The following is a 56929-nucleotide window of genomic DNA, read 5'->3' on the forward strand; positions in this document are numbered from 1 at the left end:
GGCCCGCACCCCGCTGGCCGGGGCGCGGCCGCCTCCCCGCGGGCGCCCCACCGGGCCCCCCGGGGAGCCGTCCGCGGGACGGGCCAGGCGCATGCGCAGGGCGTCATGGTGATCCAGCAGCGTCTGGAGGGCCGTGGTGATCCTCCGCAGACCCAGGCCGGCGGGGACGCGCAGCAGCGTCGTCTGGCTGAAGCGGCCGATCGGGCCGCCGCGCTCCTGCTGCCACGCGATGATCGGGGTGACCGGGACCGGCCCGATCCCGGCATCCGGTGCGTCACCCCCGGCAACCGCCAGGGGGACCGGCGTGGAGGACGCGGCGAGGGCCTCGACGGTGCGGTGCCGGAAGACGTCCCGCGGCGTGATGACCAGCCCCGCCCTGCGGGCGCTGCTGACCAGTTGGATGGAGACGATGCTGTCGCCGCCCAGGTCGAAGAAGTTGTCGTCGATGCTGACCTCGGGCAGGCCGAGTACCTGGGCGAAGAGCCCGCACAGGATCTCCTCCTGCGGGGTGACCGGCCCGCGGCCCGAACCGGTGCCGTGCCACTCAGGAGCGGGCAGGGCCTTCTGGTCGAGCTTGCCGTTCGGCGTCAGCGGCAGCGCGTCCAGCGGGACGAGGGCGGCCGGCACCATGTAGTCCGGCAGCGCCTCCGCCGCGTACTTGCGCAGCACGTCCAGGCCGGGCAGGGCCGAGCCCGGCGCGGGCACCACATAGCCGACGAGCTGCCGGTGCCCCGGCCGGGCCTCGCGGACGACGACCACGCTCTGGCCGACCTCCGGGTGCCGGGCCAGTACGGCTTCCACCTCGGCCAGTTCGATCCGGAAGCCGCGGATCTTCACCTGGTCGTCGGCTCGTCCGGTGTACTCGAGTTCTCCGGTGGCCGTCCACCTGACCACGTCGCCGGTGCGGTACATCCGGGATCCCGGCGGGCCGTACGGGTTGGCCACGAAGCGCTCGGCGGTCAGCGACGGACGGTTCAGATAGCCGCGCGCCAGCCCGGCTCCGGCGATGTACAACTCGCCCGTCACCCCATCGGGCACCGGACGCAGTCCCGCGTCGAGTACGTAGACCTGGGTGTTCCATACGGGGCGCCCGATGGGTGGGGCGGTTGTCGAGGGCGACAAGGGGGCGCTCATGGTTGCTGCGACGGTGGATTCCGTCGGGCCGTACGCGTTGATCATTCGGCGGCCGGAGGACCAGCGCGCGACCAGCTCCGCGGAACACGCCTCACCACCCACCACCAGGGTCCGGAACGCGGGCAGGCCCGTGGCCGGGACCCCGGCCAGGGCGGCTGGCGGGATCAGGGCATGCGTGACCGCGAACTCCGCCAGTACTTCCGCGAGTTGCTCTCCCACCAGCGGCCCCGGCGGCGGTACCACCAGGGCGGCCCCGATCGGCAGGGCCATGCACACTTCGAGGACCGCGGCGTCGAAGCTCGGGGACGAGAACTGCAGGATCCGGCTGTCCGGGGTGACGAAGAACCGGGAGGCCTCGGTGGCGGAGAAACTCGCGATGCCCCGGTGGGTGACGACGACGCCCTTGGGCGTGCCGGTGGAGCCGGAGGTGTAGATGACGTAGGCCGGGTTGTCCACGGTCAGCGGAGCGGTCCGCTCCTCGTCCAGGACGTTCTGCTCCAGGGGATCCTGCCCTGCCAGACCCCGGCCCGCGAGGCCTTCGCCGGAGAAGCCCTGGTGAAGCTCGGAGGGCACCGTGTCATCCAGCACCAGCCGGTCGACGCCCGGGCCGGTCGGCAGCTGCGGCAGGACGTCAGCCGTCGTGATCAGCAGGGCCGGCGCGGCATCCCGGATCATGAAGGAGACGCGCTCCGCCGGATAGTCCGGAGCGACCGGCAGGTACGCGGCCCCGGTCTTCAGCACCGCCAGCAGCCCGACGATCATCTCCACCGAACGCGGCAGGGCGAGCGCCACCAGCCGCTCGGGCCCGATGCCCCGGTCGATGAGCAGCCGGGCCAGCCGGTTGGCCCGTGCGTTGAGCTCCGCATACGAGAGCGAGTCGCTGCCGAAGACCACCGCGGTGTTCTCCGGGGTACGGGCCACCTGCGCTTCGATGAGTGCCGGCAGCGTGGCGGGGAGTACGTGGTGCTCCGTGCCATTGCGCTCCACCAGCACGCGACGGCGCTCCACGGGGGACAACAGCTCGATCTCGCCGACCCGAACCCCGGGGTCCGCGACCACGGCCGTCAGGATCCGGACCAGCCGGAGCGCCATGTTCTCGACCGTCTCCCGGTCGAAGAGGTCGGAGCTGTACTCGACGACGCCTTCGACACCGCCCGCGGCGCCATCGGCGGCGAAACGCTCGACCATGTCGAAGGTCAGGTCGAACTTGGCCGTGGCGGTCCGCCGCTGCTCCAACCGGCCCTCGAGACCCGGCAGGTTGAGGGTTGCTGGGGGGTTGTTCTGGAGGGCGAGCATGGTTTGGAAGAGGGGGTGTCGGGTGGTGGTGCGTTCGGGGTTGAGGATTTCGACGAGGCGTTCGAAGGGGAGGTCTTGGTGGGTGTAGGCGGTGAGGTTGGTGGTGCGGGTGCGGTGGAGGAGTTCGTGGAAGGTGGGGTTGCCGGTGAGGTCGGTTCGCAGGACGAGGGTGTTGATGAAGAAGCCGATGAGGGGGTCGAGGGCTTCGTCGGTGCGTCCTGCGATGGGGGTGCCGAGGGGGATGTCGGTGCCGGCGCCGAGTCGGTTGAGGAGGGTGGTGAGGGCGGCTTGGATGACCATGAAGAGGCTGGTGTGGGTGGTGCGGGCGAGGGTGGTGAGTTGGGTCTGTAGTGCGGCGTCGAGGTGGAATACGACGCTGGCGCCGTGGCCGGTGGGGTTGGCGGGGCGCGGCCGGTCGGTCGGGAGGGTGAGCTCTTCGGGGAGTCCGGCCAGGGTGGTGGTCCAGTGGGCGAGTTGCTGGGCGATGGGGGAGGCGGGGTCGGTTTCGTTGCCGAGGGTGTCGTGCTGCCAGAGGGCGTAGTCCGCGTACTGCACGGGTAGCGGCGTCCAGGCGGGTGCGGTGCCTGAGCGGCGGGCGGTGTAGGCGGTGGAGAGGTCGCGGGCCAGGGGTGCCAGAGAGGCGCCGTCAGCGGCGATGTGGTGGACGGTCAAAAGGAGGACGTGTTCGGCGGGCGCGACTCGGAACAGGTGGGCGCGTAGCGGCACGTCCACGGTGAGGTCGAAGGGGTGTTCCGCTGCGGCGGTCAGGACCGTCGCCAGGTCTGCTTCGGCGACGTCGGTTGCCGTCAGTGTCAGGTGCGGTGAGGCGAGTGCGACCTGGCGGGCGACGCCGTCGACCTCGGGGAACACCGTCCGCAGGCTCTCATGCCGACCCACCACATCCGCCAGCGCCGACCCCAGCGCCACCGGGTCCACGTCACCCGAGAGCCGGAGTTCAAAGGCGAGGTTGTAGGAGGCGCTGCTTTCCTCGAATCGGTTGAGGAACCACTGCCCGCGCTGCGCGAACGACAGCGGGACGGCCTCCGGCCGTACAGACGGCCGCACGGCGGCCCGGGCATCGTCCGCGTTCGCCAGTTCCGCTGCCAGTCGGGCTACCGTCGGGGCCTCGAAGAGGGTGCTGATGGCGAGTTCCACGCCCAGGGTGGATCGGATCCGCGACACCAGTCGGGTGGCGAGCAGGGAGTGGCCGCCCAGGTCGAAGAAGCTGTCGTCGATGCCGACGCGAGGAGTGCCGAGGATCTCGGCAAAGAGTCCGCAGAGGATCTCCTCCTGCGGAGTCCTGGCGGCCCGCGCTCCCTGACTGGCGGAGACCTCGGGTGCGGGAAGGGCCTTACGGTCCAGCTTGCCGTTGACGGTCAGGGGCAGTGCATCCAGGGCCACGAAGGCAGAGGGCACCATGTACTCGGGCAGCGCCTCGGCCAACTGCGTGCGCAACTGCGCAGGATCCAACGTGGCACCGCTGCCCGCCACGACATAGGCGACCAGTCGTTTGTCGCCCGGCTGGTCCTCACGGACCACGACCGCGGCATGCCCTACTGCCGAGAGGGCGGAGAGTACGGCTTCGATCTCGCCCAGTTCGATGCGGAAGCCGCGGATCTTGACCTGGTCGTCGGCGCGGCCGACGAATTCCAGGACGCCGTCGGCGGTCCATTGGGCGACGTCGCCGGTGCGGTACATGCGGGTGCCGGCAGGTCCGTAGGGGTCCGCGACGAACCGCTCGGCCGTCAGCCCAGCACGCCCCAGATACCCGCGGGCCAGGCCGGCGCCGGTGACGTAGAGCTCGCCGGCGGTGCCGGGGGGTGTCAGGCGCAGGGCGCCGTCCAGGACGTAGGCGCCCAGGTCCCGCAGGGGCTGTCCGATGACGCTCGCCGTACTGCCACCGTTCCCACCGTCGCTCCCGGTCCGTGTCAGGTCGGGGTGCAGTGGCATGTAGCTGACGTGGACGGTGGTTTCGGTGATGCCGTACATGTTGATCAGCGTTGGGGCGTTGTGGGGGTGGCGGTCGTACCAGTCGGTGAGGCGCCGAAGGTCGAGTGCTTCGCCGCCGAAGACGACGTACCGCAACGCGAGATCACGGCCAATCTCGGGCGCTTCGCGGTCGGCCTGCATGAGTTGGTAGAACGCGGACGGCGTCTGGTTGAGGACGGTGACGCGTTCGGTGACGAGCAGGCGCAGGAATTCCTCCGGCGAGCGGCTGACGGCGAACGGCACCACGACCAGGCGCCCGCCGTGCAGCAGCGCTCCCCACAGTTCCCACACGGAGAAGTCGAACGCGAAGGAATGGAACAGCGTCCACACATCATCCGGGCCGAAACCGAACCACCCATCCGTGGAGGAGAACAGGCGCACCACATTGTGGTGCGGGACCACCACACCCTTCGGGCGCCCGGTCGACCCCGACGTGTAGATGACATACGCGGCCGATCCGCCGCGCAGAGGTCCCGTGCGTTCATCGCCGTGAATGTCGGCGGTGGAATACGCGGAGAGATCCGCCGCAAAAGTCGTGGTGTCCAGGACCAGGGCCGGTGCGGCGTCGCCCAGGATGACCTTGATGCGGTCCGCGGGGTAATCGGGGTCGACCGGAACATACGCGGCGCCGGCTTTGAGGACCGCGAGGACCGCGACCACCAGATCCACCGACCGCGGCAGGACCAGGCCCACCAACCGCTCCGGGCCCACGCCCTGCCCGATCAGCCAGCGTGCCAGCCGATTCGCCCGCCCGTTCAACTCCCCGTACGACACCGCCTCCGCACCGAACGCCACCGCGACACTCTCCGGCGACCGCCCCACCTGCGCCTCGAACAACTCCACAATGGTGACGGGTGACAGCATGGATTCCTGCACATCGGACATAGCTGTACACCTCGCAATGGAATGGCTGGCGGAATCCGGTGGCGAACGCACACCGGACGGGTCATTCAGAAGGCGGGCAGGCCGTGTTGTTCTCGCTCAGCCGCAGCCGCCGGCGTGCCCAGTGTCGCCTCCGGCAGCGGAGAACTGGGGAAGCTCGGCATAGTCCTGCCAAGATTTCTCCACCTCCTCGATGTCCTGGCCCCGGAATGCGGCGACGTAAGGCCGCAACCGGTCGGCACCCCAGAACTTCTCTCGCCCGTGGACGAAGAACGGCACCCCGAACAGGCCGTCGTGATAGGAGGAGGTGAGGCACTCCACGCCCTGGGCGCGCACCGCGGGGTCATCAAGGGCATCGGCCAGCAGTGCCGCGTCCAGGCCGAGTTCGACGGCGATCTCCGCCATGGTCTCCCGCTTGGTGATGTCCCGGCTCTCCTCCCAGCGGGCCCGGTAGGCGAGGTCGATGAACTCTCTGCCGAGCCCCTCCCGGGCTGCCACCAGGTAGGCCAGGTGGGACACCTCCCAGTTCGGGTCCTTGTCGATCGGCCACGTCATCTTCAGGCCACGGGCCTTGGAGAGCCGGGCGGTGTCCTGAAGGATGTAGAAGTTCTTCGCGCGGGACATCGCCACGATGGGCAGTTCCACGTCGGCTTCGTCCAGCAGTTGCTGCGTGACTGCGTCCGGCTCCCAGAACGGGATCCATTCAATGGCGTCCGCGACATCCGGGTAGCGTTCGGTGAGCTCGCGGTAGGCGAACCAGGAATACGGGCTGCGCAGCGAAAAGTACCAGCGCGGCTGCTTCTTCTTCCGTGCCATGGAGACTCCTATATGGGTCTGGTATTAGAGGGTGATTCCGCCGTCGATCTGGAAGACCGCACCGGTGATGTAGGAGCCGCGGTCCGAGGCGAGGAAGGACACGAGGTCGGCCACCTCTTCCGCGCGACCGAGGCGTCGGAGCGGGATCGACTGCAGGGCCTGCTTCTTGAGCTTGTCGCTGAGCCCGGCCGTCATGTCGGTCTCGATGAATCCTGGGGCCACGACGTTCGCCCGGATTCCGTACCGGCCCACTTCCTTGGCCAGTGAGCGCGAAAAGCCGATGATGCCGGCCTTGGAGGCCGCGTAATTGGTCTGGGTGGCGTTTCCGTACACCCCGGCGACCGAGGAGATATTGATGATGGAGCCGGATTTACGCTTCATCATTTCGAAGATGACTGAACGGCAGACGTTGTAGACGCCGTCCAGGTTGACATCGATGACCTGGTGCCAGTCCTCGTCGGGCATCATCAGCAGGGGATTGTCCCTGGTGATTCCGGCCGACGTCACGGCGACATCGATGGAGCCGAGCGCCTGTTCGGTCTCCGCGATGAACGCACGGACCGAATCGCCATCGGCCACGTCGGCCTTGACCGCGAGTGTCCGGACACCCAGGTCCGCGACCTCGTTCTCCAGTTCCTTCGCCGCCAGCTCATTGGACTGGTAGCAGAAGCTGACGTCGTATCCGTCCTGGGCGAGGCGCAGCACGGCGGCCCGCCCGATTCCCCTGGAGCCGCCGCTGACCAGTGCGACCCTGGATTCGCTGATATCGGTATCGGTATCGGTCATGTTCTTGCCTTCCTGCTTCACTCAGAGGGCGGACGCAGTTGGTCGCCGGGGCGGAACGCCATCACCATGCGGGAGAAACGCAGCACGACGTCTCCGCCGACCAGGCTTTCGCCCTCGAAGATGACGGTGTCGGAGAGCGCCCGAACGACACGCACCCGGTGCTTCAGTACATCTCCGGGGTATACGGGACGGAGGAATTCGACACCGGACATCGCGCCGGCCAGCATGACCTGACCGGACAGTTCGGCTGCCTCGGATCCCTCCTGAACGGCCAGGAGCCCCGCCGCCTGGCCCCAGGACTCGACCAGCAGTGTCTGCGGGTAGGCGAAGCGCTCCTCGGGCGCGTCGTCCGCCAGCCGCTGATACCACGGCTCGTTGCAGGTCACGGCCTTGAGAGCCACCAGGCTCTCGCCCGGCACCAGGTCGAGGACCCGGTCGACCAGCAGCATCGGATACCGGTGCGGCAGTGTCTGCCTGATCTGTGCGGCATTCATCCGGGCAGCGGTCGGTTCACGGGTGACGGTCACGTGGATGCTCCGGTTCTGTAGCGCAGACGGACATTGGCAGCCACGCCGCGACTGCCGGACGCCTGCGCCACGCACTTCCAACCGTCGTCCGTCGCCGTCCACTTGATGTCGACGGCGAGCACGTCCCCCGGGAAGACCGCTCCGACGAAGCGGGCGGAGTCCAGCACCGTGAGGCTCAGGTCGCTCTCGCCCTGGGGCGCGGTGGCCAGGGCGGCGCGGTGCACGCACTCGACGACACACACGCCGGGGAAGATGGGGAAGCCCGGATAGTGGCCCGCGAAGACGGGTTCCGACTCCTCGATGCGGACCTCGGCGCGGGAGCGCAGGGCCGGGCCATCGCCGCTCGGGCCGGCCGGGCGCAGCACGTGAACGGCGCCGGCCACCGGGCTGGTGGAGATGGCCGTCGTCACGACGCCGGGAGCTTCTGCACCAGCAGGTCGTGGGCCTGCTGGAGGGAGATGACGTGGCGCAGCTCCGCCTCGGCGAACTTGACCCCGTACTTCTTCTCCAGCACGACGACGACTTCGAGGGCCATCAGGGAGTCGACTTCCAGGTCCTCCATGAAGTGCGCGTCGTCCGCGACATCCGCGGATTCCACGTCGAGGATTCCAGCGACGGTCTCGCGCAGTTCTTCCTTGTCCAGCACCGCTGCGATACCGCTGTCGGGCAGTGAGATCGACATGGCAAATCCCTTCGTTCAGCGTTCTTCCGGCGTTTCTTCCGGCGTTCTTCGGGCTTGGCTCAGAGCAGGCGTAGGAGTGCGACGGCGAGGACGCCGTCGCGGTCGACGGTGGTGATGGCGGCGATGCGGCCTGGGGTGGTGGGGTCGTGTTGGGCGGTGGTGAGGGTGGTGATGAGTTGGAAGGTGGCGGTGGCGGCGGCGGTGTCGCCGATGGGGCCGGGTGCGGGGATGTGTCGGGTGGTGGGGGGGAAGGTGTGGGTGAGTGCTTGGTGTTCTTGGTCTCCGGCGATGCCTGGGGGTCGGGAGGGGGAGACGGCCCAGATGTCGTGGGGGTGGAGGTGGGCGCGTTGGAGGGCGCGGTTGATGCATTGGGTGAGGGAGGGGGTGATGCCGCCGGGGCCGACGATGGCGGTGGTGATGGAGATGATTTCGGCGAGGGGTTTGTCGTGGTGGGGGGTGTTGGGGGGTTGGAGTTGGAGGACGGCGCAGCCTTCGCCGAGGACGGTGGCGTTTTCGTCGGTGCCGCGGGTGTGCCATTCGAGCCAGGAGCGGGCGGAGGAGTATTCCTCGACGGCGCCGCACAGGACGGTTTGGGCGCGGCCTGAGGCGAGGAGTCGGCGGGCGTAGTTCAGGGCGAGGAGTCCTGAGGCGCGGCCGGCGGCGACGGTGGTGTTCGGGCCTTTCAGGCCGTACCAGATGGCACACTGCCCCGCCGCACAGTTCATGATCGCGTTGGGAATGTGGGAGGGGTCGATGTAGAACGGCTTCTCGTGGATCAGGGTGTCCCGGGTGATGTCCATCATGCTCTGGGCACTGCCCGTGGTGGTTCCGAGGACGAGAGCCACCTCCGCACCGTTCTCGGCGACGGCCGCGGCGCCGCCCTCCGCCTGCGCGATGAGTTCGCGGACGGTGGTGACGGCCAGGCCGGTGACCCGGTCCATGGACCGCGTGCCCTTCTTGCCCAGCACGTCCCTGATCACGAAGTCCGGTACGAGGCAGGCCTGTTCGTCCGGGCCCGTCCAGGTGTCGGAGTCCAGGACCGTGACCGTGGGCCGGCCCGACCGCACGCCCTCGATGAATGCCTCACGGCCGATCCCGAACGGCGACACCGCCGACCAGCCGGTGATCACCGGACCTCGCACCGCGGTGACCATCCCGCTCACTGGCCCGCTTCGTTGTTGAAGGCGGCCAGGACGCGGTCGTCGAAGGTGACCAGACGGCCGCTGTTCCCGTTCTCGACCACACCGTAGGCATGGGTGATGCTGCCGGTGGCGGTCCGCAGCAGACGGCCGTCGCGGACGACGTAGTAGTCCACCCGCGAGGTGTAGAGGAGGTTCTTGAAGACATCGTCGACGGTGTAGACGATGTAGAGGTCCTCCTCGAGCAGAGCCTCGTCGAGCAGGGTGATCCGGGAGCGCGTCACCGCCGGGATCCAGTTCTGCTCGGTCAGCAGCTTGCGGATCGAGATCCCCCGGGCGTCGACGAAGCGGTGCTTGGCCTCCTCCATCAGCCGCAGGTAGCCCGACATCTGCAGACGGTCGAAGAAGTGCACGTACGGGTAGGGGATGCGGAACTTCCACCCGTAGGCGTTCTCGCCGGCCAGCAGTTGCTCCAGCACCGGGTCGGTGTCGGTGGAGCCGCCGGAGACGAGCTCGCCGCCCGTCCGGGGGACCGCGTCGCCGGACGCCGCCTCTCCGGCTCCACCGATCTTCGGCGTGACGAACCGCTCCAGCCCGTCGGCCACCGGCAGCCTGCGGAGCATGCGCACATCGTTCTCGTCGTACCGCAGCACCACCGTCACCTTGGAGCTGACGGCCTTCTTCGGAGCGCCGTCCCGCTCCACCGTGATGGTGACCTTGAACGACAGCTCGGAGGCCCCCTCCTTGGTGACGGGCACCACCTCCAGAGAGGCCTCGTCGTCCACCACCAGGGCGGTCTGCAGCCGGGAGTCGATGTCGGTGATGTCGAAGCCGAGCCCGTTCTCCTCGTACAGTCGGCCGACCGGCAGGCCGCTGCGCCGGAAGTGCTCGATGACCGCCTTCTCGACCAGGTAGTTGACGTGCTTGAAGCCGATGATGGTGCCGATGTTGGCACCCTCGTACCCGGGGCTGAGGACGACGGTCGTCGTCTCGTTCAGCAGGGTCTTCACTGCGGTTCCGGACATCACGCGCTCCTAGGGGTTGGCAGGAAAGTCGCAAAAAAGCGGTCGAGCTCCGCGGAGAACCGCTCCGCGTGCTCGGCCATCGGGTAGTGACCGCACTCCGGAATGACCCGCAGGGCGCCCTGCGGGAGATCGGCGGCCAGCGTTTCGCTCTCCCGGGCGGCGAAGTCCTGTTGCCCGGTGACGACCAGCACGGGCACCGGGATCAGGTCGGTGCGCAGCCAGGGGGTGCGCAGATAGACCTCGAAGAAGCGCATCCAGCCGTACGGGCCCGCCCGTTCGCACACCCGGCGGGCCATACGGCGCTGGATGTCCGGATCGATCGGCCGGCCGGGCCGCAGCCGGATGCCCTCTTCGGTGATCTTGAGGAAGTCCTGTTGCATGCCCGCGATGGCGTCCCAGGCGAAATCGTCGGCGTTGCGGCGGTAGAAGGGCGAGACCAGCACGATCCCCTTGATTCCGTACTCCGCGTACGGGTCCGCGCCGCGTGCCGCCTGCCTGCTGAGGAACTCCATCAGGAGGTTCGCGGAGAAGGAGTGCGCGATGACGACATCGACCCCGCCGGGGACGGCGTCCAGGCAGGACGCCATCCAGTCGGTCTCCTGGTACTGGCGGCCCCAGGCGGATACGTAGTCGCCGCGCCAGGGGAGGTCCGCGACCCAGGCCTCCACTCCGCCGGGGGCGTTCGGCCAGACGCTGTCCCACACCGAGCTGCCGCTGGCCAGCCCGTGCAACAGCAGTCCGCGCAGGTGGGGTTCACCCGTCGCCGGGCGCTGCCGGACCAGCAGGGGGTGCACCGTGTCGACCGGACCCGCGCGCAGCCCCGCCGTGAGGGCGGTCGCGCTCATCGTCCGGCGCCCGGCGCGAGGAGGACCAGCCCCGCGGTGGCGTCGTCACTGTCCCGGCCGGCCAGCGCGTACACCGGCCCGCTGCCTCCGGCGGCGAACCAGCCGACGGCTCCGGCGCACTGAAGTACCCCGAGTGCGGCCGAGGCCTCGCCCCAGACCCCGGAGAGGTCGTGCCGGGGGGTCCGCGGCAGGGGCCCGTCGGGCTCGTGCCGCGGCTCGTCCCCTGGGCTGAACCACAGGGCCGGCGGGTGCGGCGCGGTACCGTCCAGCAGGTCCAGGCACTCCCGGACACCGGCGGCGCGGATGACGGCGCCGATCTCGGCGCGGGGCCGCGCACCGCGCTCCCGGGCGTGGTCCGGATGTTCCAGGACGACCGCGGCGGCGCCGTCGATGACCCGGTCCGTGCCGACCAGTTTGCGGACCACCGCGTTGTCGGGCTCCACACCCAGCACCAGCGCGCGGTCGGCGCGGCCCGAGGCGATGAGCGCGTCCGCCCATCGGACCGCGTCGAGACCCGTGGTCGGCCCGTTGCAGAGCATCAGATTCGGGCCGCGCAGCCCGTACTTGATGGCCAGCGTGGACGCGACCACGTTGCTGGACGCGTTCGGCGTGTCCATCGGGCTGATGCCGCTCGCGGCGCCGTCCTCCGCGATGGTGTCCACGACACCGCACACCGTGTCCACGTTGCCGTAGTTGGAGGCGACCAGGACGGCGATGCTCTCGCCCGGCACGGTCAGGCCGTCCGGGCCGAGGAGGCCGGCGTCCCGCAGTGCCTCGTCCGCGCAGCACAGCGCCAGCTGCGTCGCGCGGTCCTTGTAGCGCAGGCCCTTCTTGCCCAGCCGTGCGGCCGGGTCGACGGCCGCGGCGCCTTCCGGCCTGGCTTCCAGCAGGTCGTGGGGTGCGCCGACACCGGGCATGGCCAGGCCCGCTCCGGTCACTACTGTGCTCACTGGGCCGCCTCCACTATCGCCACCGCGTTGATGCCGCCGAATCCGAAGGCGTCGACCTGCGCGAGGGTTGTCCGCACGTCGGTGTATTCGTTCCGGACCAGCCGGAATCCGTCCGCCTCCGCCGCGGGGTGGTCCAGGCCGGTGATGGGCGGGACGCGCCCTTCCCGCATGGCCCGCAGGGCCACCAGCACGCTCAGTACTCCCGAGGCGCCCGAGGTGTGCCCCGTCATCGATTTCACGCCGGTCATCAGCGGGTTCCCGATGTGGGGGCCGTACACCTCGGCCAGCGCGGTGCCCTCCGCGGCGTCGTTGAGCGGGGTCCCGGTGCCGTGCACCATCACCAGGTCGACGTCCTCGGCCTTGATCCCCGCCCTGCTGTGCGCGTCCCGGATCGCCGCGGCGATGCCCCGCGGGTCGGGTGCGGTGGCGTGGAAGGCGTCGCAGTTCACCCCGACACCGCGGACGTAGCCGTGGATCGAGGCGCGGTCCTGCGGCGGCTCACGGCGCAGCACCATCGCCGCCGCGCCTTCACCCATCACCGTGCCCTTGCGGTTCCGGTCGAACGGCCGGACCCGGTCCGGCGGATCGAGCTGGAGCCGGTCGGAGAGCCCGAACATGCTCTCGGTGATCACATCCACGCCGGCGACGATGACCGTTTCGGTCTCCTGGAACTCCAGCAGGTCGACGCCGAGCGCGAGGGCGTACAGCGACGCGGAGCACGCGTTGGAGATGGTGTGGGTGTCCTGCGCTCCGAAGCGCTCGCGCAGCGCCGTCCCGAAGTGCATCTGCGACGGGGTGAACTCCTGCCCGTCGCGCCACCACAGCTCCAGGGAGCGCAGCTCCCGCAGCCCCGTGCCGACGAACACCGGGATCCCGCTGAGGTCCTCGCCCAGCCCCGCGTCCAGCGCGGCCTGCCGCACGGCTTCGAGCAGCAGGGCGGTGGCGCGGCCGGTGGTGTCCGCCTGCGGCGCGGTGCGGTTGTCCACCTCGTAGAGGTGATCCGCGTTGTACCAGTCGCGGTTGAAGCCGCGCAGCTCATGGAGGCCGCTGCGGCCGGCGCACAGGGCGGCGAAGATCTCGTCGGTGTCGCGGCCGATGCTCGTGACGGCGCCCACGCCGGTGACCGGCAGCCGGCTCATCGTGCCCCCTCGTACCGGCCGAGGATGGTGACCGCGTTGTTGCCGCCGAAGGCCAGTCCGTTGTTCTGGACGATCCGCAGATCGGCCTCGACGGCCTGGTTCGGTACGCAGTCGACCTCGCACTCCGGGTCGGTGGTCACATGGTTGATGGTGGGCGGGATGAACCGGTGCACGATCGCCAGCGAGCACGCGATGGCCGCCAGCGCGCTCGCGGCACCCATGGTGTGACCGAGCATGGACTTGATGGAGATGGTGCGGGGCGGACCATCGCCGTAGACCTCACGGATCGCACGGGCCTCGGTGATGTCGTTGGCCTTGGTGCCGGTGCCGTGCGCCGAGATCAGGTCGACCTCCGACGGCTTGATGCCCGCGTTCGCCAGGGCGAGCTCCATGCAGCGCGCGACACTGGCCTGGTTGGGCGCCACCTGGTGGTAGGCATCGCAGTTGAGCCCGTAGCCGAGCACCTCGGCGTAGATCCTGGCCCCCCGGGCCAGTGCCGAGTCCAGGCTCTCCAGGACCAGGACACCGGCGCCCTCACCGGTGAGGATGCCCTTGCGGTCGACGTCGAAGGGCTGGCAGAGCTCCGGCGCGATGGTGCCGAGCCGGTAGAACCCGGCGAAGGTCTTGCGGCACATGGCGTCGGCGCCACCGCACAGGGCGAAGTCCACCTCGCCGGTGCGGACCGCGTCGAAGCCGTAGCCGATGGCGTAGTTCCCGGCGGCACACGCGGTCGGGATCGTCACCGCCTCGACGTCCGTCAGCCCGAGTTCATGGGCCACCGCCGCCGACAGCCGGCCGGCCCTGACCCGACGGGCGATCCTGGAGTCCATCTGTTCCGGCCCGAACCTGATCTGGCTCTCCACCAGTTGGTCCAGGTCGAAGGACTCCCCGTCGGTGGTGCCGATGGAGATCAGGCCGCGCTGCTCGCGCAGTGTCTCCACGTCGAGGTTCGCGTCCTCGATCGCCATCCGGGCTGCCGCGACCGAGAACTGGCTGGCCCGGCCGAGTTCGTCCACATCGAGCGTGCGGATCCACCGCTCCGGCTGGAAGTCCACGATCTCGCACCCGTTGGCGTGCGCGAACCCCTTGGTGTCGAAGGCCGTGATCGGCTTCGCACCGCTCCGCCCGGAGCGCAGCCCCTCGGCGAATTCGGCGGCGCCCACTCCGATGCTGGAGAAGACCCCGAACCCGGTCAGAACCACCCTGTGAGCTGTTGTACTCGAACCATTACCTGCGAGAGTCGTCATCGAATCCCCAACCAGTCTCGGCCTGGACAGCGAACGGGAACTACCGGGCAGCGGACTCGCCGACGACCTCGTAGACGCCCTGGAGGTTCACCATGCGGGCGAGCTCGGACTGGTCGATGACCAACTTGAACTCCTTCTCCAGCGAGGCCAGGATCTCGATCGCGCGCAGCGAGTCGGCGTCGTGGTCCTCGCGGAAGAGGCTGGTCTCGGTTACCTCGTCCTCCTCGAGCTCCAGGATTTCGCAGACGATTTCCTTGATCGTCGCAGCGCGTTCTTCGGTGACAGCAGTCATGGTGATGAAACCCTTCACGAATGTGGTTATCCGCATGCTCCGCCCACGAGGCGGAAAGCGGGATGTGGGTAATTGGCGGATCGCTATTCATCCGGCGAGCCGCACCCGGTAAGCAGTAAAACATCTGAGGGAGACCGGAATTATCCTGCCGTCAGGAAGATGCCAACCCCGGACGGAGCGGAACCGGCCGGATCAGCCGAGTCGGCCGGCGAGGTCCTCGATCAGCGCTGCCTGTTCGGGGACGAGATAGAAATGTCCCCCGGGAATCACCCGCAGCGCGAAACCGCCGGTGGCGACCTCCGACCAGAGGGCCATGTCGGACACCGTCACATTGGGGTCGTCGTCGCCCAGGTAACCCACGACCGGACACCCGACGGGTGTGGCGGACGACGCGCGGTAGGTCCCGGCCACCCGGAAGTCCGACCTGATCGCGGGCAGTACCAGCTCCCGCAGATCGGGGTCGTCCAGGAGCGCCGCGTCCGCGCCCCCCAGCCGGCGGACCTCGGCGACCAGCGCCGCGTCGTCCCGCAGATGGACGTCCTTGGGCGTGACCCGGTGCGGTGCCTCGCGGCCCGAGACGTAGAGGCCGGCGAGCCGGACGCCGTGCCGGCTCTCCAACCGCAGCGCCACCTCGTACGCCAGCGAGGCGCCCATGCTGTGGCCGAACAGGGCCAGGGGCGTATCGAGCAGGGGCAACAGGGCCTCGCTGACCGCGTCCGCGAGCTCTTCCATGGTGTCCACGCACGGTTCGGCGATGCGGTCCTGGCGCCCCGGGTAGCGGGTGGCCACCACCTCGACGTCATCGCCGAAGGCACCGCCCCAGGTGTGGAAGAACGTCGCGGCCCCACCCGCGTGCGGCAGGCAGACCAGCCGCAGCCGCGGTTCCACCGCGGTCGCGTGCCGTCGGAACCAGCGGGCGGCGGTGCTGCCGGCGACCGTCACCGTGCGGCCCCCGCACGGTCCGGAGGCCCGGTCACGACGTCGGGGACGATCCGCCGGATCATGCCGGACAGCGTGCGGCCGGCGCCCAGTTCCACGAGGCGGCGGCAGCCGAGCGGGCCGGTGAGGGTCCGTACGCTCTCCTCCCACAGCACCGGTTGCGTCAGCTGGCGGGTGGACAGTTCGGCCCAGTCGTCCTCGCCGGAGTGCGGCGCGGCGTCCACATTGGCCACGACCGGCAGATGCCGGGGTGCGAACGACACCGTCTTGAGCACCTCGCGGAGCCGGTCCGCCGCGGTGGCCATGAAAGGGCTGTGGAAGGCGCCGCCCACCGCGACGCGGATCAGCTTGGCGCCGATGCGCGGGCTCTCCGCCGCGGCCCGCTCGACTCCCTCCTCCGAACCGGAGACCACGACCTGACCGGGTGCGTTGAGATTGGCCACCCACAGCGGGAATCCCGCCTCGCGCACCTCGCGGACGAGGTCCTCCACTTCCGTGCGGGCCGCACCGACGAGCACCCCCATGGTGCCGCTCCTGAGCTCCGCCGCTTCGCGCATGGCCTGCCCCCGCGCGGCGACCAGCACGGCCGCGTCGCGCAGCGTCAGCGCCCCGGCGGCCACCAGCGCGGTGTACTCGCCCAGGCTGTGGCCCGCGCAGGCGACGACCTCGTCGGTCCAGCCGAGCCGGACGGCCTCGCGGTGCGCCATGACCGCCACGGTGAAGACCGCCAGCTGAGCCAGGTCGGTACGGCGCAGCCGCTCGGCGGGGGCGCTCAGGATCAGCTCCTCGATGTCCTGGCCCGTACAGTCCGAGACCTCCCGGACGACCGGCCAGGCCGCGGTGTCCCGCCAGTACTCGCCCATTCCCTGGTGCTGTGTCCCCTGCCCGGGGAACACCAGGCCGATCGGTCCCGATCCCAAGAATCTGCCTCTCCTGAAATGTTCTGCCCCCCATGTCCGGCTGTTGTGCTCCGGCGGCACGCTCGGGGGAACGCGGCCGCCGGAGAGAGAATTCATCCGGACGTTCACACGGAAGAATTCCCGACACTTATTACGGAGCCGGCTCGATCGGCGGGCAATACCCGTTACAGGAAGATGCCAACCCGGCCGGCAGAAATGCCGGAGCCTGCGACCGGCCCAATGGCAGGAGAGTGACACGCCGCCCGGCCTCGCGCCCCGGGAACGCGCTCGCGCGGTTCGTGATGTCACCTTGGTGACATTTCCGGGAAGGGGCGCGGTCCTGCCCGTACGTTTCTCCGCCGTGAGCCACCCACCAGTCGCAGTCCGCCGAGAACCGCCCGTTTCCGACCGACTGCCGTCCGGAGCGACGGTCACCGGGACGTCCGGCGCGACGGCCGTGTGGTGGTGGCCGATCGGCGGCGCCGCCGGTCCTGCCGATCTCGCACTGCTCCGACCGTCCGATCACGAACGGCTCGCGCGCATCAGGACCCCGGCCCGCGCCGCGGAGTTCATCATCTCGCGGGCGCGCATCCGTACGATCCTGTCCGAGGTGCTGGACGTCCCTCCGGACGTCATCGAACTGGGGCGGCGGCGCTGCCCGTGCTGTGCCGATCCGGACCACGGGCCGCCGACGGTGCTCCAGCCGCCCACATCCCGGTGGATCGGCATCTCGCACACCGAGGGGTGCGGCCTGCTCGCGGTCTCCGACGCCCCGGTCGGCGTCGACGTCGAGCGCGTCCGCGCCGTGCGCACCGACGTTCTGGCATCCGTGGTCCTCACCCGGTCCGAGGACGGCTATCTGCGCACCGTCCCGGAAGGCATCGCCAGGGAGCGGGCGTTCCTGCGGGTGTGGACGCGCAAGGAAGCGGTGCTCAAGGCGGTGGGTATCGGCATCAGCACCGATCTCACGGTGATCGAGACGCATCCGCGCTCCGCCGGGACGGCCCGGGTCGTGGCGGGCCTGCCCGGTGCCCCGCACACGTGGTCGGTCTCGGACCTGTCGCTCCCCGGGCCCTGGGTGGCCTCCGTCGCCCGACACGACGGGCGGCCGGGCCCGGTGGAGCTGCGGCGGGCCTGATTCAGCGGGACAACGGCGTCCCGGCGTCCGGGATGGCGGCACCCGTTCCGCTGACGCGGATGCGGGAGTCGTCCTCGCGCAGTTCGACGGTGAGGACGCCGGGGCGGCCGAGGTCGTCGCCCTGGTGGAGGGTGAGGGTGGCGGGAGCGGTGACCAGGTGCTGGTCGCGGAGGTACGCGCCCAGGGCCAGGGCGGCCGCGCCGGTGGCCGGGTCCTCGACGACTCCGCCGACCGGGAACGGGTCGCGGACGTGGAAGACGGAGTCCGAGGCGCGCCAGACCAGTTGGACGGTGGTGAGGTCGAGGCTGAGCATGAAGGCGGCCAGCCGGCCGAAGTCGTAGTCGAGCGCGGCCAGCCTTTCGCGGGTGGCGGCGGCGAGCACGAGGTGGCGGGCGCCGGCGTAGGCGATCCGCGGGGCGAAGGCCGGATCGAGGTCGGCGGCGGGCCAGCCGAGGGCATCGAGGGCCTCGGTGACGACCGCCTCGGGGATCTCCTCGACCCGCGGTTCGACGCTGGTGAGCGTGGCGCGCAGGGCTCCCGACGCGTCCGCGGCGACCGTGACCGGGATCTCGCCCGCGGCGGTCGAGAACAGCAGGTCTCCGGAGCCGATGCGCTCGGCGAGAGCGACCGCCGTGGCGACCGTCGCGTGCCCGCAGAACGGTACTTCGGCCTTCGGGCTGAAGTACCGGACGGTCAGGTTGCGCCCTTCCGTGGCGGTGATGAAGGCCGTCTCCGAGTAGCCGACCTCGGCGGCGACCGCGAGCATCTCCGTCTCGGCGAGACCGGAGGCGTCCAGGACGACACCGGCCGGGTTGCCCCCGGCCGGGTCGTCGGAGAACGCGGTGTACCTGAGGACCTCGGTGCCATGAATCATCGTCATGACCTGCATCAACGTCCACCCTGGGCGCGGTGTTCCCCGTCCTCAGCCCACCAGCCGCAGGCGCAGCCGTACCAGCGTCGCCGGGTCCAGGCCGAGGCCGTCGGTCAGGAAGCGGCCGAAGGAACCGTAGTCGTGCGCCGCCTGGTCCCTGAAGGCGGCGAGGTACTCCGTCCTGACCTCCTGGAGCGGGATGAGGAGGTCGGGGTTCTGCATCAGGCCCAGCTGCCTGACCTGGTCGCGTACGGCTCGGTCGGCGGCGGCGCGCAGGTCGTTGGAGAGCAGGTAGTCGGCGGCGGTCGTGGAGTGCGGTACGCCGACGGCCCGCAGGACCGTGTCGATCAGCACGCCCGTACGGTCCTTGCCCGCCGTGCAGTGGACCACCACCGGGCCCGCCGGGTCGGCGATCCGGCGGATCGCGGCGCCGAGGGCGGCCCGGTTCGCCGCGGAGGTGACGAAGCCGCGGTAGGCGGTGCGCATCCGCTGCGCCGCCCGGTCCCCGCCGAGGGCCGCCTCCTGGGCGACGGGGTCGGCGCTGCCGACCACCTGGGCGATGAACAGGTACAGGCCGGTGTCGTCGACGGGGAGCGCGACCGGTACCGGCCCGGCCGGGAGCCGGTCCGGACCGTCGGCGCGGACCTCCGAGGAGCTGCGCAGGTCGATGACGGCGCGCAGTCCGAGCGCGGCGAGGGCGGTGACGCCGGCCGGCGGGAGCTTGGCCAGGCTCTCGGTCCGGTAGAGGGTGTCCCACCGGGTGGTGGCGCCGTCGTAGGTGCGGTAGCCGCCGGTGTCGCGGGCGTTGACGGTGCCGGGCACGGTGAGCACCCGGCTGTGCGCGGTGGCCCGGAGAACCGGGTGGGCCGCAGGGTCCGTCCCCGCCGCGCGGGCGGCGGGGACGAGCGGTCCTGCGAGGGCGAGTACGAGGGCGAGCGCTGTCGCGGCGCGTGCTCCGGTCCGCATACGGGGTCCCTTCCTGGTCGGGAGCGGGACCGTAGCGCGGGGATCTTGAGAGCGGAATGCCTGTGCTGACGAATAGTCAGCAATGGGCCGCCCGGCGGCTCAGCCGCGCCCGATGTACGGCATCGTCGTCGCCATCACCGTCGCGAACTGCACGTTCGCCTCCAGCGGCAGTTCGGCCATGTGCAGTACCGTGCGCGCCACGTCGGTCACGTCCATCACCGGTTCGACCGCCGTCGTGCCGTTGGCCTGCTGGATGCCGGTCGTCATCCGGGCGGTCATCTCGGTCGCCGCGTTGCCGATGTCGATCTGGCCGCAGGCGATCCGGTACGCGCGGCCGTCCAGGGACAGGGACTTCGTCAGACCCGTCATCGCGTGCTTGGTGGACGTGTACGCGACGCTGTCCGGGCGCGGGACATGCGCCGAGATCGAGCCGTTGTTGATGATCCGGCCGCCCTGCGGGTGCTGCGCCTTCATCGCCCGGAACGCCGCCTGCGCGCACAGGAACGCGCCGGTGAGGTTGACGTCGACGACCGAGCGCCACTGCTCGTACGTGAGGTCCTCCAGCGGCACCGGCGGCCCGAACATCCCGGCGTTGTTGAACAGCAGGCCGAGCGGCCCGAAGCTCGTCCGCACCGCTGTGAACAGCCGCTCGACGTCCTCCGGCCTGGTCACGTCCGCCGGTACGACGAGGGTCCGGCCCTCCGGGCCGCCCGCCAGCCGGGCCGTCTCCTCCAGCGCCTCCGGCCTGCGGCCCGCGAGCGCCACCGACCAGCCGGCCCCGGTCAGCGCCAGCGCCACCGCGCGTCCCACGCCGGATCCGGCGCCCGTCACCACTGCCACCTTCTGGATCTCACTCATGGCATCGCAGGGTATGCGGTGGGAGGATGGAGATCAGCGCCGCCCCGAAGTGACAACCGTCCCGCAGGAGGCCAGATGCCCGTCGTCGACCCGCTGTCCGACAAGGAGATCGCCGACCGGCTCGCGGAACTCCCGGGCTGGGCACTCTCCGCGGACGGTACCGCTCTCGTCCGCACCTACCGGCTGGCGCACCTGCCCGCCGCGATCCTCGCGGTGCACATCGCGCAGGTGCAGTCCGAGCTGGACCACCACTCGGATCTCACCCTCGGCTACGACACGCTCGGCGTGTCGATCACCACGCACTCGGCCGGCGGCCGGCTGACGTCGAAGGACTTCGGCCTGGCCGCCCGTATCGCGGCCATCGCACCGGCCCACGGAGCCGAGTGAGCGGAACGCTCAGCCGAAGCGGCGCAGCAGGGCGGATTTGGCGGCGGTGAACTCCTCGTCGGTCAGGATCCCGTCGCGCTTGAGTTCGCCCAGTTCACGCAGCCGCCGCAGCAGCGCGTCGGGGTCCTCGGCGTGGTCGGTGACCTGTGCCGGGATCGCGGCCCGTGGCTCGGACGACGTGGCGAGGAGTGCGGGGCGCTGATCGACCTGGGCGCCCTGAGCGCTCTCCGAGGGGTGCGGCAGCCGTGCGGCGACGGCCGCGGCGAGCAGGGCGGTGTGCCCGATCTCCTTCTTCAGCCCCCATAGGACGACACTGTTGGGGTCGTGCTTGGGCGGCTGGGCGGAGGCCGGGGCGCCCTTGACGCGGAAGCGCAGGTGCCCGTTCTCCAGCCCGACGTTGGGGCGCCACTCCACGCCCGCCAGGTCGCCGAGGGCCAGCTCCCGGGGACCGGCCGACTTCTTGCCCTCCTCCGCGGTCCAGTTCCAGCTGATGGTCACCCGCTCCCCGTCGAAGGTCAGGGTGCCGTCGCCGCCGCCCGCCGACAGCGGCACCTTGGGACCCGGGAGGAGGTAGGAGCCGGTCGGCCCGGCCGGTACCTGGTTGAGCAGCAGGGCGTGGCGCACCTCGTCGGCGAAGTACTCGGCGACGCCCGTCCGGTCCGCGTCCACGGCCACCTGGTACGGGTCGGCGGAGTCCGGGAGGCCGCCGCCCGTGGCGTGCAGGAGCGGGTCGGCGCCCTCGCGCAGCCGCAGGCGGAGCCGGCCGCCCTTGCGGCCCGGCTCGTAGGCGATGCCGGCCACCGCGTGCAGCGGTACGGTGACCTCGCCCAGCGACTGCCGCAGCTTGTGCACCCCCCGGTCACGGCCCGGGACGATACGGATCACCTCGTCGTCGAAGGTCCAGGTACCGTCGTGCGTCAGCAGTTCAGCCATGGGCCCGATCCTAGGTCGCCGGTCGCCGGGCTCCCCGTGGTCGGTGAAAGAGCCCGGCTGAACGCGTCACTCGCCCGGGTACCGCACGCCGATCTGCCCGCGGACGGTGTCCAGGGTGCGCATGATGGCGAGCGTCCCCTCCAGCGGCACCAGGGGCGACTGGGTCTCGCCGGCCCGCAGGCACCGCATGACCTCTGCCGCCTCGTGGCGCATGCTGTCGCGCTTCGGCACGTCGGTGACCTCGGAGAGCAGGTACTCGCGCGGCTCGTGGCCGTCGCGGTGCAGCGTGAAGCGGTCGGGGTGGAAGTAGCCGTGCGGGATCTCGATGCGTCCGGTGGTGCCGGTCACCGAGGCGGTGACGGGGGTGTTGGCGGTGATCGAGCAGCTGAGCAGCGCGAGGGCGCCGCTGTCCCAGCCCAGGACGATGCCGGTGTTGTCGTCGACGCCCTCGGGGGTGAGGTGGGCGGTGGCCAGAACGGTGTCGGGCTCGCCGAGCAGCAGCTGCGCGAAGGAGACCGGGTAGACGCCGAGGTCGAGGAGCGCGCCGCCGGCCTGGGCGGGGTCACGCAGCCGGTGGTCGGCGCCGAACGGGCCGGCGATCCCGAAGTCCGCGTGGACGGTGCGGATCTCGCCGATGGCGCCGTCCCGTACGAGTTCGCGCATGCGCAGGATGAGCGGGTTGCAGTACATCCACATGGCCTCCATGAGGAAGCTGCCGCGCTCGGCGGCGAGGGCGGTGAGCTCCTCGGCCTCGCGGACGTTGACCGTGAACGCCTTCTCGCACAGCACGGCGCGGCCGGCCTCCAGGCAGAGCCCGGCGGCGGTTCGGTGCGCGGAGTGCGGGGTGGCGACGTAGACGACGTCGAGGCTGTCGTCCTGCGCGAGCTCGGCCCAGCTTCCGTAGGCGCGCTCGATGCCGTAGCGGTCCGCGAAGGTCTTGGCGGAGCCGATGCTGCGCGAGCCGACCGCGGCGACCTCCGCGTTCGGCAGGGTCAGCAGGGCCTCGGTGAAGGTGGCGGCGATGCCGCCGGTCGCGAGGATCCCCCACCGGATCGGGCGGTCCGGGCCCGCACCGCCCTCCGAACCGGAAGAACCGGAAGCGCCGGGGGAACCGGAAGCGCCGGAAACACCCGCTATGCCGTGTCCGTCGTCTGCGCCATGCTCGTCGTGTCCGCCATGCACCATGCGTCCGCTCCACCAGGTCTCGACCACGTCTGATTGCCTGAAAGGATAGGCAACGGTTCAACGATTATCGGGGGTGCCCCATGCAGGAAGCCGGCCCGAGCGTCGACGCACGGATATCCGAGGCGCGACGGCTCACCGAGCAGCGCCGTACCGGGTGGCTCGTCACGCTGGTGCTGGGTGGGCTGACCGCGCTGGCCCCGCTCTCCATGGACATGTACCTGCCGGCCCTGCCGAAGGTCACCGACGCGCTCCACAGCCCCGCCGCGACCATCCAGCTCACCCTCACCGCCTGCCTGGCGGGCATGGCGCTCGGGCAGCTGGTCGTCGGGCCGATGAGCGACAAGTGGGGACGCCGCCGCCCGCTCCTCACCGGCATGGTCGTCTACGTCATCGCCACCGCGGTCTGCGCCTTCGCGCCCACCGCCGAGCTGCTGATCGCCTTCCGGCTCTTCCAGGGCCTGGCGGGCGCCGCGGGCATCGTCATCGCCCGGGCGGTCGTCCGTGACCTCTACGACGGCGTCGAGATGGCGCGCTTCTTCTCGACGCTCATGCTCGTCTCCGGCGTCGCCCCGGTCATCGCGCCCGTCATCGGCGGCCAGGTGCTGCGGCTCACCGACTGGCGCGGCGTCTTCGGCGTCCTGACCGTGATCGGGGTGCTGCTCACCGTGCTGGTCTGGCGGCAGCTGGACGAGACGCTGGCCCCGGCGGACCGGCACAGCGGCGGCCTGGGCGAGACGCTCGCCGCGATGCGCCGGCTGCTCGCGGACCGGGTCTTCACCGGCTACATGCTCGCGGGCGGCTTCGCCTTCGCCGCGCTCTTCGCGTACATCTCCGCCTCGGCCTTCGTCGTGCAGGACATCTACGGCGCGTCCCCGCAGACCTTCAGCCTGCTCTTCGGGGTGAACTCGGTGGGACTGGTCGCGGTCGGCCAGCTCAACGGCAAGGTGCTGATCGGCCGCTTCAGCCTCGACAGGACGCTCGGCGTGGGCCTCGCGGTGATCACGCTGGCCGCCCTCGCCCTGCTGGTCATGGCATCCGGGGTGTTCGGCCGGGCGGGGCTCGTCGCGATGGCGGCGGGCCTGTTCGTCCTGATGTCGGCGATGGGCCTGGCGCTGCCCAACACGAACGCGCTGGCCCTGATGCGCACCAGGAACGCGGCCGGCTCCGCCTCCGCCCTGCTCGGCACAACCTCCTTCCTCATCGGCGCGATCGTCTCGCCGCTGGTGGGAATCGCGGGGGAGCACACGGCCGTGCCGATGGCCGTGGTGCAGCTGGCCTGCGCACTGATCGCCGTCGGATGCTTCGCCGGGCTGTGCCGCCCGTGGCGTCGTAGGGTGGATGCACCGTAAGTCGTCAGGAGGCAGGGATGTCCGAGCCGATCGATGGGAAGCGCTGGGCGTACAAGACCGCCGACAGCATGCTGCACACCGGATCCGAGCGCGCGGTCGATCCGGAGGACCTGGTGATGCTCTCCGGCCGCGAACTCACCCCCGCCCGGATCGAGAGGGCCCGCAAGGATCTGGAGGAGCATGGAGCCGCCGCTGTCGAGAGGTACCTGCCCTGAGGCGGGCCTCGACGTCGGAGCGGTGCGGCGGATCGTCCCCGGCCTGAGAACGGCCCTGGAACCGTCGCCCCGCCACCCCTGGTGCGCGGGCGCGGTCGTGCTCGCCGGGCGCGGCCGGGTCGTCGCGCTGCACGAGGCGATCGGCTGGGCGGTGCGGTACACCGGGTACGACGCGGCGGCCGACCGCGGGGTGGAGCTGCCCCCGGAGCGCCGGGTACCGATGCGGCCGGACACGATCTTCGACCTGGCCTCCGTCAGCAAGCTCTTCACGGCCGTCCTCGCCGCGCGGCTCCTGGACCTCGACCGGCCGGCGGCCTCCTACGTGCCGGAGTTCGCCGCCGCGGGCAAGGCGGGCATCACCGTGCGGCACCTGCTCGACCACACCTCCGGCCTCCGGCCCGAGCTGCCGTTCTACGACCTGCCCACCGCGGCGGCCCGGGCGCGGCTGCTGTGGGACGAGGAGCCGCTGGAGCCGCCGGGCACCGCCCGGGTCTACTCCGACCTGAACCTGATCGCCGTCCAGCAGGTGCTGGAACGGGCGACGCGGCAGCCGCTGGACGTCCTGGTCGCGGACGGGATCACCGGGCCGCTCGGCATGGCCGACACCGGATACAACCCGCCCGCCGCCCTGCTGCCCCGGATCGCCGCGACCGAGGACCAGCGGCGGCCCTGGGGCAAACTCGACCGCGGCCTGGTGCACGGTGCCGTCCATGACGAGAACGCCTACGCGGCGGGCGGCGTCAGCGGGCACGCGGGGCTCTTCTCCACCGCGTGGGACCTGGCCCTGTTCTGCCGGGCGCTGCTCGACGCCGGCGGCCCGTACCCCGGCTTCGAGACCGACCAGCCCGGTCTGATGGGCGAGCTGGCCGGCCGCGGCGCCGTCGGACACAGCGGTTTCACCGGTACGAGCCTGGTGATCGACCCCGCCACCGACACGTTCCTGGTGCTGCTCGCCAACTCGGTGCACCCCAGCCGCACCTGGCGGGAGGGCAGCGCGCCCCGGGCCGCGGCGGCGACGTGCCTGGCCCGGAGCGTGCTGCCGGACACGGCCTAGCGGAAGATGCCGGTGTGGCCCAGCGAGTAGCGGCCGGGCTGCGGGTAGACGGCCAGGCCGTGCGGGCCCGAACCGACCGGGATCTTGGCGATCGTGTGGCCGTCGGTGGTGTCGATCGCGTAGACCTCGGAGTTGTAGCGCCCCGACAGCCACAGCACCTTGCCGTCCGCGGACACCCCGCCCATGTCGGGGCTGCCGCCCCCCGGGATCTGCCACTTGTGGACGAGCTTGCCGGTGGCGAAGTCGAGCACCGACACCGAGCCCTCGCCGCGGTTGGAGATGTACATCGACTTGGAGTCACGGCTGACGTAGAGGCCGTGGCAGCCCTTGCCGGTGGGCATCAGCCGCGGCTTGGAGAACGTGTCGCCGTCCAGCACCCACATGCCGTCGGCCATCATGTCGGCGACGTACCAGGCGCTGCCGTCGGGGGACATCTTGACGTCCTGCGGCATCGCGCCCTCGAACGGCAGCTTCTGCTGGCCGACCACTTCCATCTTCTCCGTGTCGACCTTGAGCAGCTCGCCGGAGAACTCGCAGGAGACGATGAAGTACCGGCCGTCGGGCGAGAAGTCCGCGTGGTTGACGCCGTAGCAGGAGACCGGGACGGTCTTCTTGACGGCCATCGTGTGCGCGTCGCGGAAGACCAGCTCGCGGTCGAGCGAGGCCATCACCACGGCGTACTTGCCGTTCGGGGTGAAGTACAGGTTGTAGGGGTCGTGCACGTCGACCGTCTTGCCGACCTCGCCATTGGCCGGGTTGATCGGGGTGAGCGTGTGGCCCCGGTTGTTGTTGACCCAGAGCGTCTTCAGGTCCCAGGACGGAACGACGTGCTGCGGCTGCTCGTCGACCGGGAACGTCCTGATGACCTTGTACGTCTTCGGGTCGATCACCGACACCGTGTTGTCGTTGCTGTTCGGCACGTACACCCGGGACGGGAAGCTCCGCACGACGGGCGAGAGCGCGTTGGGGCGGTCCGCCGCGTAGACGTCCTTCGGGTCGAGCACCGGCGGCATGCCCGGCAGGCCCTGGGGCACGGCCTGGGACGGTACCGACCCGGCGGCGGCCTTGCTGGCCACGGGGGAGGGCGCGTGCTGCTCGGTACCGCCCTTCCCGCAGCCGGCGGTGGCGGTCGCGAGGGCGATGGCGGCGGCGAGCAGGGCGGCGCGGCGCGCGCGGTACACAGGACGCATCAGGTCAGTAGCTCCGTCGTGGTCACGGCGCGCAGCCCGCGCCGTTTCAGGTCGTCGAGGATCCCGGGCAGTGCGCCGATCGTGCCGGCGTACCCGAAGTGCAGGCTCACCACGGATCCCGGGCCGACGTCCTTGGCCACCTTGGCCCGGACGGCCCCGGTTCCGGGTTCGGTGAAGTCGAGGGAGTCGACGTCGTACGCGAGGACGTGCTCGTACCCCGACTCCCGGGCGAGGCGTTCGACGAGCGGGGTGGCGAGCCGGGCCTGGGAGGGCCGGAACCAGCGGCCGGGCGAGCCGGTCAGCTTGCGCAGCCGGTCCGCGCAGCCGGTGATCTCGGCGGTCGCGGCGGCGGCGCCCATCGCGCAGATGTCGCCGTGGGTCTGGGTGTGGTTGCCGAGTTCGTGGCCGCCGTCGAGCACCCGGCGGGCGAGTTGGGGGTACTCGTCCAGCCACTCGCCGACGGCCAGCACCGTCAGCCGCGCCCCGGCCCGCTCCGCCTCGGTGAGCAGGGCGGTGGCGATGGCCGGTTCACCCCGGCCGTGGAAGGTGAGGGCGACCTGGGGGCGGTCTCTGGGCCCGTGCTCGATCTGCGCGGGCAGGCCGGGTGGCAGCGGTGGCAGGGCCGGCGCCGCGGGGCGGGCGGACGCGGCGGGCGGGTGCGCGGGGGGCGCCTTGCTGGCCGCGGGATCCGGGGAGGCCCCGGCGGCGGGGGGCCGGCCGTCCGCGCATCCGGCGAGCAGGGCTCCGGCGGCGGCGACCTGCAGCACGGTACGGCGGGTCATGGACATTGAGCACCACTTTAGGGCGCATTGCCCGATCTTTTGATGTTATTGGGGCGGCGCGGCGCGTGGCGGATGCGGCTGACATGATGTGCTCCCGCGGTCCGCGGGCGACAGAGACATGTCATGGGGATGAACGACGTGGGGGGCTACGTGCTGGACACGACGGCAGTGCGGGAGGCCGGTTTCGGCGCCGCGCTGCGAGAACTGCGCACTGCGCAGAAGTCGGCGAAGGGGGTGTCGCTGTACTCGCGCTACATCAACCGGCCCTTCGGCCGGGTGCTCGCGGCGGCTGCCTACCGGGTCGGATTGACACCCAATCAGGTGACGCTGGTCAGCGCGGCCTTCACCTACGGTGCGATCGCGGCGGTGGCGCTGGTGCGTCCGTCCTGGCCGCTGTCGGTCGCGGTCTACCTCGCGCTGGTGATCGGGTTCGCCTTCGACTCGGCCGACGGCCAGCTGGCGCGGCTGCTGCGCCGCGGCAGTCCGGCGGGGGAGTGGCTGGACCATGTGGTGGACTGCGGGAAGATCACCGGCGTGCACGTCGCGGTGCTGATCTCCTTCTACCGCTTCTTCGACCTGCCGAGTGAGCGCTGGCTGCTGCTGCCGCTCGGCTTCCAGTTCGCCGCCGTGCTCATCTACGTGGGCGGGCTGCTGACCGAGAAGCTCAAGCCGAAGGCGGCACCCGGAACCGTGCCGGCCGCCCCGTCGCGGATCAGGGCGGTGGGCCTGCTGCCCGTCGACTACGGGGTCTTCTGCGTGGTCTTCCTGGTGCTGGGCGGCGGGCGGGCGTTCCTGTACGCCTACGCCGCGCTGGGCGTGGTGTACGCGCTGTTCCTGGTCGCGTTCCTGGTGAAGTGGTTCCGCGAGCTGAAGGCCGTGGGCGCTCCCGCTTGATCCCGGAGGCCGTGACCCCCGGGGCCCGTGACCCCCGGGGGCGCTAGCCGCGGAGCTCGGCGCCTTCGGGGGTGGCGGGCTCGGTGAGCACGTCCAGTGCCCGGCGCAGCTGGGTGCTGGACGTGTGCACGGTGTACGGGAAGTACACGACCTCGACGCCGACCGCCGCGAAGTCGCGCTCCAGCCGGGCGCCCTTCTCGGTGCCGCGCCAGTCGTCGCCCTTGAAGATGACGTCGAAGCGCACCTGCTGCCAGGTCTCCACCTTGTCGGGGACGGTCTCGACGAAGGCCGCGTCCACGAAGCGCACGCTCCGGACGATCTCCAGCCGCTCGATCAGCGGGACCATGGGCCTGCGGCCCTTGGCCAGTTCCGCCATCTCGTCGGAGACGACCCCCGCGACGAGGTAGTCGCACTGGCTCCGGGCATGCCGAAGGATGTTGAGATGTCCCACGTGGAAGAGGTCGTAGACCCCTGGCGCGTAGCCGACACGGTGTGCCACGAAACGACCCCCCAGCCGTACTGCCCCGCCCGGTGATGCTCCCGGCGGTAGTGAGTCTCCGACGATAGTCGGACGTCGCAGATACTAAGCGACGATTTGCGAAAGAAAGACCGGCTGGAATCGTCAACATGTAGCAGCGATGAACAGTTAGGGTAGACGCTTGGTTACTTCTGGGGGGAAGGGGGCGTGCTGTGTCGGCTCTTGACACCTTTCGCCACAAACGGCTGCTGTTGGTTTCAACCAATTACGCGCCAGAACACACCGGTATCGGGCCGTACGCCACGCAGATCGCCGAACACTGGGCTGCGGGTGGGGCTGAGGTGGCGGTGCTCGCCGGCATGCCGCATTACCCCGCCTGGGAGACCGACCCCGCGTACCGGGGGGTCTGGCGCACCGAGGAGGAGCGCGGCGGGGTGACGGTGCACCGCAGGCGGCACACCGTGCCGCCTCGGCAGACCGCCGTGCGCCGCGCGCTGTTCGAGGCGTCGGTGCTCGCCCACGGCCTGCTCGCGCCACCGCGCGTCCGGCCCGACGTGGTCGTCGCGCAGTTGCCCAGCCTGGCCGGCGGCGTCCTCGGGGCGCGGATCGCCCGGCGGTACGGTGTCCCTTATATCCCCATCGTGCAGGACCTGATGGGTGCCGCCGCCAAGCAGAGCGGCATCAGCGGCGGGGACCGGGCTGCGGCCGCCGCGAGCGCCGTCGAGGCGTACGTGCTCAAGCGCGCGACGCTGGTCGGCGTCATCCACGAGAGCTTCACGGACAAGGTCGCCGCGCTCGGCGTACCCCAGGAGCGGATCCGCGTGGTCCCGAACTGGTCGCACGTCGCGCGCCCCGCACGGCCGCGCTCCGAGATGCGCGCCCGGCTGGGCTGGCGGGAGGGCCAGACCGTCGTCCTGCACTCCGGCAACATGGGGCTCAAGCAGGGCCTGGAGGTGCTGGTCGAGACGGCCAGGCTGGACCCGGCCGTCCGCGTCGTCCTCATGGGGGACGGAAACCAGCGCGAGCACTTGCGCGCGCTGGCCGGCGGGATACCCAACCTGGAGTTCATGCAGCCGGTCGACGACACGGACTTCCCCGACGTCCTCGCCGCCGCCGACGTCCTCGCCGTCACCCAGCGGGCGTCCGTCCTCGACATGAGCATCCCCTCCAAGCTCACCTCGTACTTCGCCACCGGGCGGCCGGTCGTCGCCTCGGTGGCCTGCGAGGGCGGCACGGCCGAGGAGGTGCTGCGCTCCGGCGCGGGCGTCCTGGTGACGCCCGAGGACCCGCACGCGCTGCTGAAGGCGATCCTGGCACTCGCCGAGGACCCGGAAGCGGCGGACGAGCTGGGGTCCCACGGACCGCGCTACGCCGACGCGCACCTCAGCCGCACCGCGGGCCTGGCCCGGATCGACGCCCTCGTCGCCGAGGTACTCGACACAGCCCCGCCGGCCCCGTCGGCACCACCAGTAGCATTCGCCGAACCGGCGCCGGCCGCGGAGCCCGCGCATTCGGACACCTGATCTGATGACGAACGCGCATAATGAGCGAGCGCATGGGGAGCGCGCGCCTGAGGGGGTTTCACGCACGTGATCGAGCAGCATGACGAACCGGACCTGTTGCGTGACCAGTTCCGCCAGCTGATCCGCTACCGGGCACTGATCGTGGCCGGTGTGCTGATCGGGCTGCTCGGCGGCGCCGCACTGGCGCTGTCGGGAGCGGACAAGTACGTCGCGACGAGTGAGATAACCGTCCGGGCCGCGTCCGTGAACCCGTTCGCCACCGGGGCCACCCCTGACAAGGTCCTGAACATGGGCTCGGAGCGCCAGACCGCCGCCAGCGGCGTCGTCGCGGAGCGCGCGGCCAAGGCGCTGGGACAGCCGGAGGCGGCCACCGAACTCCTCGCCAACCTGCAGGTGACCAACCCCCCGCAGACCACGGCACTGGACTTCGCCTACACCGGCCGCAGCCCGCGGGAAGCGGCGGCGCGGGCCAACGCCCTGACCCAGGCGTACCTGGACAACCGGCAGGCGCAGACCGTGTCCAGCATCGACAACATGGTCAACGGATACAAGACCCAGCTGGACCCGCTGGTGAAGCAGTCCGAGGCGCTGCGCAAGCAGATCGACAAGCAGAAGGACCCGTCGAGCGTCGCGACCAACACCAACGCGCAGACCAACCTGCTGAGCCGGATCTCCGAGCTCAACGGCAAGATCAGCGAGCTGAAGGCCCTCGACACGACCTCCGGCAACGTGATCCGCACGGCCGTCCCGCCGACCTCGCCCGCCGGGCTCGGCCTGCCGCTGGCCCTCGGCCTCGGCCTGGCCGTCGGGATCGCCATCGGCCTGCTCGCCGCCTGGGTGCGGCTGGTCTTCGACCCGGCGGCGCGCTCCGACAGCGACGTGGCGCGCGCCCTGCGCGCCCCCGTCCTGGGGACGCTGCCGCGGGTCCGCGACGGCCGCGAGCCGGCTCCGCTGCTCGCCCTGGGCAACACCGAGAGCCGGACCGCCGAGGCGTACCGCTCGGTGGCCTTCCGGCTCGCCTACGACCAGCGGTTCGCCGACCGCAGGCGGCTGCTGGTGGTCGCGCCGCGCGGCTCCAGCGAGACCGCCACCGCCGTCTCGGTCAACCTGGCCGCCTCCTTCGCCGAGACCGGCATGGAGGTCCTGCTCATCGAGGCGGACCTGCGCACCCCGACGCTGGCCGAGCGGCTGCGCTCCGGCGACGGCACCCGTCCCGCCTGGGCCCGTACGCCCGCGGTGGGCGACGGCGGCTGGCCGGCCGGACACCAGATCACCGTCGACGCCGGGGAGTCGGGCTCCTTCGACCTGGTCCCGGGCCGCCGGGTCCGCAACGTCGCCCGCGCCCTGACCTCGGTACCGGCGACGCGGCTCATCTCCGAGGCCGACGCCCCGAAGTCCGCGGTCATCGTCCACGCGCCCGCGGTGCTGGCCTACGCCGACGCCCTGGCGCTCGTCGACCGGGTGGACGGCGTCCTGGTGGTCTGCGACCCCCGCGAGGTGCACCGGGCCGACCTGGAACGGGTCCGCGAACTCATCAGCGGCGCCGGCGGCACCGTGCTCGGCGCGGTACTGCACTCGTCGGGCAGTACCGGGTTCACCCTGCCGTGGCGCCGCTCCGCGGAGCCCGCGGCCGTCCGCCCCGAGCCCGCCGAGGACGCCGACGGAACGCAGCCGTCCGCCACGGCGGCCGACCTGCTGGAGGCCGTCCTTCCCGAGCCCGAACGGTCGCCCGTCTCATGAGCACCGCCCCAGCGGCACCGGGGGCGTGAGCAGGTGCGAGTCCCGGGGGCGAAAGCCGCCATAGCCTGCTCCGTCGCCGATCAGGGCGTCTCGGCGCTCACCAACATCCTCGTGCTGGTGGTCGCCGCGCGGCTCTCCAGCGCCGCCGGATTCGCCGTCTTCTCCATGGTCTACATGGTCTTCACCATCCTGCTCGGCATCGGCGTCAGCTACGTCGGGCAGGCCCTGGTGCTGGTGCGCGGCGACGACCGGGTGATCCGGACCGCCTGCCGGTCCGCGGCGGTCTTCACCGTCGTCGCGTCCACCGTCATCGGGTTCACCGCCGCGGCCGTACTGGCCTTCGTGCCCGGCGAGACCGCCGCCGCGCTCGCCGTGCTCGGGCTGATCCTGCCCATCGCCCTCACTCAGGACGGCATCCGGTACTGCTTCTCGGCGCTGCGGCTGCCGCACTACGCACTCACCGCCGACCTGGTCCGGCTCGCCGTCGCGCTGCCGGCGCTGGCCGTGCAGCCGCACGGCGCGGGCCCCGCCCGGCTGGTGGCCGTCTGGGGCCTGTCGGCGCTGCCCGCGCTGCTCGTCGCCATCGCCCTGCTCGCCCCGCTGCTGCGCGGCCTCCCGGCGGACGTGCGGAAGTACGTGCGCCGCGGCCACCTCGGGCAGCGCTTCGTCGTCGAGTTCGGTGTCGGCAACGGATCCAGCCAGCTGGCGATCCTCGGCCTCGGGCTGTTCGCGACCCCGCTGGCGGTCGGCGCGCTGCGCGGCGCCACCACCCTCTTCGGACCGCTGAACGTGCTGTTCAACGCGTCCTCGGCCTTCGGGCCGCCGCTGCTGAACAGGAAGCAGAGCGTACGCGGCCAGGTCCGCGCCACCGCGGTGCTCGCCGCCGTACTGGCCACCGTCGCCGCGAGCTGGGCCACCGTGCTCTATCTGCTGCCCGACCGGATCGGCAGGCAACTCCTCGGGGACACCTGGCCGAACGCCGCCCATCTGCTGCCGGCCAGCGGCAGCCAGTACACCGCGATGGCGGTCGGCACCTGCGGGCTGCTGACCCTGCGGGTGCTGCGCCCGCGCACCACGCTCCCGATCCAGGTGGTCTTCTCCCTGGCGGCGGTGGTGTTCATGCTCACCGGCTACGCGCTGGGCGGTGTCCTGGGCGCGGCCTGGGGCCTGGGCCTCGGCTCCGTCGCGAAGGCGGTCGCCACCTGGCTGCGGATCGGCTCCGTCAGCGCATCGGCGGCGTCAGCGCAGCAGCTTGCGGGGGTCGCTGCGGAAGGACACGACCATGGCCAGGCACAGCACGGCGATCCCGATCCGGCCGGAGGCCTGGAGAAGTGAACCGCGCAGCAGGATGAAGGAGTAGCCGGCGATCAGCGGCACGATGATGGCCGTCATGTCGCCCGGCCGCCCGCCGTCCGCGGTGCGCAGCGCGTACCGCCGGTCGCCGCGCGCGGCCAGGTAGCCGACTCCCAGGAAGCCGACGGTCATGCCGAGCGGTCCGAAATCCAGCCACAGCTCCGACCACAGCGGTGAGGAGAGGTTGGTGTTCTTGTTGCCCATCCACTGGCCGAGCATGATGCCGGTGTCCAGCGCCTTGTCGGGCCAGGCGGAGCGGGGCACGTAGAAGAAGACCGCGCCGGCGAGCTGGTGCCCGTAGGTGTGGCCCGCGCCGGATTCGACCTCAGTGATCGCGTTGGCGAACATCACCGTCTGGTCGTAGTCCTTGCGCGCCAGCGGTTCGAGGACCGAGTTGGTCTCCATGGGCTTGTAGTCGGCCGCGTCGTAGCGGAACCGGTCCATGAAGGGGAAGACGAGCAGGGCCGCGACGACGCCCAGCGCCAGCGCCGAGCGGTACATCACCGGGCTGCGCGGGAACGCCGTGAACAGGATCGAGAACAGCACGGTCAGGAACCAGAACCGGGCGTTGGAGATCGGGTTGTTGACGACGATGTTCAGCCCGGCGGTGGCGATCCACAGCAGGATCGGCAGTGGCCGGCGGCGCGCGATGCGCGAGGTCACCAGCCAGCGGGTGAGGAAGAGCAGGGCCAGCAGCGCGGGCACCGTCCCGAAGCCGCGCAGCGTGGCGGAGCCGGCGTGCGAACCGGCGGTGGCCACCCCGGTCTCCGCGAGGGTGTCGCTGATCTCCTGGCGGCTGCTGAAGAGCACCGCGGGCCCGCCGAGCTTCATGACGTAGTAGCCGCTGGCCACGAACGCCAGCGCCACCAGCAGATACAGCCGGCGCGGGCTCACCGAGGCCGCCGGGCGCTCCTTGCGCCCGGTGCGCACCGGGCGGTGCCGGGCCAGCAGGACGCCGACGTCGAACGCCACACAGCCCACGAGGGTCAGTGCCAGGGCCGCCGACAGGTCGCTGCGCGGCCCGACCAGCGGGGTCGGGACGCGGCCCAGGACGAGCTGGGCGAGCGAGGCGACGCCCATCGCCGAGTAGACGAAGAGCCAGAACGAGCCCTGGATGAGCCGGCGGCGGCGGGTGGTGAGGATCATCGACGACAGCCGGGCCCCGGCGTAGCAGGTCAGCGCGATCTGCAGCCAGTACGCCTCGTCGTGGACGCCGGCGCCCGGCTGGAGGGCGACGGTGGCCGGCAGGAAGACGACCAGGCCGAGTACCAGCGGCACGGCCAGCGCGCGGGACAGCACGGCGCGCGGGGACACCGCGGGCACCTCGGGCCGCCCCGTGCGCGCTTCGGCCATCCGTACGTCAACCGCCATGGCTGCTGTCCCCCATTCCCCGCGACCCCGTCAGCGTCGCACGTCCGCGTACACCTTTTGCAGGCGGTCCACGATCGCGTCGATGGTGAAGGAGTCATGAATCAGCCGCCGGGCCGCGACGGAGGCCGCCGCGTGCACCGCCGGGTCGAGCAGTTCCAGGATCGCACCGGCGATCCGGGCGCCGTTCTCGGGGCCGGTCTCCTCGCGGCTGTCGACGAGCCGGCCTGCGTCCGCCGCCTCGATGTCGGGGGCCAGCCCGCAGGTCCTGGTGACGACCACGGGGGTGCCCACGGACATCGCCTCGGCCGCGGACAGCGAGAAGGACTCCTGGATGGACGGGATGACGTAGACGTCCGCCCGCCGCAGGTGCTCGTACACCGCGGTCCTGTCGAGGGCGCCGGCGTACTCCACCGACCCCTCGACCCCCAGCGCGCGGGCGCGGGCCAGGGTCGCGTCGAGGCCGCCGGTGTCGGGTCCCGCGAGCACGAAGCGCGCCTCCGGGAACTTCGCGAGCACACCGGGGACGGCCTCGATGAAGTCCTCGGGCCGCTTGGCGGGGTGCACCCGCGCCAGGTACAGCACCGTGGGCGGCCCACCGTGCGAGGAGGCCCGCAGTTCCGGCAGGTACTCGGCCTGCGGCTCGACGCCGTTGGGGAGCCGTACGGTGTTGGTCAGTTCGACCGGTTCCACCACGGCGTTGACGTTGCGGCGCTCGGTCTCGGTGAGGCACAGCACCGCCTGGGCCCGCCGCAGCACCCGCCGTACGCCGAACGCGTCGGAGATCTTGGCGGGGAGCCGTTCGGTGGGGTCGATCATCCCGTGCGTCTGCAGGACCAGCGGCCGGCCGCACTGCAGCGCGGCGAGCGCGATCGGCAGGGTGACGAGGTCCCGCATGAGGTGGACGTGCACGACGTCCGCCGACTTCACCAGCCTGCGGGCCCCCGCGAGCAGCGACGGGGAGGTGATCCCCGCGACGCCGAACCGCCGGATCAGGTGCCGGGCCTGGAACAGATGGGCCGGCACCCCTTCGACCTCGTCCGGCAGGGGCCCCTCGAACTCGTCGCCGAGGGTGACGAGCCGGGCGTCCATCCCGCGCTCGCGCAGCCCGCGCGAGAGGCTGAGCGCCACCCGCGTCGGGCCGCCGAAGGCGTGGCTGGGGGTGTGGAGGGTGACGACGTGCAGGACGCGCATGCGCCGCTCACTTCCCCTTCGAGAAGAGCCACACGGAGCAGCCCGTGCTGGAGAACTTGCGCGCGCCCGCCGGGACGGTGACCTGGGTCTTGCTGCCGGTGACGTCCTTGCCGCCCGCGCCGGTCAGCGTCCAGGAGCAGGTCTTGGTCGGGGTCGGCGCGTGATAGGTCCCGGCGGTGATGACGCTGCCGGCCTTCGGCTTGCTCCCGACGGTGAAGGTGCCGTCGACGAAGCCGTGCTCCGCCGCCGCGAGGACCGGCTTCTGATCGGGGCAGAGCGCGGGGACGGCATCGTGCGCGCCCGTGATCTGGCCGAGCAGGATGCCGCTCGCCGCCGCGTCGGGGTCCCGCTTGGCGATGAACTTGATCTTGTCGCAGGACTCCTGGCCGACTTCGAGCACGGCCGCGGGATCCGATCCCTTGGGCACCCGGCCGGTCAGGTACTGCTTCTGCTGCTTGGTGAACGAACCCGTCTTCGGCTTCAGCTCCGCCGCCGGGACGGTCGGCCCCGGAGTCGTCGGGGCGGCCGTGGCGGTGGGGTTCTGGTCGAGGCCCCCGGAGGCGGGGGCCGAGGCGGTCGGACCGGTCCCCGCGGGCGGGGCGGCCTTGGTGTCGTCATGGCCGCTGCTGGAGCAGCCGGTCAGGAGCACCACCGCCACCGCCGTCGTGATGACGGCGGCGGCGGTGGCCCGGAGCGGGTGGATCATCCGGTGAGCCCCAGGGTGTGGTGCTGGGCGATCTGCGCGGGAGTCAGAACGCTCGGGTAGATCGCGGTCTCGTCGATGGAGCCCGCGAAGAAGTTGCTCGTGGGCTGGGTCGGCCAGCCGTTGAGCTGGTCGCCACCGACGTGCCAGTAGCCGATGTAGTCCTGGCTGGCGGTGTACAGGGCGTAGCTGGCCACGACGTTCCCGTCGATGTACAGCTTCATGCCGTCGGCTCCCTGGGTGCCGACCACGTGGTGCCACTTGCCGTCGTTGTAGCCGTTGCCGCTGCCGATGGCGCGGACCCCGGTGGTGTACGCACCGAAGATCAGCTGGCCGGCGTTGGTCATGTAGATGTGCTTGTCGTAGTTGCCGCTGAGCCGGCCGTTGGTGTTGCTGCCGAAGCCGACCAGCTTTCCACCCTGCGTGCTGGTGGTCTTGAACCAGGTCTCGACGCTGTACGCGGCCGGCTTCGGGTAGGAGCGGTCGCTGTACGAGTACTGGGTGGTGCCGTTGTAGGTGACGGCGGTGCTGCTGCCCTTGACCGCGGCGGGGACGACCCGGCGGGTCGAGTAGCCGAGGTTGTCACCGGCGGCCTGGTTGCCCGAGGCGTCCGCGAGGTAGCCGGCCGTCTCGTCGTAGCGCCAGTACAGGCTGGCGCCGTCGGCGACGACCTTGGCGGGGTACGACTCGGCGGTGGCCGCGGCGACGGTCGTCGCGTTGGCCGACTTGGCGCTGACGTTGGTGCCGTCGCTCGCCGACACCCGGTAGGTGTACGACGTGCCCGCCACCACGTTGGTGTCGGTGAAGGTGAGCTGCGGGCGCACCCACGGGAGCGAGGAGGCGCTGACGGTGTAGACCGGCGTGGCACCGTTGTTCCGGTACACGTTGTAGGTCAGGTCGCCGTCGTCCAGGTCGAGACTGGTCTGCCAGCGGACCTGGACCTTGCCGGGCTCCACGCTCGACGCGATGACCTGCGGGATGCTGGGCGCTCCGGTGTCGGGTCCGTTCGCGAACCGCGTCAGACCCTGCTGGGCCTTGAGGTTGGTGGTGGTGAAACCGCCGCCCGCCCAGAGGTAGTCCTTGCCGCCGCCGGAAGCGACGATCAGGACGCGCGGGCCGACCAGCTCGCCGAGACCGTCATTGGTGTCGGGGAACCAGGGCAGCAGCTTCGGGCTGTCGACCGACTCGGCCAGCAGGTGCTTGCGGTTGCCGTCCGGGTACTCGCCCATGGTCGCGCAGTCGTGGGCGTGCGAGCCGCTGTACAGGACCGACTGGTAGAGCGCCAGGTTCTGGGTGGCGCCCAGGCAGGTGTCCCGCCAGCGCTGGTTCCAGTCGCTGTAGTTGAAGGCGGTGCGGCCGTCGAAGACCCCGCCGCCGGTGCCCTCGTTGGCGACGTAGAAGCCGGTGGCGTCGGTGACGATGTCCTTGACGACCGACGTGTTGTCGAAGAAGCCGTTCGGGTAGTTCTTGGTGACGGCTCCGGTGGTCGCGTCGACCACCGCCAGCGCGTGCGAGTTCGCGCCGTTCACGGTGTAGAAGTCACCGCCGACGATCACGTGGGTGCCGTCGGCGGCCACCTCGACGGCGCGCGCCGTCTCGTCGGTGTCGGCGGTCCACGGCTTCAGGTCGCCCGTGGTGGTGACCGCGGCCAGGTGGCCACGGGTCTGGCCCTGGACGGCCTGGAAGTCGCCGCCGAGGTAGACGGTGTCGGCGGTCGCCGTCAGCGCCCGCACGGTGGCGGTGACGTTGACGTGGAAATCGTTGCGCGGGGTGCAGGTGGCGATGTCGATCGCCGCCAGGTTGCTCACCCCGACGCCGTTGACGGATCCGAAGGAACCGCCCGCGTACAGCGTCTTGCCGTCCGGCGAGACGGTGAGCGCGCGGACCGTCTCCGTGCCGCCGGTGAAGGACAGGTTGCACCCGGTGGGTGCGCCCGTCGTGGTGTCGAACGCGGCGAAGTTCACCGCGGGCTGCTCGTTGACCCCGGCTGCCGAGCCGGGCGGCCGGATGGCCGAGAACGTACCCCCGGCGAAGACCACTCCGTTCGCCTGGGCGAAGGCCCAGACGATTCCGTTGGTCTGCCAGGTCGACAGGTCGTCCGCCGTGATGGCGACCGGCGGAGTGAGCGCCGTCGCGGAGTGCGTCGTCAGCACTCCCAGTGTCGCGGCCGCCAATGCGGTGGCAACCGAGAACACCCCCAATTTACGCATGCGTAGCCCCCCAAGGCCCTTGCTGTTCACCTGTGGCTCGAACAAGCCACTGGTGCAGGGCAGAGTAGGGCGCTCAGTAGGCCCTAGTCTGCATTTTTGGACGAGATTTATCGATCTATGCGTACAGTTGCGCCCGCCAACTGATCGGAAACATGCTGAATGTCGGCATCCACCATGATCCGTGCCAGTTCTTCCACCTTGACCGTCGCTTCCCAGCCAAGGAGGTCGCGGGCCTTGCTCGCGTCCCCGATGAGCGCGTCGACCTCACTGGGCCGCTCGTACTTGGGGTCGTAGCGAACGTATTCGGTCCAGTCCAGTCCCGCGTGGGCGAAGGCGGTCTCCACGAACTGGCGCACGGTAGCAGGCACGCCGGTGGCGACCACGTAGTCCGTGGCCTCGTCCTGCTGCAGCATCCGCCACATCGCGTCCACGTACTCGGGCGCGTAGCCCCAGTCGCGGACCGCGTCGAGGTTGCCGAGGTAGAGCCGGTCCTGCAGGCCCGCCTGGATCCGGGCGACCGCGCGGGTGATCTTCCGCGTGACGAAGGTCTCGCCGCGGCGCGGGGACTCGTGGTTGAACAGGATCCCGTTGACCGCGAACATCCCGTAGGCCTCGCGATAGTTCACCGTGGACCAGTAGCCGAAGACCTTGGCGCAGCCGTAGGGGCTGCGCGGGTGGAACGGCGTGGCCTCGTTCTGCGGCGGCGGCGCCGCGCCGAACATCTCCGACGAGGAGGCCTGGTAGACGCGGGTGCTGATGCCGCTCGCGCGGACCGCCTCCAGCAGGCGCAGCGCGCCCAGCCCGGTCACGTCGCCGGTGTAGAGCGGTGCGTCGAAGGAGACCCTGACGTGCGACTGCGCGCCCAGGTTGTACACCTCGTCGGGCTGCAGGTCGCGCAGCAGGTTCACCAGGGCCACACCGTCCGACAGGTCGGCGTGGTGCAGCACGAGGGAACGATTCGCCTCCTGCGGGCCCTGGTAGATGTGGTCGATCCGCTCAGTGTTGAAGCTGGACGAGCGGCGCACGAGACCGTGCACCGTGTAGCCCTTGGCGAGCAGCAGTTCGGCCAGGTACGAGCCGTCCTGGCCGGTGACGCCGGTGATGAGTGCGCTCTTGCTCACGCGGTCCCCCCTTAGGGATCCGGATATTTGCTGATTCTTACGGAAAGCTGGGCTCAGACCCGAACGGGTGATGCCGCAAGGCATAATCCGGTGTCATGAAGGCTACGAGGGAACTTCTCCCGCCCAGCGCCCGGATCTTCGTCGCGGGACACCGCGGACTCGTCGGTTCGGCGGTCACCCGCCGGCTCACTGCCGACGGCCACCAGGTGATCACCCGCGGCCGGGACGGACTGGACCTGCGCGACGCCGCGGAGACCGCGAAGTTCCTGGCGGACGTCCGGCCGGACGCGGTCGTGCTCGCCGCCGCCAAGGTCGGCGGGATCATGGCGAACAGCACCTTCCCGGTGCAGTTCATCGAGGACAACCTGCGGATCCAGCTGAGCGTCATCGCCGGCTCGCACGCGGCGGGGGTCGGCCGGCTGCTCTTCCTCGGCTCGTCCTGCATCTACCCCAAGCTCGCCCCGCAGCCGATCCGCGAGGACGCGCTGCTCACCGGCCCGCTGGAGCCGACCAACGAGCCGTACGCGCTCGCCAAGATCGCCGGCATCGTCCAGATCCAGTCCTACCGGCGGCAGTACGGCGCCTCGTACATCTCGGCCATGCCGACCAATCTCTACGGCCCCGGCGACAACTTCGACCTGGAGACCTCGCACGTCCTGCCGGCCCTGATCCGCCGCTTCCACGAGGCGAAGCGCGACGGGCGCGAGAGCGTCGAGCTCTGGGGCAGCGGCTCCCCGCGCCGGGAGTTCCTGCACGCGGACGATCTCGCCGCCGCCTGCGCGCTGCTGCTGCGCACCTACGACGGCGACGAGCCCGTCAACGTCGGTTGCGGCGACGACCTGACGATCCGCGAACTCGCGGAGACCGTCAGGGACGTCGTCGGCTACGAGGGTGCCATCGGCTGGGACACGACCAAGCCCGATGGCACCCCGCGCAAACTGCTGGACGTGTCCCGGCTGACGGATCTCGGCTGGAAGCCGACGATCCCGCTGCGGGACGGCATCGCCTCGGTGTACACCCAGTGGAGGTCCGAGGCGTGAGGGGTTGGCGGATGGAGGAGCGAGGAGCACCGGTCTAATACGCTCCTCGTCCGTCGACCACGGCACGGAGCGTGCGGGCCATCACGTCGACGTCACTGGTGAACGACCAGTTGTCGACGTACTGCAGGTCGAGTGCGACCGTTTCGTCCCAGGACAGGTCGGAACGTCCGCTGACCTGCCAGAGTCCGGTGATACCCGGCTTGACGGCGAGCCTGCGCAGCTCGATCTCGTCGTAGCGGGCCACCTCGTCCGGCAGCGGCGGGCGCGGCCCGACCAGGGACATCTCACCGCGCAGCACATTGACGAGCTGCGGCAGCTCGTCGAGCGAGCAGCGGCGCAGCAGCCGGCCGACGGCCGTGACCCGGGGGTCGCGGCGCATCTTGAACATCAGGCCGTCGTTCTCGTTGGCCGCCGTCAGTTCGGCCTTGCGGGCCTCGGCGTCCACGACCATGGTGCGGAACTTCCACATGGTGAAAGGCGCGCAGTTCTGGCCGTGCCGGACCTGCTTGTGGAAGGCCGGGCCCGGTGACCCGAGCCGGATGGCCGCCGCGATCAGCCCGAACAGCGGCGCCAGCACCATCAGCCCGGCCGCGGCGCCGGTCCGGTCCATGGCCGCCTTGAGCTTGATCTGGACACCGCGCCGGAGTGGCGGGGTGATGTGGAGCATCGCCAGTCCGGCGGGCGCGGCGAACTGGACGCGGCGCATGGCCACGTCCACCAGTCCCGGCAGGACCGCCAACGGCAGTCCCGCGTCGTGCAGCGCCCAGGACAAACGTTTCAGCCGCTCTCCGGCCATCCGCGGTCCCGGCGCCACCAGCACGAGTTCCGCACGGTGGTCCCGGGCAGCGCCCAGTACCAGCGCGGAGTCGCCGCTCGGGGCGCTGGGCATCACGGAGCCGAGCCGGGCACTGACCGGGGCTCCGCATTCGAGGTTGGCGTTCCCGACCGGGACGACGCCGACCACCACATAGGCGTGGTCGGTGCGCTTGGCCAGGTGGCCGACGACATGGTCCGCGGCGCTCGGCTCACCGATCACCAGGACCTTGCGTACGGCGTGCGCCTCCCGGCGGGTCGCCGCGAGGTGCCGGTGCGTCATCTTGCGGCAGGAAGCCGTCAGCAGCAGTCCGGGCGCGAGCCCGAGCAGCGCCAGTGACGGCTCGGATATCTCGCCGACCGCGGTGCGCGCGACGGCCAGCACTCCGAGCAGGATCAGCCAGTCGTACAGCACCGGCAGCGCGGCCCGGGACTCGCCCAGGGACCTCGCGGCATAGCGGTGCCGTCCCGCCTGCACGCAGAGCCAGGCCACCGCGGCCACGGCTGCGCACGCCCATGGGTACGGTTGACGCGTCGCTTGGAACACGAGCGCCACGGGTAGGGCGATACCCACCAGGTCGACGGCGAGCGCCACCGGCAGATACCACGTCGGTTTGTCACTGAGTCCGCGCGGAGCCTTGCTCCGCACGTGTTTCGGTCCGGTTTCGATCAGACCACTGGGTACTTCGACACGCCGCATGGACCCCCCTGGCACATCGCGACCGATTGGGCGCGGTTGCCACTTCCCCAAGCAGCAGTGCGCCGTGATAAACCGGAACGGTAGGCCAAAAGAGTGGTCATCCGCTTCGGTTTACGTATATTCGAGCCGTTGTTGTGTCCAAGTTAATAGCTCTCCTGCACAACATGGCCATACGGAGTATGGCGGGCGTCCACTCGGCGGTTGCAGGCGGGGGTCGACAAGGGCCGGAAGGTATCGCGCCGGTGCCGGAGCGCATGCGGAGGGTGAGCGTCCGGGGCCCGTGGCGGCGCCCTTTACAGTTGTCGCTTGTGTCCACCTTGCAAGCCCCCGATGACCTGCGCGCCGCGCTGAACGGCCTCCTCGACGGCCTGCCGCCGACCCGGGCCGCCCAGGCGGTCGACCGGCTGATCGCCGCGTACCGGGGCGAGACGCCGACCGACGCCCCGATCCTGCGGGACGCCTCCGACGTCGCCGCGTACGCCGCGTACCGGATGCCCGCCACCTACGCCGCCGTCCGCTCCGCCCTCGCGGAGTTCCGGGCGCGGGCGGGAGCGTGGGCTCCGGCCACTCACCTGGACGTCGGCGGCGGTACCGGAGCGGCGACCTGGGCGGTCGCCGACGCCTGGCGGCAGGACGCCCACACCAGCACCGTCCTGGACTGGTCGGAAGCCGCGCTCACCCTCGGCCGCGAACTGGCCGCCGGGGCCGACTCCGCGGCGGTGCGGGACACCGAGTGGCGCCGGGCCCCGCTGGGCGGCGCCGTCCGGCTGCCCGAGTCCGACCTGGTCACCGTCTCGTACGTGCTCGGCGAACTGGACGCCGCCGCCCGCGTCTCGGTCGTCGCCGAGGCCGCCCGCGCGGCGCTGGGCGCCGTGGTCATCGTCGAGCCCGGCACCCCGGACGGCTATGCCCGGGTCATCGCCGCCCGCGACCAGCTGCTCGGCGCCGGGTACACCGTCCTCGCCCCCTGCCCGCACGACGGGGGCTGCCCGATGGTGGGCACCGACTGGTGCCACTTCGCGGCCCGGGTGAACCGCTCCTCGCTGCACCGCCAGGTCAAGGGCGGCTCACTGCCGTACGAGGACGAGAAGTTCAGCTACGTCGCGGCCGCCCGCTTCCCGGCCGCGCCCGCCGCCGGGCGCGTCGTGCGGCACCCGCAGATCCGCAAGGGCCAGGTGCTGCTCGACCTGTGCACGCGGGACGACGGGATCTCCCGCGGCATCATCACCAAGAAGCGGCACGGCGACCTCTACCGCGCCGCCCGCGACGCGGACTGGGGCAACAGCTGGCCGCCGCCCTCCGAGGACGCCTGAGAGCGTTCCGGGTCAGAGCCAGCCGTAGCGCCGGAAGGCCCGGTAGACCACCGCGGAGAGCGCGGCCGTCACACCGAGCATCAGCGGGTAGCCGAAAGTCCAGCGCAGTTCCGGCATGTGCTCGAAGTTCATCCCGTAGAAACCGGCGATCATCGTGGGGATCGCCAGGATGGCCGCGGCCGCGCTGATTCGCCGCATATCGGTGTTCTGCTGCACGGCGAGTTGGCTGAGATTGGCCGACAACAACCCGTCCACCAACTCCGTGTAACCGGCCAGCCGCTCGCGTACGTGGGACAGGTGGTCGGTGACGTCCCGCAGATACCGGCCCACCTCGGGGCCGATGAACGAGTACGCGTCCTCCGTGAGGCGCTGCAGCGGGCGGGCCATCGGATGGACGGCCCGCTTGAACTCGATCAGCTCGCGCTTGAGCTGGTAGATCCGCTCCGCGTCGTCGCCGTGCCCGTCCGAGAACACGTCGGACTCCAACTGGTCCACGTCCAGCTCCACCTGGTCCGCGACGTCCAGGTAGTCGTCGACGACCTGGTCCGCGATCGCGTGCAGCACGGACGCCGGACCGTGCGCCAGCAGTTCCGGCCGCGCCTCCAGCGAACTGCGCACCCGGGACAGGCCCGGGGCGCTGCCGTGCCGGACGACCACGACGAAGTCCTTGCCCAGGAACATCATGATCTCGCCGGTGTCGACGACCTCACTGGTCGCCGTCAGCTTCTCGTGCTCCACGAAGACGATCGTCTTCAGCACCAGGAAGAGCGTGTCGCCGTAGCTCTCCAGCTTCGGCCGCTGGTGCGCCTTGACGGCGTCCTCGACCGCGAGCGGATGCAGGCCGAACACGTCGGCGATCTCCCCGAGGTGCTCGGCGTCCGGCTGGTAGAGCCCGATCCAGGCGAACCCGCCGCGCTCCCGGGCCGCCGCCAGCGCCTCACGCGGCGGCAGCGTCGCGGAGCGCTTGCCGTCCTCGTACACCGCGCAGTCCACGATCACGTCCGCGGTGCACCTGCGGGGTGCGGGCAGCGCGCCGCCGCTCTCGTCGAGGGTGTGCCACTTGCCCCCGGTCCCGCTCCTGCGCCACTGCCGACCGGTCATCGTGCCCTCCTCGGTACGTATCCGAGGAAGTATCGCCGATCGGGCCCGCGCACCGCCCGCCCTGCCGCGAGCCCCCGGTCAGGTCCCGGGCGTCCCGTGCAGGACCGCCATCGCCGCGTTGTGCCCGGGGATCCCGCTGACCCCGCCGCCGCGCACCGCGCCCGCGCCGCACAGCAGCACGGCGGGGTCCGCCGTCTCCACACCCCAGGGGCCGGTGTCGGGGGAGGCGTACGGCCAGCTCAGGTCGCGGTGGAAGATGTGGCCGCCGGGGAGCCCGACCTCGCGCTCCAGGTCCGGCGGGGACTTCGCCTCGATGCAGGGCCGGCCGTCGGCGTCGAGCGCCAGGCAGTCGGCCAGCGGCTCGGCCAGCACCGCGTCGAGCTGGGCGAGGGTGGCCTTGAGCAGCGCGTCCTTCGTCCCGGACGGGTCGGTGGCGAAGAGCCGGGCGGGGGCGTGCAGGCCGAAGAGGGTGAGGGTGTGGGCGCCCTGGCCGGCCAGGGCGGGGGAGAGGATCGAGGGGTCGCTGAGCGAGTGGCAGTAGATCTCGGACGGCGGGGCGGCCGGGATCGACCCCGCGGCGGCCTGTTCGTACGCGGTCGCCAGCTCGTCGTACGACTCGGCGATGTGGAACGTGCCGGCGAACGCCTCGCGCGGGTCCACGGAGGTGTCCCGCAGCCGGGGCAGCCTGCGCAGCAGCATGTTGACCTTGAGCTGGGCGCCTTCCGGGCGGGGCGGCGCCGGCTCGCCGAGCAGCCCGGCGAGCGTGTGCGGGGCGGCGTTGACCAGCACGTGCCCGGCTCCCACCCGGCCGCCCTCGAAGGAGACCTCGGCGCGGCCGCCGTCCGTCGCGATGCCCGTCACCTCGCATCCCGTGACGATCTCCGCGCCGGCCGCGCGGGCGGCGCCGGCCAGCGCGTCCGTCAGCGCCCCCATCCCGCCCACCGGCACGTCCCAGTCGCCGGTCCCGCCGCCGATGACGTGGTAGAGGAAGCAGCGGTTCTGCCGCAGCGTCTCGTCGTGGGCGTGGGTGAACGTGCCGATCAGCGCGTCGGTCAGCACGATCCCGCGGACCAGGTCGTCCTCGAAGGCCGCCTCGACGGTCTCGCCCAGCGGGCGTTCGAACAGCGCCTCCCAGGCGGCCGGGTCGTCCACGATCCGCTCCAGCTCCGCCCGCGTCGGCAGCGGCCCGGTCAGCGTCGGGAAGACCCGCTCCGCCACGCGTTGCGTCATCGCGTAGAAGCGCTGCCACGCCGCGAACTCCCGCTCCGAGCCGGTGCGGCGCGCGAAGCCCTCCCGGGTCCTGGACGGATCCTGCGAGTCGACCAGCAGGCATCCTCCCTCATACGGCGTGTACGAGGAGATCCGCCGGCGGCGCACCGCGAAGCGCAGCCCCAGCTCGTCCGTGATCTTCCGCGGCAGCAGGCTGACCAGGTACGAGTAGCGCGACAGCCGGGCGTCGACCCCGGTGAACGCCTGGGTGGACACGGCCGCGCCGCCGGTGGACGGCAGCCGCTCCAGCAGCAGCACGCTGCGGCCGGCGCGGGCGAGGTAGGCGGCGGCCACCAGACCGTTGTGGCCGCCGCCCACGATCACGGCGTCGTACGAGGAACGCTTCGGTGCGCGGGACGCCGCGCTGTCGGAGGACATGCAGGCACGGTAGCTACCGCAGCTCCTGGGTGCAGCACTTCACGCTGCCGCCCGCCTTGTGCAGCTCCGACAGATCGGCCGCGACCGGTTCGAAACCGCGTTCGCGCAGCGGTGCGAAGAGCCCGGTGGCACCTCGCGGGAGAACCACGTGGTGCCCGTCGCTGACGGCGTTCAGCCCGAGCGCGGCGGCGTCCACGGCGGTCGCCAGCAGGGCGTCGGGGAAGAGCCGGGCCAGCACCTTGCGGCTGCCGGGCGAGAACGCGCCGGGGAAGTACATGACCTCGCCCGCCGCGTCGTCGAGAACGGCGAACGCGGTGTCGAGGTGGTAGTAGCGGGGGTCGGTGAGTTCCAGTCCGATGACGGGCCGGCCGAAGAACTCCTGGGCCTCGGAGTGCGAGAGCGGGCTGCTGCGGAAGCCCATACCGGCCAGGATCCACTGCGAGGTGACGGCGAAGTCGCCCTCGGCCTCGTTGATGTGCTGCGGCTCGCGCACCTCGGTGAACCCGTTGCGGTGGAACCACGCCAGGTGCGCCGGCGCCTCGGCGGTCCGCTCCGCGTTGAAGAACCGGGCGCCGAGCACCCGGCCGTCCACGACGGTGGCGCCGTTGGCGGCGAAGACCATGTCGGGCAGGCCGGCCACCGGGGCGAGGACCTCGACGGTATGGCCCAGGGAGCGGTAGAGGTCCCGCAGTTCCTCCCACTGGAAGAGCGCGAGTACGGGGTCGACGGGCTTGGCGGGGTCCATCCACGGGTTGATGGAGTAGGTCACCCGGAAGTGTGTCGGCGGGCACATCAGGTACCGCCGGGGTGTGGCGGTTCGGACTGAGCGCAATGCGGGCTCCTCGTCGTTTGAGGCACCGGTGGAACGCCGGTGGGGTCGCGTGCCGCGAGGGTTACGTACGCGCACAAATCGTCCACCCTCGGCGCCCGAAAAACACCGAGCCGATTGGGCGGTTCGCGGGACGGTTTTCATACACGGCGGCCTATCCGCCCGCCCTGCCCCGCGCACCGCCCGCCGGCCGCGGGGGAGCGGCACCCACGGGCGGTACGCCCCGGTACGCGACGACGCCTGCGGGACCCGTTCTCCCGGGTCCCGCAGGCGTCGTGCTGCCGAGTGGTGCAGGGGCTACGCGCTCAGCGGGTAGGCGTCGGCGAGGTCGGCGAAGACGGCGCTGTTCAGCGCGAAGGCGTTGCGGCACTCGTCCACCACGCGCTGCTTCTCCAGGTCGTCGACGGCCAGCGCGTCCAGCAGCTCGCGGTACTCGCGCTTGAACGCGGCCGGGTTGCCGATCCCGTCGAAGACGTAGAACCGCACGCCGTCGCCCTTGCGTTCGAATCCCCAGGTCTTCTCCGCGATGCCGCGGATCACCTGTCCGCCGGAGAGGTCCCCCAGATAGCGGGTGTAGTGATGTGCGACATACCCCGCGGGCCACGTGCCGGCGACCTCGGCGACCCGTTCCGCGTACGCCGCCGTGGCCGGCAGCGGTACCGACCGGTGCTGCCAGCCGTCGCCGAGCAGATGGTCCAGGTCGCGTTCGAGTGCCGCGACGCGGAGGAGTTCGGCGCGGACGAAGGGGCCGGCGACGGGATCTCCGGCCAGCGACTGCGCCGCGTCCTCCAGGGCCCGGTAGACGAACCACAACTGCTCGGTGTAGCGGGCGTATGCGTCCACGCCGAGCCGGCCGCCGAGCAGATCGCTCATGAAGGTCGAGTTCTCTGCCTCGGTGTGCTGTTCATGGCTGGCGGTGCGGATCACCGTGGAGAACGGGGACGGCGTCAAGGGGACCTCCTGCTGCGGGCGTGCCGCGATCCTCGCAACTTAGGTATACCTAAGTCAAGAGGATCCCGACGGCCTGTCGGGAACAACGCTCCTCAAGTCCTTCCACCCCGGCTGTGCGTTCATTCCGGACAAGAGGCAGGATGATGCCCACCACCCGCGTACCGTGGACCATGGACGCGGGGGCGAGGGAAGGAGACCGATGGCAGGCAAGAGCAGGTTGTCCGAGTGGCTGCGCCGCCGATCGGCAGGCTCGGACAGCGATCCCGGATCTGCTCCCGCCCTGGCCCGCGAGGAACTGGTCCAGGCCGCGGCCGCCGCCGGCTTCCCCGTCGCACCGGCCGCCCACCCGTCGGGCTACGGCTGTTCCTGCGACCGCGTGGGCTGTCCCACCCCGGGCATGCACCCGGTCTCGTTCGCCTGGCACACCCAGGCCACCACCGATCCGCAGAAGATCGAGCAGTGGCTGCACACCCAGCCGCTCGCGAACTTCATCTCCGCCACCGGCGCCAGCCACGACGTCCTGGACGTACCGGCCGACGCGGGCGCCATCGCCCTGGAGCGGCTCGCGGCCGAGGGCGGGGAGGCCGGCCCGGTCGCCGCCTACGGGGACGACCGCCTGCTGTTCTTCACCGCCACCCGCGGCACCCCCGTCGACGAGGACGAGTGGTGGCCCTGCGAGCTGGACTGCCATCCCGAGACCGTCGACGAGCACCCCGGCCTGCGCTGGCACTGCCGCGCCAGCTACGTCCTGCTGCCGCCGGCCAAGCTGCCCACCGGCGGCTCCGTGACCTGGCTGACCGACCGCGGTCCCGACCGTCCGCTCCCCGACCCGCTGCCGCTCCTGGAAATCCTCATGGACGCCTGCGCGCAGGTCGAGTACGTGCCCGAGACGGTGGGCTGGCGGCTCTGACCCGCCCGGCCCGGCCCCTGCCGGGCTGCCGTCACTCGCCCTTGGCGGAGACCAGGCCCTGCAGACGGCCCAGGAAGTCGACCTTCCCCTGGGCATCGTTCGCCGGCGGGACCGTGACGGCCTGTTCGGCCACCCGGACCAGCGTGACCGAGTTCTTCGGGGTGCCGGTCATCAGCGCCTTGGTGTCCGGGTCGTCGACCTTCAACGGCTTGCCCGGTGTGGTCAGCCGCGACTGGTGGCGGGAGGCGAAGAACACCACCGCCCCGCCGTCCGTGGTCCGCAGCCCCACCGGCGGGAACTCGCCCGCGTCCACCGGCTGGTCGGCGTACTCGGTGACCGCGGCCGAGGTGCTCGCGCCCTTGCGGCGCTGCTGGCGCACCTGCGAAGTCTGCGCGCCGTCGGCGAAGGCCAGCGTCGCGGCGGTGCCGGTCTGCAGGTACGAGGTGTACGCGGCGCTGAGCCGGCCGGGCTCGACCAGCAGCCCCGAATCGTCCAGCGGCACCGGCTCGGCGTAGCCGTCGTGGTCCAGAACGAACTTCGGCATCCGGTCGGCCGCGATCACCGCCAGGTACGAGGCCTTCCACGGGTCGCTCACGGCGGACCGCTGGAAGAGCAGCAGCCAGTGGGCGTCGCCGCTGGCGTTGCTGAGGACGTCGGCGGCGAACCACTTGGGCCAGCCGCGCTGCTTCGGTATCAGGAAGCGCGCGTCGGTGAGCTTGAGCGGCACCGCCGCCGGATTGCCCTCCGGGTGGTTGGCGTGCCGCGCCGTCATGCTCCCGTGGTCCATCGCGCCGAGCGCACCGGTCTCGGCCTTCGCCAGCACCGCCGGGTCGTAGCTCCGCTTGGCTTCGTTGTTGAGCCGGGTGAAACGGTCGAGGGCCTTGGCGGCCTCAGCCTTCGTCACCGCCGGCACGAGCGCCCGCTCCCCGTGCACGGTCACGCATCCCGTCACCGGCATCAGCGTGAGCAGCAGAACTGCGGCTGTCAGGGACAACCTGCGGCGGGTCATTCGGCGTCGGCTCCTTCGGGGCTGCTGCGGTCGGCGCAACCCTACCGGGGGCGAGGAAGAAGGCCATGGTCGGTACGAGATACAGCGCCCACACCGTGACCTGGACGACGGTCGGGTCCGGCTGGAAGTTGAGGACGCCCTTCAACAGGGTTCCGTACCAGCTGTCCTGAGGGATCGTGGAACTGATGTCGAAGGCCGTCGAGCCCAGGCCCGGCAGCCAGTCGGCCTCCTGCAGATCGTGCACGCCGTAGGCGAGCACGCCCGCGGCGACCACGACCAGCATGGCGCCGGTCCAGGTGAAGAACTTCGCCAGGTTGATCCTGAGCGCGCCGCGGTAGAAGAGCCAGCCGAGCACCACCGCGGTGAGCAGGCCCAGCGCGACGCCGGTCAGCGGCTCCGCCGACCCGTCCTCGGAACCGGCGGCCGACACGGCCGCCCAGACGAACAGCGCGGTCTCCAGGCCCTCCCGGCCGACGGCCAGGAGCGCGGTCGCGACGATCGCGGTGGTCCCCATGGCGAGCGCCGCGTCGAGCTTGCCGTGCAGCTCCTTCTTCAGGTGCCGGGCGGTGCGCCGCATCCAGAAGACCATCCAGGTGACCAGGACGACGGAGAGGATCGACAGCGAACCGCCGAGCGCCTCCTGCGCCTTGAAGTCCAGTGACGAGGAGCCGTACTCCAGCAGCGCGCCGAAGGAGGCGCTGATGACGACGGCCACGGCCACGCCGATCCACATCGGCAGCAGCGCTTCACGGCGCCCGGACTTCACCAGGTACGCGATCAGGATGCAGACGACCAGGCTGGCTTCGAGCCCCTCGCGCAGGCCGATCAGATAGTTGCCGATCACGGCCGGTCACTTCCCTTCGAAGAGGCCGCGGCCCCACCAGTCGGAGCTGTCGCGCACGCCCGGCGGACAGGCGAAGTGCGCGGAACCCACGTGCTGGATGTACTCGTTCAGGGCGTCGGTCCTGGCCAGCCGGTTCTGCACCGGGATGAAGCCGGACCGGACATCGCGCTGGTAGGCGAGGAAGAACAGCCCGGCCTCGAGCCGGCCCAGGCCGTCCGTGCCGTCGGTGAAGGAGTAGCCGCGGCGCAGGATCGTCGCGCCGGAGTTGCTGTCCGGGTGGGCCAGGCGGACGTGCGCGGTCGGCAGCATCGCCTTGAGGTTCGGGGTGTCGTGCTCGCGCTCCTTGCCGACCGCCGCGCCCTCGCCCTTGTTCCGCCCGAAGATGTCCTCCTGCTCCTGGAGCGGAGTGCGGTCCCAGGTCTCGATGTGCATGCGGATGCGCCGGGCGACGAGGTAGGAGCCGCCGGCCATCCAGGCGGCGCCGTCCTTCGCGGAAGCCCACACGTGCTGGTCCTGCGTCGCCCGGTCGCTGCCCGCGACGTTGTGCGTGCCGTCCTTGAACCCCATCAGGTTGCGCGGGGTCTGCTCGTCCGGTGTCGTCGAGGACGTCTTGCCGAAGCCCAGCTGCGACCAGCGCACGGCGACCTTGCCGAAGCCGATGCGCGCCAGGTTGCGGATCGCGTGCACGGCCACCTGCGGGTCGTCGGCGCACGCCTGGACGCAGAGGTCGCCGCCGCTGCGGGCCGCGTCCAGGTTGTCGTGCGGGAACGCCGGCAGGTCGACGAGGGCGGTGGGGCGGTGGGCCTTGAGGCCGAAGCGGTCCTTGCCGTCCTTCTCGAACAGCGTCGGGCCGAAGCCGATGGTGATCGTCAGCCGGGAGGACGGCAGGCCGAGCGCTTCGCCGGTGTCGTCCGGCGGGGCCTCGGGCAGGCCGCCGACGGCGCCCGCGCCGACCGGCTTGCCGGCCGTCATCGCGGCGGCGGCCGCCGTCCACTCCTTCAGCAGCGCGACGAGTTCGGCGCGGTCCTCGGTCTTCACGTCGAAGGCCGCGAAGTGCAGCCGGTCCTGGACCGGAGTGATGATCCCGGCCTGGTTGCTGCCGTGGAACGCGACGATGTTGCCCGCGGAGGCCGCCGGCTGCACATCGCTCCCGGTGCGCACGGCCGCCGCGGCACCACCTGCGGCGGCAGCGCCGAGCGCGATGCCGGCGCCGGTCCAGCCGATGACGGCGCGCCGGGAGACCGGGCCCCGGGCCCGTCCCGCCGTGCCGTCCCCGGCCACCCCGTCCGGCTGGGACGGGGCAGCGGCGGTGGTCTTTTCGTCAGCCATGGGGACTCCGTTACTTCGCGACGGCCGCGGCGAGCTTGGAGAGCGGCTCGGCCAGCGCGTTGACGCCGTCCGAGAGCTCCTTGCGCTGGGCCGCGTTCACGGTGTCGTACGAGACGAAGGTGTCGCCGCTCCTGTACTTGTCGAGCAGCGTGTTGAGCGCGGCGAACTGCTTGTCCAGTTCCTTGGCCAGCTCGGGGTTGCTCTGCGAGGCGACCGGCTTGAGCAGCTCGTAGGCCTTCTGCGCGCCGCCGACGTTGGCCTTGAAGTCCGACAGGTCGGTGTGGCTGTAGCGGTCCTCCTCACCGGTGACCTTGCCGGTGGCGACCTCGTCCAGCAGCTCCTTGGCGCCGTTGGCCATGCCGGTCGGAGTGATCTCCGCCGTGCCGACCCGCTTCTGCCAGCCGGTGAGGTCGGTGAGGAGCTGCGCGGCGAGCTGCTTGTCCTCCGCGGAGATCGCCTTGGTGACCCAGAGCGACTTCTCGAGTTTGTGCCAGCCGGTCCACTTCTGGCCGGGCTCCAGGCCGTCCTCGCGGGTGTCGGTCTTCGGGTCGATGTCACCGAAGGACTCGGCTATCGGCTCGGTGGACTCCCAGCCGGTGCGGGACGGGGCGAACGCCGCCTTGGCACCCTCGACATCGCCCTTGATGATCGCGTCGGTGAAGACCTTGACCTTCGGGATCGTCGCGTCGGCCTCGCTCTGCGCCCACTTGCGGTACTCGGCGACGGCCGTGTCCAGCCGCGGGTCGTTCTTCTTCGGCGCGCCGGCGCCGGTGACGCTGACCTTGGTGCGCAGGCCGTCGCCCTTCATGCCCGGCTTGCAGGTGACCTCGTAGTCGCCGGCCTTGAGCTCGGCGGAGATCTCGGCCTTGGTGCCGGGGCCGATGTTCTCCCGCTCGGTCACGATCTTGTCGCCCGGCGCGTAGACGTACAGCTCGTTGACCTTGGAGCCCTTGTTCTCGAACGCGAACTTCACGTGCCCGGCGGGGAACGTGGTCTTCGAGACCTTGCAGGAGTCGTCGTTGGCGGTGACCTGGATCGCGTCGGACGCCTTGGCGTCCGTCTTCTCGGAGCACCCGCTGACGGCGGCGAGCGCGGCGACGACCGCGACGGCGGTGACGACGGAGAGACGGGCTGCGGACATGCGGGGCTCCAGGCGGTTCAGGGACGCTCACGACAGGGGTTGGCCGGTGAGGCTGGCCTAACTTATCTGAGCCTTGCCTTTGTGGTACCCGCAGGGTCGCCCGATGTCCAGTGATTCCGGTCTCACCGGACGCACGCGGGGGCGCGTCGCGGCGCGCCCCCTGCCCCCGTCATGGCAGCGTGAGCACCTCTGCGCCGGTTTCGGTGACGACCAGGGTGTGCTCGAACTGGGCGGTGCGCTTGCGGTCCTTGGTGACCACCGTCCAGCCGTCCTCCCAGATCTCGTAGTCGTGGGTGCCCAGCGTGAGCATCGGCTCGATGGTGAACGTCATGCCCGGCTTGATCACGGTGGTGGCGTGCGGGGCGTCGTAGTGCGGCACGATCAGCCCCGAGTGGAACGCGGTGTTGATGCCGTGCCCGGTGAAGTCCCGGACCACCCCGTAGCCGAAGCGCTTGGCGTACGACTCGATGACCCGCCCGATCACGTTGATCGCCCGGCCGGGCTTGACCGCCTTGATCGCCCGGTTCAGCGACTCCTCGGTGCGCTCGACGAGCAGCCGCGACTCGTCGTCGACGGCACCGCAGAGGTAGGTGGCGTTGGTGTCGCCGTGCACCCCGTGGATGAACGCCGTCACGTCCAGGTTGACGATGTCGCCGTCGCGCAGCTCGGTCGAGTCCGGGATGCCGTGGCAGATGACCTCGTTGATCGAGGCGCACAGCGACTTCGGGAAGCCCCGGTAGCCGAGGTCGGAGGGGTAGGCCCGGTGGTCGCACATGTACTCGTGCGCGACACGGTCCAGCTCGTCCGTGGTCACCCCCGGGGCGATGTGCCGGGCGGCCTCGACCATCGCCCGCGCGGCGATCTGCGACGCGATCCGCATCTTCTCCACGGTTTCGGCGTCCTGGACCTCCGGCCCGGTGTACGGAGTGGGCGCGGGCCTGCCCACGTACTCGGGCCGCGGGATCGAGGCGGGCACCGGGCGCGGCGGGGAGAGCTTGCCGGGAACGAGAAGCGACTGACCAGACATGCCGACGAGTGTATCGGCGGGCGATCGGGCAGGCTGGCGGCAGGTACTCGTACATCAGGAGGTGGTCATGGCACTGTTCAGGGCGAAGAAGCCGGCCGGCAAGCCGGGCGAATGGTTCTACTGCCTGGAGCACAGGAAGGTGGAGGAAGGACCCGAGTGTCCGGCCAAGGACCGGTTCGGGCCCTACGCCGACCGGGCCGAGGCCGAGCGGGCGATGCAGACGGCGGCCGACCGCAACCTCGCATGGGAGACGGATCCCCGCTGGCACGACAAGCCCGGGGGCGCCGACGACGAGCCCGGCCCGTCCGGCCCCTGAGGGCCCGGACTCAGACCGCTGAGGCCGCCGCGGACGCCGGAGATCCGGCGGGCGCGGCGGGCGTGGCGGCGGGCCCGGGGCCGGCCTTGGCCTTCCGCATCCGCACCGCGTGTTCGTTGGTGCGGGCGTCGTAGGACATCAGTCCGGGCAGCGCCAGGGCCAGCAGCCCCACGGCGGCGACACAGGCCGCGCCGCCGCTCCAGACCGAGGTACGGGCGCTGGTCAGTGCCGCCATGCCGCCGGCCCTCACCTGGCCGAGCTGCGGCCCCACCGAGTACGACAGCAGCTCGATGCCGGCCAGCCGGCCGCGCAGCTCGTCGGGGATCGTCTGGTTCCACATGGTGCTCCGGCCGATGCCGCTGACCATGTCGCAGCCGCCGGCGACCGCCAGCAGGAGCAGGACCAGCCAGATGTTCGCCATCCACCCGGCGACCGCCATCGCCGCCCCCCAGCCGATCGCCGAGACCACCACCAGCCGGCCGTGCCGGTGGATCCGCGACGTCCAGCCGCTGGTCACGCTGACCGCGAGCGAGCCGACCGACCCGGCCGCGTACATCAGGCCCAGCGCCCAGGGGGCGTGCAGATCGTCGGCGAGGAACGGGAAGATCGCGGTCGGGAAGGCGAAGAACATCGCCGCCATGTCGATCGCGTACGTGCCGAGCAGTTCCTTGCGGCCCCAGGCGTAGCGGGCGCCCTCCGCGATGCCGCGCAGCGACGGCTTCTCCGCGTCGTACGCCGCCGGTGACGGCCGCAGCCCCAGGGCCAGGACGACCGAGACGGCGAACGTCCCGATGTCGATGGCGTACGCCCACGACAGCCCCGCGAAGGCGATGAGCACGCCCGCCAGCGACGGACCCGCGATGGCGCCGACCTGCCAGCGCAGCGCGTTCAGCGACGCCGCCGCCGACAGCTGGTCGTGCGCGACGATCCGCGGCACGATCGAGTCCAGCGCGGGGCGCTGCAGCCCGGTCAGGGCGCTCGACACCGCGGCCACCACGTACAGCGGCCACACCATCGGATGCGGCAGCAGCGTGTTGGCGAGCAGCAGCGCCGACAGCAGGCCGAGGGCGGCCTCGCTGTAGAGGATCAGCTTGCGGCGGTCCATGGAGTCGGCGAGCGCGCCCCCGTACAGCCCGAACACGATCAGCGGCACCAGCTCGACGGCGCCGATCGCACCGACGGCGACCGCGGACCCGGTCAGCTCCTTGATCTGCACCGGCAGCGCGACGAAGGTCAGGAAACTGCCGAAGACCGTCACCACCCCGGCCATCCACATGAGGCGGAAGTCGCGCGAGGAGCGCCAGGGGGCCAGGTCGGGGAGCAGGGCTCTCCACCGGGACGGGGGCGGGCCGGGGTCGGGAAGGCTGTCGTTCACGGGTTCGCATGCTCCGCCTCCGGGCCGCGCGGGGCAAATGGATTTCGGGCCCGGCCGGATCTTCGCGGGCGGCGCTCGGCCGCTACCAGCGGGCTGGTGGAGGTGACGTCAGCTGGTCGGCCAGCCGGGACAGCCGGTCGCGGAGCGAGCCGTGGCGGCGGGCGGCCGGCAGGCTGTTCTCACCGGCCGCGGCGGCGACCAGGTGCTGCAGCAGGTCCATCCCCATCGGCGCCGTCCCGTCCGGCGGATCCTTCTGCCCGGGTTCGCGGGCCGCCTCCGGCGGTACGGTCAGCGCGTCGTGCGCCAGTTCCCGCAGCCCGGGGTCGCCCGCGTCCATCGCCAGCACCGTCGCGCCGGCCCGGCGGGCGTCCGCCACCCGCTCCAGCAGCGCGGCTCCCGGCGGCTGCGGGCTGGTCACGAACACCGTCTCGCCGCGTCGCGCGCCCTCCAGCCGCCGCAGTCCCACGGCCAGATGGGCCGGGGCT

General features: G+C 71.2%; 53 protein-coding genes (1 of these 53 cut by a window edge). 13 read left to right on the forward strand and 40 right to left on the reverse strand.

Features of this window, described 5'->3' with window-relative positions:
- The 15 genes from O3X23_RS27585 to O3X23_RS27655 all read right to left on the reverse strand — a co-directional run.
- The coding region (locus O3X23_RS27585) for an amino acid adenylation domain-containing protein (protein WP_443047994.1) at positions 1-5295 on the reverse strand (5295 nt) is incomplete at its 3' end.
- A 105-nt stretch (positions 5296-5400) separates the two neighbouring features.
- Positions 5401-6117, reverse strand: a complete 717-nt coding sequence (locus O3X23_RS27590) for a 2-hydroxychromene-2-carboxylate isomerase (protein ID WP_269274283.1) — start codon at positions 6115-6117, stop codon at positions 5401-5403.
- 24 nt (positions 6118-6141) lie between these two features.
- On the reverse strand, positions 6142-6903 hold the full coding sequence (gene fabG / locus O3X23_RS27595) for a 3-oxoacyl-[acyl-carrier-protein] reductase (RefSeq protein ID WP_269274284.1): 762 nt from the start codon (positions 6901-6903) through the stop codon (positions 6142-6144).
- Positions 6904-6920: 17 nt separating this feature from the next.
- Positions 6921-7430: a 3-hydroxyacyl-ACP dehydratase FabZ family protein gene (locus O3X23_RS27600; RefSeq protein ID WP_331283957.1), complete on the reverse strand. Its 510-nt coding sequence runs from the start codon at positions 7428-7430 to the stop codon at positions 6921-6923.
- Positions 7427-7840 (reverse strand): 3-hydroxyacyl-ACP dehydratase FabZ family protein, encoded by a 414-nt coding sequence (locus O3X23_RS27605; protein WP_269274285.1) that lies wholly within the window; start codon positions 7838-7840, stop codon positions 7427-7429. The genes O3X23_RS27600 and O3X23_RS27605 overlap by 4 nt, the downstream gene beginning before the upstream one ends.
- Positions 7837-8112, reverse strand: coding sequence for an acyl carrier protein (locus O3X23_RS27610; protein WP_269274286.1), 276 nt, complete (start codon positions 8110-8112; stop codon positions 7837-7839). The genes O3X23_RS27605 and O3X23_RS27610 overlap by 4 nt, the downstream gene beginning before the upstream one ends.
- 59 nt (positions 8113-8171) lie before the next feature.
- Positions 8172-9254, reverse strand: a complete 1083-nt coding sequence (locus O3X23_RS27615) for a beta-ketoacyl synthase N-terminal-like domain-containing protein (RefSeq protein ID WP_331283958.1) — start codon at positions 9252-9254, stop codon at positions 8172-8174.
- 17 nt (positions 9255-9271) lie between these two features.
- Positions 9272-10276, reverse strand: coding sequence for a hypothetical protein (locus O3X23_RS27620; RefSeq protein WP_269274287.1), 1005 nt, complete (start codon positions 10274-10276; stop codon positions 9272-9274).
- A complete protein-coding gene (locus tag O3X23_RS27625) occupies positions 10276-11121 on the reverse strand; it encodes an alpha/beta fold hydrolase (RefSeq protein ID WP_269274288.1) in 846 nt (281 codons plus the stop codon). Before O3X23_RS27625 ends, O3X23_RS27620 begins: the two co-directional genes overlap by 1 nt.
- Complete coding sequence (locus O3X23_RS27630; RefSeq protein ID WP_269274289.1) at positions 11118-12071, reverse strand: beta-ketoacyl synthase N-terminal-like domain-containing protein; 954 nt, start codon at positions 12069-12071, stop codon at positions 11118-11120. The genes O3X23_RS27625 and O3X23_RS27630 overlap by 4 nt, the downstream gene beginning before the upstream one ends.
- A complete protein-coding gene (locus O3X23_RS27635; RefSeq protein ID WP_269274290.1) occupies positions 12068-13210 on the reverse strand; it encodes a beta-ketoacyl-[acyl-carrier-protein] synthase family protein in 1143 nt (380 codons plus the stop codon). Before O3X23_RS27635 ends, O3X23_RS27630 begins: the two co-directional genes overlap by 4 nt.
- On the reverse strand, positions 13207-14457 hold the full coding sequence (locus tag O3X23_RS27640; RefSeq protein ID WP_269274291.1) for a beta-ketoacyl-[acyl-carrier-protein] synthase family protein: 1251 nt from the start codon (positions 14455-14457) through the stop codon (positions 13207-13209). The genes O3X23_RS27635 and O3X23_RS27640 overlap by 4 nt, the downstream gene beginning before the upstream one ends.
- A 40-nt stretch (positions 14458-14497) precedes the next feature.
- Positions 14498-14749 carry an acyl carrier protein gene (locus tag O3X23_RS27645; protein ID WP_269274292.1) on the reverse strand — a complete coding sequence of 84 codons (252 nt, stop codon included), beginning with the start codon at positions 14747-14749 and terminating at the stop codon, positions 14498-14500.
- A 192-nt stretch (positions 14750-14941) separates the two neighbouring features.
- Positions 14942-15691, reverse strand: a complete 750-nt coding sequence (locus O3X23_RS27650; protein ID WP_269274293.1) for a thioesterase II family protein — start codon at positions 15689-15691, stop codon at positions 14942-14944.
- Positions 15688-16608, reverse strand: coding sequence for an ACP S-malonyltransferase (locus O3X23_RS27655; RefSeq protein WP_269274294.1), 921 nt, complete (start codon positions 16606-16608; stop codon positions 15688-15690). Before O3X23_RS27655 ends, O3X23_RS27650 begins: the two co-directional genes overlap by 4 nt.
- A gap of 340 nt (positions 16609-16948) precedes the next feature.
- Here O3X23_RS27655 and O3X23_RS27660 point away from each other — a divergent pair, with 340 nt between their 5' ends.
- Positions 16949-17725, forward strand: a complete 777-nt coding sequence (locus O3X23_RS27660; protein WP_269274295.1) for a 4'-phosphopantetheinyl transferase family protein — start codon at positions 16949-16951, stop codon at positions 17723-17725.
- Position 17726: 1 nt separating this feature from the next.
- On the opposite strand, the gene O3X23_RS27665 is transcribed toward O3X23_RS27660, so the two are convergent.
- From O3X23_RS27665 to O3X23_RS27675, 3 genes are all read right to left on the reverse strand, one after another.
- Positions 17727-18605, reverse strand: a complete 879-nt coding sequence (locus O3X23_RS27665; RefSeq protein ID WP_269274296.1) for a PhzF family phenazine biosynthesis protein — start codon at positions 18603-18605, stop codon at positions 17727-17729.
- 42 nt (positions 18606-18647) lie between these two features.
- Complete coding sequence (locus O3X23_RS27670; protein WP_269274297.1) at positions 18648-19562, reverse strand: tyrosine-protein phosphatase; 915 nt, start codon at positions 19560-19562, stop codon at positions 18648-18650.
- Positions 19563-19661: 99 nt separating this feature from the next.
- Positions 19662-20420, reverse strand: a complete 759-nt coding sequence (locus O3X23_RS27675; protein ID WP_269274298.1) for an SDR family oxidoreductase — start codon at positions 20418-20420, stop codon at positions 19662-19664.
- Positions 20421-20495: 75 nt separating this feature from the next.
- Between O3X23_RS27675 and O3X23_RS27680 the strand changes: the two genes are divergently transcribed.
- The gene (locus O3X23_RS27680; RefSeq protein ID WP_269274299.1) at positions 20496-20807 is read left to right on the forward strand and encodes a 4a-hydroxytetrahydrobiopterin dehydratase; all 312 of its coding nucleotides are present in this window, start codon (positions 20496-20498) and stop codon (positions 20805-20807) included.
- A gap of 9 nt (positions 20808-20816) precedes the next feature.
- On the opposite strand, the gene O3X23_RS27685 is transcribed toward O3X23_RS27680, so the two are convergent.
- Together O3X23_RS27685 and O3X23_RS27690 are read right to left on the reverse strand one after the other, a co-directional pair.
- Positions 20817-21740, reverse strand: a complete 924-nt coding sequence (locus O3X23_RS27685) for a DUF4429 domain-containing protein (protein ID WP_269274300.1) — start codon at positions 21738-21740, stop codon at positions 20817-20819.
- A 66-nt stretch (positions 21741-21806) separates the two neighbouring features.
- Positions 21807-22925, reverse strand: a complete 1119-nt coding sequence (locus tag O3X23_RS27690; RefSeq protein WP_269274301.1) for a Gfo/Idh/MocA family protein — start codon at positions 22923-22925, stop codon at positions 21807-21809.
- A gap of 80 nt (positions 22926-23005) precedes the next feature.
- Between O3X23_RS27690 and O3X23_RS27695 the strand changes: the two genes are divergently transcribed.
- The 3 genes from O3X23_RS27695 to O3X23_RS27705 are packed head-to-tail and all read left to right on the forward strand — an operon-like array spanning position 23006 to position 25543.
- On the forward strand, positions 23006-24274 hold the full coding sequence (locus tag O3X23_RS27695; protein WP_269274302.1) for a multidrug effflux MFS transporter: 1269 nt from the start codon (positions 23006-23008) through the stop codon (positions 24272-24274).
- Between the two features lie 17 nt (positions 24275-24291).
- On the forward strand, positions 24292-24489 hold the full coding sequence (locus tag O3X23_RS27700) for a hypothetical protein (RefSeq protein WP_269274365.1): 198 nt from the start codon (positions 24292-24294) through the stop codon (positions 24487-24489).
- Positions 24455-25543, forward strand: coding sequence for a serine hydrolase domain-containing protein (locus tag O3X23_RS27705; protein ID WP_443047989.1), 1089 nt, complete (start codon positions 24455-24457; stop codon positions 25541-25543). Before O3X23_RS27700 ends, O3X23_RS27705 begins: the two co-directional genes overlap by 35 nt.
- Here O3X23_RS27705 and O3X23_RS27710 read toward each other — a convergent pair.
- Both O3X23_RS27710 and O3X23_RS27715 read right to left on the reverse strand, forming a co-directional pair.
- Positions 25540-26733, reverse strand: a complete 1194-nt coding sequence (locus O3X23_RS27710) for a YncE family protein (protein ID WP_269274303.1) — start codon at positions 26731-26733, stop codon at positions 25540-25542. The two genes, O3X23_RS27705 and O3X23_RS27710, sit on opposite strands and share 4 nt — an antisense overlap.
- The gene (locus O3X23_RS27715) at positions 26733-27521 is read right to left on the reverse strand and encodes a polysaccharide deacetylase family protein (RefSeq protein ID WP_269274304.1); all 789 of its coding nucleotides are present in this window, start codon (positions 27519-27521) and stop codon (positions 26733-26735) included. The genes O3X23_RS27710 and O3X23_RS27715 overlap by 1 nt, the downstream gene beginning before the upstream one ends.
- A gap of 123 nt (positions 27522-27644) precedes the next feature.
- Here O3X23_RS27715 and O3X23_RS27720 point away from each other — a divergent pair, with 123 nt between their 5' ends.
- Positions 27645-28409, forward strand: coding sequence for a CDP-alcohol phosphatidyltransferase family protein (locus O3X23_RS27720; RefSeq protein ID WP_443047990.1), 765 nt, complete (start codon positions 27645-27647; stop codon positions 28407-28409).
- A 43-nt stretch (positions 28410-28452) separates the two neighbouring features.
- Here O3X23_RS27720 and O3X23_RS27725 read toward each other — a convergent pair whose 3' ends face one another.
- On the reverse strand, positions 28453-28908 hold the full coding sequence (locus O3X23_RS27725; protein ID WP_269274305.1) for an adenylyltransferase/cytidyltransferase family protein: 456 nt from the start codon (positions 28906-28908) through the stop codon (positions 28453-28455).
- Positions 28909-29099: 191 nt separating this feature from the next.
- On the opposite strand from O3X23_RS27725, the gene O3X23_RS27730 reads away from it, so the two are divergent.
- From O3X23_RS27730 to O3X23_RS27740, 3 genes are all read left to right on the forward strand, one after another.
- The gene (locus O3X23_RS27730; protein ID WP_269274306.1) at positions 29100-30410 is read left to right on the forward strand and encodes a glycosyltransferase; all 1311 of its coding nucleotides are present in this window, start codon (positions 29100-29102) and stop codon (positions 30408-30410) included.
- Positions 30411-30476: 66 nt separating this feature from the next.
- Positions 30477-32150 carry a tyrosine-protein kinase domain-containing protein gene (locus O3X23_RS27735; RefSeq protein ID WP_269274307.1) on the forward strand — a complete coding sequence of 558 codons (1674 nt, stop codon included), beginning with the start codon at positions 30477-30479 and terminating at the stop codon, positions 32148-32150.
- A gap of 33 nt (positions 32151-32183) precedes the next feature.
- Entirely contained in the window at positions 32184-33485 is a 1302-nt protein-coding gene (locus tag O3X23_RS27740; protein ID WP_269274308.1) for a hypothetical protein, read from the forward strand.
- Here the strand turns inward: O3X23_RS27740 and O3X23_RS27745 are convergent.
- The 5 genes from O3X23_RS27745 to gmd form a co-directional block, all read right to left on the reverse strand.
- The gene (locus O3X23_RS27745) at positions 33390-34874 is read right to left on the reverse strand and encodes an O-antigen polymerase (protein WP_269274309.1); all 1485 of its coding nucleotides are present in this window, start codon (positions 34872-34874) and stop codon (positions 33390-33392) included. The two genes, O3X23_RS27740 and O3X23_RS27745, sit on opposite strands and share 96 nt — an antisense overlap.
- 30 nt (positions 34875-34904) lie before the next feature.
- The gene (locus tag O3X23_RS27750; RefSeq protein ID WP_269274310.1) at positions 34905-36065 is read right to left on the reverse strand and encodes a glycosyltransferase; all 1161 of its coding nucleotides are present in this window, start codon (positions 36063-36065) and stop codon (positions 34905-34907) included.
- Positions 36066-36072: 7 nt separating this feature from the next.
- Entirely contained in the window at positions 36073-36771 is a 699-nt protein-coding gene (locus O3X23_RS27755; RefSeq protein ID WP_269274311.1) for a hypothetical protein, read from the reverse strand.
- On the reverse strand, positions 36768-38978 hold the full coding sequence (locus O3X23_RS27760; RefSeq protein WP_269274312.1) for a LamG-like jellyroll fold domain-containing protein: 2211 nt from the start codon (positions 38976-38978) through the stop codon (positions 36768-36770). The genes O3X23_RS27755 and O3X23_RS27760 overlap by 4 nt, the downstream gene beginning before the upstream one ends.
- 107 nt (positions 38979-39085) lie before the next feature.
- The gene (gmd, locus tag O3X23_RS27765) at positions 39086-40099 is read right to left on the reverse strand and encodes a GDP-mannose 4,6-dehydratase (RefSeq protein ID WP_269274313.1); all 1014 of its coding nucleotides are present in this window, start codon (positions 40097-40099) and stop codon (positions 39086-39088) included.
- A 95-nt stretch (positions 40100-40194) separates the two neighbouring features.
- Here gmd and O3X23_RS27770 point away from each other — a divergent pair, with 95 nt between their 5' ends.
- Entirely contained in the window at positions 40195-41139 is a 945-nt protein-coding gene (locus O3X23_RS27770) for a GDP-L-fucose synthase family protein (RefSeq protein WP_269274314.1), read from the forward strand.
- Between the two features lie 34 nt (positions 41140-41173).
- Here the strand turns inward: O3X23_RS27770 and O3X23_RS27775 are convergent, their stop codons facing one another.
- A complete protein-coding gene (locus tag O3X23_RS27775) occupies positions 41174-42652 on the reverse strand; it encodes a sugar transferase (RefSeq protein WP_269274315.1) in 1479 nt (492 codons plus the stop codon).
- A gap of 254 nt (positions 42653-42906) precedes the next feature.
- Here O3X23_RS27775 and O3X23_RS27780 point away from each other — a divergent pair, with 254 nt between their 5' ends.
- Positions 42907-43965, forward strand: a complete 1059-nt coding sequence (locus tag O3X23_RS27780; RefSeq protein ID WP_269274362.1) for a small ribosomal subunit Rsm22 family protein — start codon at positions 42907-42909, stop codon at positions 43963-43965.
- A gap of 12 nt (positions 43966-43977) precedes the next feature.
- On the opposite strand, the gene corA is transcribed toward O3X23_RS27780, so the two are convergent.
- The 4 genes from corA to O3X23_RS27800 form a co-directional block, all read right to left on the reverse strand.
- Positions 43978-45066: a magnesium/cobalt transporter CorA gene (gene corA / locus O3X23_RS27785; protein ID WP_269274316.1), complete on the reverse strand. Its 1089-nt coding sequence runs from the start codon at positions 45064-45066 to the stop codon at positions 43978-43980.
- 78 nt (positions 45067-45144) lie between these two features.
- On the reverse strand, positions 45145-46713 hold the full coding sequence (locus O3X23_RS27790) for a phytoene desaturase family protein (protein WP_269274317.1): 1569 nt from the start codon (positions 46711-46713) through the stop codon (positions 45145-45147).
- A 13-nt stretch (positions 46714-46726) separates the two neighbouring features.
- Positions 46727-47545: a dimethylargininase gene (gene ddaH / locus O3X23_RS27795; RefSeq protein WP_443047992.1), complete on the reverse strand. Its 819-nt coding sequence runs from the start codon at positions 47543-47545 to the stop codon at positions 46727-46729.
- A gap of 294 nt (positions 47546-47839) precedes the next feature.
- Positions 47840-48493, reverse strand: a complete 654-nt coding sequence (locus tag O3X23_RS27800) for a biliverdin-producing heme oxygenase (protein ID WP_269274318.1) — start codon at positions 48491-48493, stop codon at positions 47840-47842.
- Between the two features lie 199 nt (positions 48494-48692).
- Between O3X23_RS27800 and O3X23_RS27805 the strand changes: the two genes are divergently transcribed.
- The gene (locus O3X23_RS27805) at positions 48693-49403 is read left to right on the forward strand and encodes a bifunctional DNA primase/polymerase (protein ID WP_269274319.1); all 711 of its coding nucleotides are present in this window, start codon (positions 48693-48695) and stop codon (positions 49401-49403) included.
- 31 nt (positions 49404-49434) lie between these two features.
- On the opposite strand, the gene O3X23_RS27810 is transcribed toward O3X23_RS27805, so the two are convergent.
- The 5 genes from O3X23_RS27810 to map form a co-directional block, all read right to left on the reverse strand.
- On the reverse strand, positions 49435-50412 hold the full coding sequence (locus O3X23_RS27810) for a hypothetical protein (protein WP_269274320.1): 978 nt from the start codon (positions 50410-50412) through the stop codon (positions 49435-49437).
- Positions 50294-51256: an iron uptake transporter permease EfeU gene (gene efeU, locus O3X23_RS27815; protein ID WP_269274321.1), complete on the reverse strand. Its 963-nt coding sequence runs from the start codon at positions 51254-51256 to the stop codon at positions 50294-50296. The genes O3X23_RS27810 and efeU overlap by 119 nt, the downstream gene beginning before the upstream one ends.
- Before the next feature lie 6 nt (positions 51257-51262).
- On the reverse strand, positions 51263-52585 hold the full coding sequence (gene efeB / locus O3X23_RS27820; protein WP_269274322.1) for an iron uptake transporter deferrochelatase/peroxidase subunit: 1323 nt from the start codon (positions 52583-52585) through the stop codon (positions 51263-51265).
- A gap of 10 nt (positions 52586-52595) precedes the next feature.
- Positions 52596-53726: an iron uptake system protein EfeO gene (efeO, locus tag O3X23_RS27825; RefSeq protein WP_269274323.1), complete on the reverse strand. Its 1131-nt coding sequence runs from the start codon at positions 53724-53726 to the stop codon at positions 52596-52598.
- Positions 53727-53895: 169 nt separating this feature from the next.
- Positions 53896-54753 (reverse strand): type I methionyl aminopeptidase, encoded by an 858-nt coding sequence (map, locus tag O3X23_RS27830; protein WP_269274324.1) that lies wholly within the window; start codon positions 54751-54753, stop codon positions 53896-53898.
- Positions 54754-54820: 67 nt separating this feature from the next.
- Between map and O3X23_RS27835 the strand changes: the two genes are divergently transcribed.
- Positions 54821-55069 carry a hypothetical protein gene (locus tag O3X23_RS27835; protein WP_269274325.1) on the forward strand — a complete coding sequence of 83 codons (249 nt, stop codon included), beginning with the start codon at positions 54821-54823 and terminating at the stop codon, positions 55067-55069.
- Positions 55070-55079: 10 nt separating this feature from the next.
- Here the strand turns inward: O3X23_RS27835 and O3X23_RS27840 are convergent, their stop codons facing one another.
- Together O3X23_RS27840 and O3X23_RS27845 are read right to left on the reverse strand one after the other, a co-directional pair.
- Positions 55080-56444, reverse strand: a complete 1365-nt coding sequence (locus tag O3X23_RS27840) for an MFS transporter (protein WP_269274326.1) — start codon at positions 56442-56444, stop codon at positions 55080-55082.
- 82 nt (positions 56445-56526) lie between these two features.
- Positions 56527-56929 carry the 3' portion of a hypothetical protein gene (locus O3X23_RS27845; RefSeq protein ID WP_269274327.1) on the reverse strand. The gene runs 242 nt beyond the window's last position, so the window shows 403 of its 645 coding nt (coding positions 243-645); the start codon falls outside the window, past its right edge — the gene reads right to left on this strand; its stop codon occupies positions 56527-56529.

It is taken from the genome of Streptomyces sp. H39-S7 (assembly GCF_027158205.1).
GTDB lineage: Bacteria > Actinomycetota > Actinomycetes > Streptomycetales > Streptomycetaceae > Actinacidiphila.

Bases quoted from the DNA above. Each gene is read 5' to 3' on its own strand.
- O3X23_RS27665 (WP_269274296.1), bottom strand. From the start codon at position 18,605: ATGACGATGATTCATGGCACCGAGGTCCTCAGGTACACCGCGTTCTCC.
- efeO (WP_269274323.1), bottom strand. From the start codon at position 53,726: ATGTCCGCAGCCCGTCTCTCCGTCGTCACCGCCGTCGCGGTCGTCGCC.
- O3X23_RS27715 (WP_269274304.1), bottom strand. From the start codon at position 27,521: ATGTCCATGACCCGCCGTACCGTGCTGCAGGTCGCCGCCGCCGGAGCC.
- O3X23_RS27645 (WP_269274292.1), bottom strand. From the start codon at position 14,749: ATGACTGCTGTCACCGAAGAACGCGCTGCGACGATCAAGGAAATCGTC.
- O3X23_RS27610 (WP_269274286.1), bottom strand. From the start codon at position 8,112: ATGTCGATCTCACTGCCCGACAGCGGTATCGCAGCGGTGCTGGACAAG.
- O3X23_RS27680 (WP_269274299.1), top strand. From the start codon at position 20,496: ATGCCCGTCGTCGACCCGCTGTCCGACAAGGAGATCGCCGACCGGCTC.
- O3X23_RS27620 (WP_269274287.1), bottom strand. From the start codon at position 10,276: ATGTCCGGAACCGCAGTGAAGACCCTGCTGAACGAGACGACGACCGTC.
- O3X23_RS27835 (WP_269274325.1), top strand. From the start codon at position 54,821: ATGGCACTGTTCAGGGCGAAGAAGCCGGCCGGCAAGCCGGGCGAATGG.
- O3X23_RS27635 (WP_269274290.1), bottom strand. From the start codon at position 13,210: ATGAGCCGGCTGCCGGTCACCGGCGTGGGCGCCGTCACGAGCATCGGC.
- O3X23_RS27685 (WP_269274300.1), bottom strand. From the start codon at position 21,740: ATGGCTGAACTGCTGACGCACGACGGTACCTGGACCTTCGACGACGAG.
- O3X23_RS27590 (WP_269274283.1), bottom strand. From the start codon at position 6,117: ATGGCACGGAAGAAGAAGCAGCCGCGCTGGTACTTTTCGCTGCGCAGC.
- efeB (WP_269274322.1), bottom strand. From the start codon at position 52,585: ATGGCTGACGAAAAGACCACCGCCGCTGCCCCGTCCCAGCCGGACGGG.
- O3X23_RS27675 (WP_269274298.1), bottom strand. From the start codon at position 20,420: ATGAGTGAGATCCAGAAGGTGGCAGTGGTGACGGGCGCCGGATCCGGC.
- O3X23_RS27700 (WP_269274365.1), top strand. From the start codon at position 24,292: ATGTCCGAGCCGATCGATGGGAAGCGCTGGGCGTACAAGACCGCCGAC.
- O3X23_RS27670 (WP_269274297.1), bottom strand. From the start codon at position 19,562: ATGCGGACCGGAGCACGCGCCGCGACAGCGCTCGCCCTCGTACTCGCC.
- corA (WP_269274316.1), bottom strand. From the start codon at position 45,066: ATGACCGGTCGGCAGTGGCGCAGGAGCGGGACCGGGGGCAAGTGGCAC.
- O3X23_RS27640 (WP_269274291.1), bottom strand. From the start codon at position 14,457: ATGACGACTCTCGCAGGTAATGGTTCGAGTACAACAGCTCACAGGGTG.
- O3X23_RS27625 (WP_269274288.1), bottom strand. From the start codon at position 11,121: ATGAGCGCGACCGCCCTCACGGCGGGGCTGCGCGCGGGTCCGGTCGAC.
- O3X23_RS27810 (WP_269274320.1), bottom strand. From the start codon at position 50,412: ATGACCCGCCGCAGGTTGTCCCTGACAGCCGCAGTTCTGCTGCTCACG.
- O3X23_RS27805 (WP_269274319.1), top strand. From the start codon at position 48,693: ATGGCAGGCAAGAGCAGGTTGTCCGAGTGGCTGCGCCGCCGATCGGCA.
- O3X23_RS27695 (WP_269274302.1), top strand. From the start codon at position 23,006: ATGCAGGAAGCCGGCCCGAGCGTCGACGCACGGATATCCGAGGCGCGA.
- O3X23_RS27755 (WP_269274311.1), bottom strand. From the start codon at position 36,771: ATGATCCACCCGCTCCGGGCCACCGCCGCCGCCGTCATCACGACGGCG.
- O3X23_RS27745 (WP_269274309.1), bottom strand. From the start codon at position 34,874: ATGGCGGTTGACGTACGGATGGCCGAAGCGCGCACGGGGCGGCCCGAG.
- O3X23_RS27750 (WP_269274310.1), bottom strand. From the start codon at position 36,065: ATGCGCGTCCTGCACGTCGTCACCCTCCACACCCCCAGCCACGCCTTC.
- O3X23_RS27760 (WP_269274312.1), bottom strand. From the start codon at position 38,978: ATGCGTAAATTGGGGGTGTTCTCGGTTGCCACCGCATTGGCGGCCGCG.
- O3X23_RS27775 (WP_269274315.1), bottom strand. From the start codon at position 42,652: ATGCGGCGTGTCGAAGTACCCAGTGGTCTGATCGAAACCGGACCGAAA.
- O3X23_RS27780 (WP_269274362.1), top strand. From the start codon at position 42,907: ATGCGGAGGGTGAGCGTCCGGGGCCCGTGGCGGCGCCCTTTACAGTTG.
- O3X23_RS27690 (WP_269274301.1), bottom strand. From the start codon at position 22,925: ATGGTGCATGGCGGACACGACGAGCATGGCGCAGACGACGGACACGGC.
- O3X23_RS27770 (WP_269274314.1), top strand. From the start codon at position 40,195: ATGAAGGCTACGAGGGAACTTCTCCCGCCCAGCGCCCGGATCTTCGTC.
- O3X23_RS27710 (WP_269274303.1), bottom strand. From the start codon at position 26,733: ATGCGTCCTGTGTACCGCGCGCGCCGCGCCGCCCTGCTCGCCGCCGCC.
- O3X23_RS27705 (WP_443047989.1), top strand. From the start codon at position 24,455: ATGGAGCCGCCGCTGTCGAGAGGTACCTGCCCTGAGGCGGGCCTCGAC.
- O3X23_RS27720 (WP_443047990.1), top strand. From the start codon at position 27,645: ATGAACGACGTGGGGGGCTACGTGCTGGACACGACGGCAGTGCGGGAG.
- O3X23_RS27790 (WP_269274317.1), bottom strand. From the start codon at position 46,713: ATGTCCTCCGACAGCGCGGCGTCCCGCGCACCGAAGCGTTCCTCGTAC.
- fabG (WP_269274284.1), bottom strand. From the start codon at position 6,903: ATGACCGATACCGATACCGATATCAGCGAATCCAGGGTCGCACTGGTC.
- map (WP_269274324.1), bottom strand. From the start codon at position 54,753: ATGTCTGGTCAGTCGCTTCTCGTTCCCGGCAAGCTCTCCCCGCCGCGC.